The 57671-nt window shown below is 46.6% G+C and carries 34 protein-coding genes (1 of these 34 running past the window's edge); 12 read left to right on the top strand and 22 right to left on the bottom strand.

What is annotated here, in order from left to right:
- On the top strand, positions 1 to 1667 hold the 3' portion of the coding sequence (locus QUA36_RS10680; protein ID WP_333457302.1) for a CHAT domain-containing protein. Its footprint begins 1180 nt before the window's first position; 1667 of the gene's 2847 nt are visible here — the last part of the coding sequence; the start codon falls outside the window, past its left edge; it ends in the stop codon at positions 1665 to 1667.
- Between the two features lie 48 nt (positions 1668 to 1715).
- On the opposite strand, the gene QUA36_RS10675 is transcribed toward QUA36_RS10680, so the two are convergent.
- Both QUA36_RS10675 and QUA36_RS10670 read right to left on the bottom strand, forming a co-directional pair.
- Entirely contained in the window at positions 1716 to 3674 is a 1959-nt protein-coding gene (locus QUA36_RS10675; RefSeq protein WP_333457300.1) for a cation:proton antiporter domain-containing protein, read from the bottom strand.
- Positions 3675 to 4209: 535 nt separating this feature from the next.
- On the bottom strand, positions 4210 to 5490 hold the full coding sequence (locus tag QUA36_RS10670) for a GH25 family lysozyme (RefSeq protein WP_333457298.1): 1281 nt from the start codon (positions 5488 to 5490) through the stop codon (positions 4210 to 4212).
- 113 nt (positions 5491 to 5603) lie between these two features.
- On the opposite strand from QUA36_RS10670, the gene QUA36_RS10665 reads away from it, so the two are divergent.
- Both QUA36_RS10665 and QUA36_RS10660 read left to right on the top strand, forming a co-directional pair.
- Positions 5604 to 6098: a DUF427 domain-containing protein gene (locus QUA36_RS10665; protein ID WP_333457296.1), complete on the top strand. Its 495-nt coding sequence runs from the start codon at positions 5604 to 5606 to the stop codon at positions 6096 to 6098.
- A gap of 395 nt (positions 6099 to 6493) precedes the next feature.
- Entirely contained in the window at positions 6494 to 7603 is a 1110-nt protein-coding gene (locus QUA36_RS10660) for a diguanylate cyclase (RefSeq protein ID WP_333457294.1), read from the top strand.
- Positions 7604 to 7655: 52 nt separating this feature from the next.
- On the opposite strand, the gene QUA36_RS10655 is transcribed toward QUA36_RS10660, so the two are convergent.
- A complete protein-coding gene (locus tag QUA36_RS10655) occupies positions 7656 to 7895 on the bottom strand; it encodes a helix-turn-helix transcriptional regulator (RefSeq protein ID WP_333457292.1) in 240 nt (79 codons plus the stop codon).
- 186 nt (positions 7896 to 8081) lie between these two features.
- Positions 8082 to 9098: a methyltransferase domain-containing protein gene (locus QUA36_RS10650; protein WP_333457290.1), complete on the bottom strand. Its 1017-nt coding sequence runs from the start codon at positions 9096 to 9098 to the stop codon at positions 8082 to 8084.
- A 582-nt stretch (positions 9099 to 9680) separates the two neighbouring features.
- Between QUA36_RS10650 and trxB the strand changes: the two genes are divergently transcribed.
- From trxB to QUA36_RS10635, 3 genes are all read left to right on the top strand, one after another.
- A complete protein-coding gene (gene trxB, locus QUA36_RS10645; protein ID WP_333165173.1) occupies positions 9681 to 11051 on the top strand; it encodes a thioredoxin-disulfide reductase in 1371 nt (456 codons plus the stop codon).
- A gap of 265 nt (positions 11052 to 11316) precedes the next feature.
- Complete coding sequence (locus QUA36_RS10640; RefSeq protein WP_333165176.1) at positions 11317 to 12201, top strand: ABC transporter permease; 885 nt, start codon at positions 11317 to 11319, stop codon at positions 12199 to 12201.
- Positions 12202 to 13202: 1001 nt separating this feature from the next.
- The gene (locus tag QUA36_RS10635) at positions 13203 to 13367 is read left to right on the top strand and encodes a hypothetical protein (RefSeq protein WP_333096143.1); all 165 of its coding nucleotides are present in this window, start codon (positions 13203 to 13205) and stop codon (positions 13365 to 13367) included.
- Positions 13368 to 13515: 148 nt separating this feature from the next.
- Here QUA36_RS10635 and QUA36_RS10630 read toward each other — a convergent pair whose 3' ends face one another.
- Positions 13516 to 13764, bottom strand: coding sequence for a hypothetical protein (locus QUA36_RS10630; protein WP_333167619.1), 249 nt, complete (start codon positions 13762 to 13764; stop codon positions 13516 to 13518).
- 289 nt (positions 13765 to 14053) lie between these two features.
- On the opposite strand from QUA36_RS10630, the gene rpoD reads away from it, so the two are divergent.
- Positions 14054 to 15220: an RNA polymerase sigma factor RpoD gene (gene rpoD / locus QUA36_RS10625; RefSeq protein ID WP_333048311.1), complete on the top strand. Its 1167-nt coding sequence runs from the start codon at positions 14054 to 14056 to the stop codon at positions 15218 to 15220.
- A 214-nt stretch (positions 15221 to 15434) separates the two neighbouring features.
- Here rpoD and QUA36_RS10620 read toward each other — a convergent pair whose 3' ends face one another.
- From QUA36_RS10620 to gyrA, 3 genes are all read right to left on the bottom strand, one after another.
- The gene (locus QUA36_RS10620; protein WP_015179166.1) at positions 15435 to 15587 is read right to left on the bottom strand and encodes a high light inducible protein; all 153 of its coding nucleotides are present in this window, start codon (positions 15585 to 15587) and stop codon (positions 15435 to 15437) included.
- A gap of 125 nt (positions 15588 to 15712) precedes the next feature.
- On the bottom strand, positions 15713 to 17146 hold the full coding sequence (locus QUA36_RS10615) for an ATP-binding cassette domain-containing protein (RefSeq protein WP_333457287.1): 1434 nt from the start codon (positions 17144 to 17146) through the stop codon (positions 15713 to 15715).
- Between the two features lie 232 nt (positions 17147 to 17378).
- Positions 17379 to 19931 carry a DNA topoisomerase (ATP-hydrolyzing) subunit A gene (gyrA, locus tag QUA36_RS10610; RefSeq protein ID WP_333457286.1) on the bottom strand — a complete coding sequence of 851 codons (2553 nt, stop codon included), beginning with the start codon at positions 19929 to 19931 and terminating at the stop codon, positions 17379 to 17381.
- 1517 nt (positions 19932 to 21448) lie between these two features.
- Between gyrA and QUA36_RS10605 the strand changes: the two genes are divergently transcribed.
- Positions 21449 to 21844 carry a response regulator gene (locus tag QUA36_RS10605; protein WP_006632892.1) on the top strand — a complete coding sequence of 132 codons (396 nt, stop codon included), beginning with the start codon at positions 21449 to 21451 and terminating at the stop codon, positions 21842 to 21844.
- A 312-nt stretch (positions 21845 to 22156) separates the two neighbouring features.
- Here the strand turns inward: QUA36_RS10605 and QUA36_RS10600 are convergent, their stop codons facing one another.
- The 4 genes from QUA36_RS10600 to rpoB all read right to left on the bottom strand — a co-directional run bounded on the left by QUA36_RS10600 (position 22157) and on the right by rpoB (position 33168).
- Positions 22157 to 26287, bottom strand: coding sequence for a DNA-directed RNA polymerase subunit beta'' (locus QUA36_RS10600; protein ID WP_333457284.1), 4131 nt, complete (start codon positions 26285 to 26287; stop codon positions 22157 to 22159).
- Positions 26288 to 26582: 295 nt separating this feature from the next.
- Positions 26583 to 28457, bottom strand: a complete 1875-nt coding sequence (locus QUA36_RS10595) for a DNA-directed RNA polymerase subunit gamma (RefSeq protein ID WP_333142354.1) — start codon at positions 28455 to 28457, stop codon at positions 26583 to 26585.
- An 84-nt stretch (positions 28458 to 28541) separates the two neighbouring features.
- Entirely contained in the window at positions 28542 to 29633 is a 1092-nt protein-coding gene (locus QUA36_RS10590; protein ID WP_333457282.1) for an HNH endonuclease, read from the bottom strand.
- Positions 29634 to 29781: 148 nt separating this feature from the next.
- The gene (gene rpoB, locus QUA36_RS10585; RefSeq protein WP_333165192.1) at positions 29782 to 33168 is read right to left on the bottom strand and encodes a DNA-directed RNA polymerase subunit beta; all 3387 of its coding nucleotides are present in this window, start codon (positions 33166 to 33168) and stop codon (positions 29782 to 29784) included.
- A 102-nt stretch (positions 33169 to 33270) separates the two neighbouring features.
- Between rpoB and QUA36_RS10580 the strand changes: the two genes are divergently transcribed.
- Complete coding sequence (locus tag QUA36_RS10580; protein WP_333457280.1) at positions 33271 to 33414, top strand: hypothetical protein; 144 nt, start codon at positions 33271 to 33273, stop codon at positions 33412 to 33414.
- A 205-nt stretch (positions 33415 to 33619) separates the two neighbouring features.
- Here the strand turns inward: QUA36_RS10580 and QUA36_RS10575 are convergent, their stop codons facing one another.
- The 3 genes from QUA36_RS10575 to rpsT all read right to left on the bottom strand — a co-directional run bounded on the left by QUA36_RS10575 (position 33620) and on the right by rpsT (position 35075).
- Entirely contained in the window at positions 33620 to 33802 is a 183-nt protein-coding gene (locus QUA36_RS10575) for a hypothetical protein (protein ID WP_333457278.1), read from the bottom strand.
- Entirely contained in the window at positions 33771 to 34550 is a 780-nt protein-coding gene (locus QUA36_RS10570; protein ID WP_333450826.1) for a TatD family hydrolase, read from the bottom strand. Before QUA36_RS10570 ends, QUA36_RS10575 begins: the two co-directional genes overlap by 32 nt.
- Positions 34551 to 34775: 225 nt before the next feature.
- Positions 34776 to 35075 (bottom strand): 30S ribosomal protein S20, encoded by a 300-nt coding sequence (rpsT, locus tag QUA36_RS10565; protein WP_006632886.1) that lies wholly within the window; start codon positions 35073 to 35075, stop codon positions 34776 to 34778.
- An 887-nt stretch (positions 35076 to 35962) separates the two neighbouring features.
- Between rpsT and hisD the strand changes: the two genes are divergently transcribed.
- The 3 genes from hisD (at position 35963) to QUA36_RS10550 (ending at position 40453) form a co-directional block, all read left to right on the top strand.
- Positions 35963 to 37276, top strand: coding sequence for a histidinol dehydrogenase (gene hisD, locus QUA36_RS10560; RefSeq protein ID WP_333450824.1), 1314 nt, complete (start codon positions 35963 to 35965; stop codon positions 37274 to 37276).
- 341 nt (positions 37277 to 37617) lie between these two features.
- A complete protein-coding gene (locus QUA36_RS10555) occupies positions 37618 to 38046 on the top strand; it encodes a universal stress protein (RefSeq protein WP_333165199.1) in 429 nt (142 codons plus the stop codon).
- Positions 38047 to 38410: 364 nt separating this feature from the next.
- Positions 38411 to 40453, top strand: a complete 2043-nt coding sequence (locus QUA36_RS10550) for an ATP-binding protein (RefSeq protein WP_333457276.1) — start codon at positions 38411 to 38413, stop codon at positions 40451 to 40453.
- Positions 40454 to 40629: 176 nt separating this feature from the next.
- On the opposite strand, the gene QUA36_RS10545 is transcribed toward QUA36_RS10550, so the two are convergent.
- The 7 genes from QUA36_RS10545 to QUA36_RS10515 all read right to left on the bottom strand — a co-directional run bounded on the left by QUA36_RS10545 (position 40630) and on the right by QUA36_RS10515 (position 57185).
- Positions 40630 to 41958: a carbamoylphosphate synthase large subunit gene (locus QUA36_RS10545; RefSeq protein ID WP_333457274.1), complete on the bottom strand. Its 1329-nt coding sequence runs from the start codon at positions 41956 to 41958 to the stop codon at positions 40630 to 40632.
- A 142-nt stretch (positions 41959 to 42100) separates the two neighbouring features.
- A complete protein-coding gene (locus tag QUA36_RS10540; RefSeq protein ID WP_333450818.1) occupies positions 42101 to 42988 on the bottom strand; it encodes an isoaspartyl peptidase/L-asparaginase family protein in 888 nt (295 codons plus the stop codon).
- Between the two features lie 604 nt (positions 42989 to 43592).
- Positions 43593 to 44225 (bottom strand): alpha-ketoglutarate-dependent dioxygenase AlkB, encoded by a 633-nt coding sequence (locus QUA36_RS10535; protein ID WP_333457272.1) that lies wholly within the window; start codon positions 44223 to 44225, stop codon positions 43593 to 43595.
- Between the two features lie 468 nt (positions 44226 to 44693).
- Positions 44694 to 50462, bottom strand: a complete 5769-nt coding sequence (locus QUA36_RS10530) for an AAA family ATPase (RefSeq protein ID WP_333457271.1) — start codon at positions 50460 to 50462, stop codon at positions 44694 to 44696.
- Between the two features lie 137 nt (positions 50463 to 50599).
- Complete coding sequence (locus QUA36_RS10525; protein ID WP_333165775.1) at positions 50600 to 50863, bottom strand: hypothetical protein; 264 nt, start codon at positions 50861 to 50863, stop codon at positions 50600 to 50602.
- On the bottom strand, positions 50844 to 56975 hold the full coding sequence (locus tag QUA36_RS10520; RefSeq protein WP_333457269.1) for an AAA family ATPase: 6132 nt from the start codon (positions 56973 to 56975) through the stop codon (positions 50844 to 50846). The genes QUA36_RS10525 and QUA36_RS10520 overlap by 20 nt, the downstream gene beginning before the upstream one ends.
- 66 nt (positions 56976 to 57041) lie before the next feature.
- Positions 57042 to 57185 carry a hypothetical protein gene (locus QUA36_RS10515; RefSeq protein ID WP_333457267.1) on the bottom strand — a complete coding sequence of 48 codons (144 nt, stop codon included), beginning with the start codon at positions 57183 to 57185 and terminating at the stop codon, positions 57042 to 57044.
- Positions 57186 to 57671 lie beyond the last annotated feature (486 nt).

Raw genomic sequence — 57671 nt, 5'->3', positions numbered from 1 at the left:
CTTACATCTATCTGGGCAACTCGGCCAAAGCCATTGAGTATGCACAGCAACACTTAGTCATCGCACGCGAAATTAAAGACCGCTCAAGTGAAGGTTTAGCACTGGGGAATTTGGGAACTGCTTACACCCATCTGGGCAACTATGCCAAAGCCATTGAGTATATACAGCAGAGTTTAGTCATCGCACGCGAAATTAAAGACCGCTCAAGTGAAGGTTTGGCGTTCAACAACCTCGGAACAGCATTCTTGGAGGCTGGCAATCTAACAGAAGCTGAGAAAATGCTCGTGAACGGGATTCAAGTTTGGGAATCGATGCGTCAAATGCTCGGCTCCAACGACGCGAATAAAGTCTCCATCTTTGAAGAACAAGATCGCACCTATCGGACTTTACAACGAGTCCGGGTGGCTCAGAATAACCCGATCGCAGCGTTAGAAATTGCCGAACGGGGACGCGCTCGTGCCTTTGTCGATCTCCTGACACAGCGCTTATCATCAGGTTCTACCAATCCGGTGATTACCCCTGCTCCCAACCAGGATCAAATCCGCCAAATCGCCAAAGCACAGAATGCGACTTTGGTGCAGTATTCGATCGTCTACAAAGACTTTCAGATTCAGGGCAAACCAGTAGGGCGAGAATCCGCGCTCTACATCTGGGTGATTCAACCGACGGGCGAAATCACCTTCCGCCAAGTTGACCTCAAACCCCTTTGGCAAAAACACAGCGCCTCTCTAGCCAGCTTAATCGTTGGCAACCAAGAATTCCTCGCTGTCCGCAGTCGCAGCAGTTTTGGCTCCACCCAACCCCAACCCGACTTACCGACACTGCATCAACTGCTGATCGATCCCATTGCCAGCCTCCTACCCAAAGACCCCAAGGCCCACGTCATCTTCATTCCCCAAGACTCCCTGTTCCAAGTACCCTTCGGGGCCCTGCAAGATGCCAACGGCACTTACTTAATCGAAAAACACACAATTCTCACCGCCCCCTCGATTCAAGTATTGGATTTGACTCGACAACAACGGCAGAAGTTATTACAGAAGCCAGTCAACAGCAGCAGGGCTCTAGTCTTGGGCAATCCCACCATGCCTAGTGTGTCTTCCTATCTGGGAGCTCCCAAACAGCAATTGTCTCCTCTACCTGGGGCTGAAGCGGAAGCTAGAGCGATCGCGCCTCTGCTCAATACTCAAGCGATCTTAGGTGCACAAGCGACAAAAGCTGCGATCGTCCAAAAAATGCCCCAAGCATCTATTATTCACCTAGCAACGCATGGATTGCTGGATGATGTGCGCGGATTGGGAAGTGCGATCGCTATGGCGCCCTCTGGTAGCGATGACGGCTTATTGACTGCTGAAGAGATTTTCGATATGAAACTGCAAGCAAGCTTAGTCGTTTTGAGTGCCTGCAACACTGGAGAAGGCAGGATTACCGGGGATGGAGTAATTGGTTTGTCACGCGCTTTGATTTCGGCAGGAGTGCCGAGTGTGATTGTTTCTTTATGGGCGGTTCCTGATGCGCCGACATCGGAATTGATGCAGTCGTTTTATCAAAACTTGCAAAATAATCCCGACAAAGCACAGGCATTGCGGCAGGCAATGTTAACCACGATGAAAACTCATCCTCAGCCACGAAATTGGGCGGCATTTACTCTAATTGGGGAGGCAGAGTAAGGACGATCGCGATAAGCAGGTTACAGAGTACGATCGGGATACTAACCCTTACCGCGAAACTGGTGGCTGCAAAATTTCATCCTCCGGGGCTATTTTTGCTGACTCCAAAACCTCCTCTAAAACCGGAGAAGGAATCGGCACTTCCTCAACTACCTGATGCTTTTCCAAAGTCAAGCGTGACTGCGACGAACCAGACAATCTTTTCAATAATTGGGGTTTGCGATCGTACAACAAATAAATAATTCGATCGCCTGCTTGCCAAATCTGGGTCGCCGACACTACTTGCAAGTATCCCTGCCTTTCCACCAGCAACGGCGCCAACTCCCCGGCTTTAACCAAAGCTTGTAAGTGAGCAATCTGAAACTGCAATCCCTCTGTTTTTAACTCAGTTTCCCCCAATTTCACTTCGCCGTCGCTTAAATATTCGTTCCAATCCTTCAGCGACAAATCGGAGACGAAGGCTTGATTGATTTTAGTCGGATTTGCAGGCGTATTTGCTTGCGGATCTTTGGGAAATATTGCCAAAACCCTCGGCGGTGCAAACTCTTCGGCTGCTCGCTGAGCTAACACTAAGTTTACCTCGCCGTTGTTAGTCATTGCCAAAAAAGTTCCCATCGATTCGAGTCCGGCTTCTTCTAACACGCTGTGATCCAGAGCACTGCTCAAAAACACACGCAAACCCTCTCGTTCTGCTTGTGCACAAGCTTCCGGGTTCGTGTCAATAATTGCCACCGATTCTCCGCGTTCTTGAAACAAGCGAGCAATTAATCTGCTCAAAGGATTTGACCCGACAATTGCAGCACCGGTTGCCGATTTTGAGGTGACGCCCAACAGTTGAGCCATCCGTCCGGCGGTTAGTCCCTGGACGAAAACTGTCATAATAATTGTTAGGAAAACTAAGGCTTTAATCGAGTCGCCGCCGTTGATTCCCCGCTGGGTGAGCAAAATTGCAAATAAAGATGCGATCGACGCTGAGACAATTCCCCTCGGCGCTACCCAACAAACAAATAATTTCTGCCGCCAATTCAGTCCGCTGTTCCAAGTACACACCCAAACGTTTATCGGCCGCACTACCCACATTAAAGCTAAAACTGTAAACAAACTTCCCCAACCGAGGGCGACCACACTAGCGAGGGATAAATCGGCCGCCAGCAGCACGAACAGCATGGAAATAGCCAGGACTGTCAGTTGACCTTTAAACCTCCTCAGCAGCCTTTCTTCCGGCACAGCAGCGGCTCTGAGGACGATGCCGGAGAGGACTGTTGCCATCAGTCCCGATTCACTGCGGATTTCTTCTGCTAAGCCGAAAAATCCCCATAAACTGGCTAACACTACTAAGTTTTTGAGGTCTTCGGAGAGAAATTGCGATCGCTTGAGAAGGAATCCCAGCAGCCAACCTCCCACAACTCCGACGAGTGCGCCAACGAAGAGTCGCACGATTAAATCTCGGAACAAAACGAGCAAATCAGCATTGCCGTTTAAAATAATATTCAGCACCAATACTGCCAGAATTGCCCCGACTGGATCGATTAAAACGCCTTCTGCTTCTAGCAAGGCGGCAACTTTTTTGTCAACGGATACTTGTTTGAGCAAAGGGCCGATTACTGTCGGGCCTGTGACGACTACTAGAGAAGCATACAGAAATGCGATCGGCCAGGGGAATTCCCCCAACCAGTGTGCGGCCATTCCGCCGCCTATTAGCGTAATTAAAGTGCCTACGGTAACTAAATTGCGGATGCTGCCGGAAAGTTTGCCCAAATCTCGCAATTCCAAATTCAAGCCGCCTTCAAACAGAATTAAAGCTACGCAAAGGGATACCATAACTTCCAAACCGCTGCCCAGCAGATTCGGGTGCAGCACTCCCAAGCAGTCTGGGCCGGCTAAAATGCCAAACAACAGCAAAAAGACGATCGCCGGAACTTTCAGATAGGCGGCGAGAACTTGAGCGCTGATGCCACAGATGACGGTCATGACCATCAACTGGGTGATGTTAAAGGGGATTTCCATAGATATAATTGTTACAGGCTGCCCGCTCAGTTTTAAATGTTCGATCGCGGGTAATTGGAGTGCAGGCGCTATTTTCGGCGCAGCTTACAAACTCGGCACGGCCCTGGATTTTTCCCAATAAGATTAAAAAAACTTGATAGTCGCTATAACTTTATCAGATAATTCTATTGGCGTCAAAGATGGCAGTAAGCTGTAGCTAAGCGAGAGATTGTCTGTTATGTTAGAGAGTTGGACGGGGATGCGGGCACAGAGGGATAGGATTTGACGAATTTTGATGGGGAGTCATTCGATTTTAGATTTTAGATTTTGGATTGACCCCACGGATAAATTCGGAGGCTTGAGGATTTTAGATTTTCGATTTTGGATTGATTCCACGGATAAATCACGTGGCGCGTACCACCTTTGAAATTCGCTTGTAAATCTCAAATCTCAAATCTCAAATAGCAAGAGTTGTCGGCTTTCCAATTACAGAGCGATCAAACCCCCAAATTTATCTGTGGAGTCAATCTCCCATCTAAAATCTCCCATCTATAATCTATAATCGACTGGCATTCTGCCACCTGCGAAAAAACTCCGAGAGAATGGCCGGCGAAATTCGCCCTTCCAGCCAATCTAAAGCCTGGTTTTGCTGCGGTGCGGCCCGATAAAATTTGCACGCATCTATCAGCCGAATCGGAGAATTAGTGACAATAGATTGAGCTCGCCATTTTTGTGCAAACTCGGTAATAATAGCCGGAGAAATTTGTTTTTGCAGCCAATCTAAAGCTTGGTCTTGTTGTGCTAAACCGCGATAAAATTTGCCCACATCAATCAATCGCAAATTACTGTCTTGAGGTAAGGTAGTTGCCCGCCATTTTTGAGCAAATTCCCCTAAAACAGAGGTAGGAACCTGACTTTGCAGCCAAATTAAGGCAGTATCTTGGCTAGCCTTAGCTTGATAAGACGAGAATACCTGAGTCAGCCGCACGTCTGAGATGGGAGGGGGAGTCGGAGTGGGAGTAGGCTGCGGAGTGGGTGTCGGGGCTGGAGGGGGAACAATTACTTTGGGAGGTTTTCGCATCAAAGCGGCCCAGGTTTTGAGGCTTGCAATGCCATCTGGATTGAGACCTTGAGATTTCTGAAACGAGATGAGCGCCGCTGTGGTGGTAGCTCCAAATTTACCATCCATCGCACCTTGATAAAAACCTTTAATTCTTAATTCCTTCTGGATGTCTGCAACTTTATAACTTTGGGCGCCTTCTCGGACGCTTTCAAAAATATTGGTGTCTACATTGCCCGATACGCCGGACACGGTGCCGGTGTCGCTGTACTGCCAAAAAGTCCAAGTTTTCCAGCCGCCGGGAACCCAAGGTTCATCAGCACTGGTATAGTGAGCAATCCACAGCGGGTAATCGGCAAACCGTTTTGTCCCCAGGTTGTCCCAGAAACCGGGGTAAGTATAAATAATCGGCCGCATCAAGGTGGCTTTTTCGACTGCTTCTAACCAAATTGCGGCTCGATCGCACAATTGAGTCGCACTCAAACCGCCTGTAGTTTCGATATCCAAGACTGGCGGCAAATCCCCCGGTTCGAGTTTTACAGTTTTCAAGAACAAATCTATTTGCCCTTGAACGCTGCTTGCAGGTTGAAAAAAGTGGTAAGCACCGCGTTGAATCCCCGCCGCTTTCATCGCCGCCCAATTGCGAGCGAAAGTTTGGGCAACTAAAGTTACACCTTCGGTCGATTTGACAAAACTGAAGGTAATACCATCCCGCGCAACGGCTTGCCAATTGACATTGGGCTGGTAGTCGGAAACATCTATACCGCGAATACTCATATTACCAAGGGTTGAGAAAAGCTGGTTTGCTCTGAAGCAGCGACTCGATTAAGGGTACATTAAATTGTAATGCTAAGTCGCTAAGTGTTTTTTTTGCAGTGGAGATTGTGCGAATGAACTTCGATCGAATAGAGCCCGGCCCTGGTCAAGAGTCTGTTTGGGATTACCCGCGTCCCCCTCGGCTTGAGGAATCGACCAAACACGTACAGATAATTTTTAATGGAGTGACGATCGCCGACACGCGCCGTCCTCAGCGGGTATTGGAGACCAGTCACCCTCCTGCCTACTATATCTGCCCCGATGACATCAAAATGGAATATTTGCACAAAACTTTACGGGGTTCTTGGTGCGAGTGGAAGGGACAAGCCGGTTATTACAATGTGACGGTAGAGTCGAAAGAAGTAGTAAATGCGGCTTGGTTTTATCCCAATCCTAATCAGGTTTTTGCAGCTATTAAAGATTATGTGGCTTTTTATCCAAGCAAGATGGATGCCTGTTATGTGGACGGGGAATTAGTGCAATCTCAACCAGGGGATTTTTACGGCGGCTGGATTACCAAAGATATTGTCGGCCCGTTTAAGGGAGGGGAAGGAACTTGGGGGTGGTGAGGGAGTTTTGAGTTTTGAGTTGAGGACAGTGGCAGACACCGCGTTTTTTTTACGCAAAACCTCGTTACAGCCTCGACCTCGGTTTCAAAACCAGGTTTCTTGAGTTTGCCTGCACCATCAATGAGTTGAGGAATGGCGCAAAAATTGTTTTTTTTACGCCGTAAAAATCCTAGTAAAAAATTGAGTAAAAAATCCAGCATAATTCACTAAATCGGGAATTTAGTGAACATGAATCAATGCAAGGCAGCTACCGCAAAAACTAACGTAGCAGCTTCTTCCATCATTAAAAAATAGTATAGTAAAGATTACAGGTACTGGCAATAAATAAATAATTATATAATTTAATAGCTGACATTAGCTTTGTTGCTGGTTTATTGTTTATTCGGATCTGCGCTGTGTCTGTTGAATTTATTGAACCCTCTAACTCGCCCGAAAACTCACCCCAAAATTTATCTTTAGAGTCTACTCTTAAGGATCTAGCTCTATTCAATTTCCAGGTTGACTCCTCATATCTCGCCAAAGAAGTAGCTCGGTTGTTTCAATCTCATCCGCTGCTTCCGGGAGTTATCTTAACCGTAAATGGGGAATTTTTAGGCATGATATCGCGTCGGCGATTTATGGAACGCATGAGCCGCCCTTACGGAGTAGATATATTTGCTTGCAGACCGATTATAGCCTTGTATCAAATAGCTCAAACCGATATTTTGATTTTACCAGGAGTAGCCTTAATTGTCATGGCAGCTCAGCGCTCCGTGCAGCGACCGCCGGAACTGCTTTACGAGCCGATTGTTGTGGAGTTAGAACCTCAAGTTTACCAACTTTTAGACGTGCATCAACTCTGGGTAGCTTTATCCCAAATTCACCAACAAGCTACTTGGTCTATGAGCGAACTTTATTACAATTTATCGCTCACACAATCCGAGTTAGAAGCAGCTAATTCTCAATTAAAAGCAGCTAATTCCGAATTGTATCGCCTTGCCAACTTAGATGGCTTAACTCAGGTTGCCAACCGTCACTGTTTTAACGAATACTTAGAGAAAAAGTGGCAAGAATTGGCTGAAGCAGCATCAGAACTATCTTTAATTTTATGCGATGTAGACTTTTTTAAGAAATACAACGATACTTATGGACATCAGGCGGGAGATACTTGCTTGCAGCAGGTAGCCCAAGCTATTTTGGAAGCGGTAAATTACTCAACAGGCGAAGTTTCGGGCGAGAGTCTGGTAGCCCGTTACGGAGGCGAAGAATTTGCAGTGATTTTGCCTCGGACTTCACCGGAAATAGCTGTCTGGATTGCAGAGAAAATTCGAGTGTGGATTAAAAAACTAAAAATTGAACACGTTAATTCAGAGGTGTGTTCTCTCGTGACGCTGAGTTTGGGGGTAGCGAGTACGGTTCCTCGATCGTCCGCAGCACAAAAAAACTTGATTGCAGCGGCAGACCGCGCGCTTTATCAAGCTAAAGACAAAGGGCGCGATCGAGTGATTTTAGATTTTAGATTTTAGATTGGAAAAAGTGATCCACGAATAAATTCGTGGGCTTGTTTAATGGTTTCCATCATAGATTATCGGGCAAATCCCCGATCGACTTGCCGATGCTAGCCAGCAATTTCTCCAAAGCTTTCATCTGCTTGACGGTGAACATGGGTACGTTCTTCCCCAACTCCCAACGGCTGATTGTTTGCGACGAAACGCCAAGCTCTCGCGCCAAATCTTCCTGACTCATCTCCAGTTCTTCCCTGAGCTTCTTCAAATGCGACTCTTCATCTTCAGGTCGCGGAACGGGCTTTTTCGGCATATCCTCGATCGCACATTTTTTATATAAGATGCTTAAGCATCTTACTTCCTTCCTCGGAGAAGATTATCTACTTCTGATTCTTCCTGAATTCTCGCGATATTTCACAGCAGGCGAGAGCCGAAAACTTGGCAGTCACGAGTCTAATAATTTTATGAATAGGAGATATATCGGGCGATCGTCCCCTGCCTACAAAGACTCGCACCAAGCACGTTCTGCCGTCCAGTGTCTGTCTGAAGATTCATAAATCCTCAACCCATCCAACCCGGCATTTTGGATCATCTCCTCAACTTCATCCAGGGTAAATGCTGCTTGCAACGAATCGCTGAATAACTGTTTCTGATGCGCGTTGCAATCTCCCGCATACAGATTGACTAAATTATCCCTGATTTCCGGTTTTTCCGGCCGCAGCAAATCCCGCAAAAAAATTGCTCCCTGCGGCTTCAACACCCGCTTGACTTCCTGCAAAAACGGCAGCGGATCGGGCAAATGGTGGATAATGCTGTTAGAAATCACCATGTCAAAATAACTGTCTGGATACGGCATGGCTTTAGCATCGATTAATTCGAGATTGATTTGCGATCGCACGCCCGCCTTTTCCACATTTTGGGCCCCGACTTTCAGCATATTTGGTGACAAATCAATGCAAGTCAATTTCCATGCACGCCGCAGTTGAGAAATTGCGATCGGAATTCTCGCCGTACCCGTCCCCGCATCCAAAACGTTTCCAAAAACCGGTCCCAACGCCGCAGCACTCTGAGCAAAAGCAGCATTAACCTCAGTAAAGTCCATCGAATCGTATTCGATCGCCTCTTCCAAGGAATCCATCACTTCCGGTTCCAAAACTCGCTGCATAAAATTTATCTCGTTCTCTGGAATTCCCATATAGGGATTCAGTTTCGCCTGCAAAAGCTCGACTAACTCCGGTTCCATATATTCGTAATTGTCCGGGATTTGCAGGCAAATAACTTTCTTGCCTTCGAGACTTTCGGGAAATTTGCTGCGAAGTCGATCGCCATGCCTCTTCTCCATCACAAATATCAAATCCGCCCAGCCCAGCAAACCCTCAGTTACTCTAATTCTTGCACCTTTTTCCGTTCCCGCCGATCGTACGCTGTAGCCGCTAACCTTCTGGCATATCTTCTCGGCAGTCAAACTTCTCCACTTATTCTGACTGCACACAAACAATATCTTGATTTTTTCCACAAGTTTAAAAAGCAAAATTCCATCTTATCTGCGTTAATCCGCGTTAATCCGCCCCCATCTGCGGTTCAAAATCTTAATCCAATTTTCCCCCATCGCACCTTGCATACCACAAATACTGTATTTTGTCAAACTTGGCAAAATCTGCGTTACAATTCTTAAACCTTAAAATGCGGATTTTGCATAAATAATTGTACTTATTACATTTGCAGAGTTCGTTAATTTTACGATTTTAAAAGCTTTCAGCGTCAAAAACTTAAATTAGTCATAATGCCCCTGGATTGTGAAAATCGTACCACAAGCCTCAAAACAAGTAAATAGGTAAAATAATTGAGAATGAAGTCAATAATTTTGGTCGTCTTTAGATTTTCTTAAGATTTCAGCCCTTAAAATAGATCGAACATTTAAAACTAAATCGACTTTTAGATTGTTTTTGCTTATTAAAGTAGCTGGAATTGCCCCGAAGACCGATCGACCCTCAACAATAGATACAGATGCTCGATCGCACAATGGCATCAAACCAAACTCGATCTAACTCTGCTAGAATTAGTAAAACGAAGTCGTTATGAGTTTAAGTAAATAGCTATGACCAACCAAACCGTAGAAAACCTAGTAATTATCGGCTCAGGCCCTGCAGGCTACACAGCAGCAATCTACGCAGGTAGGGCAAATCTGAAACCCATAGTCTTTGAAGGCTACCAAGCAGGAGGCGTCCCCGGCGGTCAACTGATGACCACCACAGAAGTCGAAAACTTTCCCGGCTTTCCCGAAGGCATCACCGGGCCGGAACTCATGGATCGGATGAAAGCTCAAGCAGTGCGCTGGGGTGCCGAATTATACACAGAAGATGTAATTTCGGTGGATTTGACCAAGCGTCCGTTTACAGTGCGATCGGAAGATAGAGAAATCAAAACCCACACGATAGTAATCGCTACAGGCGCGACGGCGAAAAGGCTGGGGCTGCCTAGCGAACACGTATTTTGGAGTCACGGCATTTCGGCCTGTGCGATTTGCGACGGCGCTACCCCAATTTTTAAAGGAGTAGACTTAGCTGTAATCGGCGCGGGCGACACCGCAGCGGAAGAATCTATTTATTTGACAAAATACGGCTCTCACGTACATATGCTGGTGCGGCGCGATCAAATGCGCGCCAGCAAAGCCATGCAAGACCGAGTGCTGAGCAATCCCAAAATTACCGTGCACTGGAACACCGAAGCAGTGGATATTTTGGGCGAAGCCGGCGGCAAAATGGACGGGGTGAGAATTAGAAATATCCAGACCGGCGCCGAGAGCGATTTGCTGGTGAAAGGATTGTTTTATGCGATCGGTCACACTCCCAACACTCAACTGTTCCAAAGTCAGTTAGAACTCGACGAAGTAGGCTATATCGTTACCAAACACGGTTCGGTAGAAACCAGCGTTGAGGGAGTTTACGCCGTCGGCGACGTGCAAGACCACGAGTTTCGCCAAGCAATCACCGCGGCCGGCAGCGGTTGTATGGGTGCGATGCTGGCAGAACGTTGGCTGTCAGTCAACGGTTTAACCCAGGAATTCCATCAAACCCAGGAATCCGAGCAACCCACAGCAGCGCCGGAAGCTCAAAAAGTACGCAAAACTAGCGAGAACTTTGATATCAACGACACACGCCACGAAGGAGGTTATGCTTTGCGGAAGTTGTTCCACGATAGCGATCGACTGATTGTGGTCAAATATGCCTCTCCGAGTTGCGGGCCTTGCCACAGCCTCAAGCCGATTTTGAGCAAAGTAGTAGATGAGTTCGAGGGCAAAATCCACTACGTGGAAATTGACATCGAAGAAGATCCAGAAATTGCTGAAAATGCTGGCGTGATTGGTACGCCGACGATTCAGTATTTCAAAAACAAAGATTTGGTAGCTGATCTCAAAGGAGTTAAGCCGAAAAGCCAGTACCGCGAGTTAATTTCCAGTAATTTGTAGGAATTCGATCGATTTTAGATTTGAGGTTTGCCAAGAGAGATTTAATCTAAACTCAACTGGCGTCCCACCTGCCGAAAACCCGGTTTCTCTCCTGCGCGCCAGTCCAGTTCAGGGGAGAAACCGATTTTTTTTTAGCCCCATCGTGCGAAAAAACCCGGTTTGTCGCGAGTGTTTGGCGAATGAGAAAGAGGATTTTTGACTGTTCCGGGTTTTTTCGCCTGAGTGCTACTAAAATCGAAAAGTCTTATATAGGTCGATCGTCATTATGGCTCAAAGCCGCCTCCGACTGCCGCGATTTCTCAACAGTGCCTCACCGTCAAGCCTGTCAATGAAAATGATGTGGGCAGGTTTGACAATAACTGTCGTGTTTATATTGGTAGCCACCTTGTCTCCAGCTATGCAAGCTTGGGGATGGCTGCAAAATCCTACCGAGGCTTTGAGTAACCCTATCCACGAACCGCCGTCGGCGAATTATTGGTTTGGTACTAGCCGCAGTGGCTACGATGTATTTTCCCGCACGCTGTTTGCTTCTCGGGCTGCTTGGCAAGTGGTAATTTTAGCCACTGCTTTGAGTTTGTTTATCGGTGTCCCGCTAGGTTTGGTTAGCGGTTATTTGGGCGGTAAGCTCGATCGAGTGTTGTTATTTTTAATGGATACAATTTATACTTTGCCGGGGCTGCTACTTTCTTTGACGCTAGCGTTTGTAGTGGGAAAAGGAGTTTTTAATGCTGCGATCGCCCTGAGTATTTCCTACATCCCTCAATACTACCGCGTCGTCAGGAATCACACCGTCAGCGTCAAAACCGAATTATTTGTCGAAGCTGCGCGAGCAATGGGTGCTGACACTTGGACAGTGCTTTCGCGCTACCTGTTTCTGAATGTGATTCAAAGCGTACCGGTGCTGTTTGCGCTCAACGCGGCCGATGCAATTTTAACATTAGGAGGTTTAGGATTTCTCGGATTAGGACTTCCCGAAGCAACTCCCGAATGGGGACACGACTTGCGTTTAGCTTTAGATGCACTACCTACTGGCATTTGGTGGACGGCTTTATTTCCCGGTTTGGCGATGACTTTAATGGTAGTGGGACTGTCCTTGGTGGGGGAAGGATTAAACGAATTTGTGAACCCTCGCCTGCGGAATCAGCAGTAATTTGTCTCGCGGTTACATTAAGTTCGCAGTCAGGACTTTAGTGCTTATTCACAAATATAAAAAAACTGAAGTCCTGACTGCAAACAGGCGCTATAAAGAGATCGTACGTAATATCGGCCAGATTAATTATTAAATCTTTCTCTCAAGAAGGTGCATTCTTTCTAGTAAACCTTCGTTGGGTTGTCTATATAGACACGGAGCGGAAATTTTTCTTGATAGCTTCATCCCCTAACGCTCAAGCCACATAATTTAAACCCCAGTAGAGGATAAAGCGCGGCTCTGTGCTTTCTGATGACACGCTGTAAATAATAACAAAATTTTGAGGATCGCACTAGCCTCCTATCGGTTCAAATCTTTAAGCGCATCCTGCAGCTTATGCCTTCTCTAACCATAGCAAGCACATCGCTAACTGGGTAAATTTTTCTTCTCTGGCGGAGCTATCATTGGCAGACAGTTGCATCAACGTCCGCTTACGATTTTTTTGCGTCTGCTTGAAATTATCAAGACAATTGGGGAATCCTATCTAAAATTAATTAAAGGGCTTTATAGAATCTTCACGCTGCCATGAGATATTTAAAGGAATCGTGAAGTTATACTTCCGAGAGATGGCGAATTGTATGGTTTGTGAGAGCGTGCGATCGCGTAAGTGCGAACCGAAAGCCAAAAAAATTAGAGAAATCCGCAGCCGAGAGTTGCGTGGCTGCTTAACTCTCAGTAGAATTTATCCTGGTGGTTTTTGCCATTGACGCGACAAACTCGTGTCGAACTGCTTAAATAAGAATGTGACGTTAAGAACTTAATGTGATTTAACGTTAAAATTAAACCCAATTTCTGAGATTTGAGCTAACTTAACAATGAAAGCCCCTGTTGCACTACTCAACCCGCAACGCTTCATTGGGGGTCAGAGTCGGTCTCTAATCCAGAGTGGCCGGCTTAAAACTAAAGCTACGAGCTTTATTCAATCGCAGATTGCGTATGATTCAATTCAGGGAAACAGGGTAATGATGGGTGTATCTACACGGATTGTATTGGTTCCAATTTGGGCAACTCAAAAATTGTCTGCTAAGTGTCTGGCCAACTACGCCGCAGCCGTTCACCCAGATATACGCAGAAAACAGCGCCGTTCGATCGTGCCAAAGTTTTTGCGGGCCGTTCTCAGGATTTAGCAGAGCCGGACATGAGTTAGTATTGTCAAGCTAAGCTGACAGAGTTTTCCTAGTTCTTGACAAACAATGGAAAACAACTTCCATTTTTTGTGAGAAAGGCTACAATCGGGAAGGTCTTTGCAAGATCCAATTCTCCCCGTTTGGTGCTTCAACCCTCTGCTGTTGCATTTGAGCCAGCAGACCGATATCCAAGGTGGCGAAAATTTGCCGTGCAACTGTCATGTCTGACAACCGGAGTCAAAGCAAGGCGAATCAAAAGTTCGACACCTCCAATACAAAAGTTAGAGGGTTCCGTGCCGGAAAACTTGTAGGGGTAAAAGCTCGAAGTACCGAGTAAAAAAGCCAGTATTTTTGGAAGTGCGATCGATCGTACTTCATGGTTTGCTTCTCTGGGCAAGGTATTGCAGATGATGTGGTAACTCGCTCCGAAAGAAAAAGCCGCTAGCTCAATTTAAGGTCGCGATGTTAAAATCGGCGATCAATTGAATGCGCTGCCTGCTTCAAACCCGAACTCGAACTTTGAGTCATAAAACTGGTGCAGTTTTGGTAACAGATTCAGCTAGCAGACCGAAAATCCCACTATTTTTTCCTGCGGGAATGTCAATACTGGCTAACTTGTCTAAACTACAAACAGACACTATTCCACTGTTATTTATTCTTTAATTCAGGAGCATGAGGAAGACGGCATGATCCAGGCTAACACCGTACTCGAAACCACAATTACACCGGAAATGGAAACAATCGAGTTGCTTCGGAGCGCCGAAAGCGTTCTACCTGAGAGCGAGTTAGAACTCTTTATCGACGAAGAAGACGATCGAGAAGAATTCTTAGACTCTCAATCTGAGGAAGATCCTAAATCTGGCAAAGGCGCTAAAGCCCGCCGTCGGGCACAGGCAAAGAAAAAGCATTATACTGAAGACTCTATTCGTCTTTACCTGCAAGAAATTGGTCGGATTCGACTGCTGCGAGCTGACGAAGAGATTGAACTAGCGCGCAAGATTGCAGATTTGCTGGAATTAGAGCGAGTTCGAGAACAACTGCTCGAAGAGTATAACCGCGAACCCAAAGACAGCGAATGGGCTAATGCTGTAGATATGGCACTTCCTGCCTTCCGTCACCGACTCCACGTCGGCCGTCGGGCAAAGGAAAAAATGGTGCAATCAAACCTGCGTTTGGTGGTATCGATCGCCAAAAAATACATGAATCGCGGTTTGTCTTTCCAAGATTTGATTCAGGAAGGCTCTTTGGGTCTGATCCGGGCCGCTGAAAAATTCGATCACGAAAAAGGCTACAAGTTTTCTACCTACGCAACTTGGTGGATACGTCAAGCCATTACCCGGGCAATCGCCGACCAATCCCGCACTATCCGCCTACCGGTTCACCTTTACGAAACCATTTCGCGGATCAAGAAAACTACCAAACTCCTGTCTCAGGAAATGGGTCGCAAGCCGACGGAAGAAGAAATTGCTACCCGCATGGAGATGACGATCGAGAAGTTGCGGTTCATTGCTAAGTCCGCACAGTTGCCCATCTCTCTAGAAACTCCGATCGGCAAAGAGGAAGACTCACGTCTGGGAGATTTTATTGAATCAGACGGCGAAACACCAGAAGATCAAGTCTCGAAAAACTTGCTCAGGGAAGACTTGGAAAGCGTTTTGGATACTCTCAGCCCCCGAGAACGGGATGTACTGCGGCTGCGTTACGGCTTAGATGACGGACGGATGAAGACCTTGGAGGAAATTGGTCAAATCTTTAACGTCACCCGCGAGCGGATTCGCCAAATCGAGGCTAAAGCCCTGCGGAAGTTGCGCCATCCCAACCGGAACAGCATCTTAAAGGAATATATCCGCTAGAGTAATTTGCTAGCATCACCCAAAAGAGTGATTCGCACTCTTTTTTTTGGGGGGGAGACCCCCCGCCCCGGTTTGGGCTATAGCTGTTAAATTTTGTGCTGCTAACTGCCCGGAGCAAGTGGCTATTTGCTGCCCAAATCGCGCTGGCAAAATTTAGGGAGTCCGTTACGGAACTCCCAAGCTTTGCAGTGTCACAAAATTCTTAACTAGAAAATTACATCACGCCCCAAAAGTGAAGCAGGCCTTGACCGGAAACCAACTCGATGATGACAGCCGCAGAGAAACCAATCATCGCCAAACGACCGTTCCAATTTTCGGCTCCTTCGCTGAAGCCCCAGTTCCAAGCGTTGCGTTTTTGTTCTTGCATAGTGCGAACTCCTTTCGTTAACTTGTGTAAGGCTTATGTAAATAAATATAACATTCCTTGATAAAAATGCAAGGTTGTGATTAGTGATATCGGTCACAACGGTCGATCGACCTTGATGATTTTGCCTAACGAGGAAAAATAGCCAACTCGGTATCAGGGTCGAACAAGTGAATCTTGTCATGGGCGATGGCCAACCAAAGCTCCTCGCCCACTCGGATCGATCGCTCAGGAGGAACCCGCACTTGCATCCGCACCGCCGGAGCATCCGTCAAACAAACCCCCAAATAAGTTTCGTGTCCCAATGCCTCTACAATTTCCACTTGTACCGAAAGATTTTTGGTAGCCGGAGGGTTAATGCTCAGATGTTCCGGCCGAATGCCTAAAATTAGCCCTCGCCCGTCATATTGTTGTAGACTTTTTGCCCAAATATCGGGTAAAGTAAAGCGAAATTGCGGGTGAGAAATCAACAACGGGGCACTAAATTCCACCAACAAGAAATTCATCGGCGGAGAACCGATAAACTCAGCCACAAACAGATTAGCCGGCTTGTTGTAAAGCTCTAGAGGTCGAGCTACTTGCTGAAGCTGCCCTCTATTCATAATAGCAATCCGATCACCCATAGTCATCGCCTCAGTTTGGTCGTGAGTTACATAAATAGTGGTAGTTCCCAACTGTCGCTGCAACTGCACAATTTGCGATCGAGTTTCCGCCCTCAATTTCGCATCAAGATTCGATAGCGGTTCGTCCATCAAAAAAACTTCAGGATTTCGAGCCATCGCCCTACCCAAAGCTACCCGCTGCTTTTGCCCTCCCGAAAGTTGTTTCGGCAAGCGATTTAAAAGAGATTCTATTTGCAATAATTCAGCTACCTTCAGGACTCGTTCTCCTACGGCTTTTTCCCGTTCCGATAAATAGCGTAAACCCGGAGTTAACTTGCGAGTCGCTCCTCCTAAAAAGTCCTCAAACCAAGGATAAGTTAGAGGATTTTTAAAATAACTAGAAGCTAAATAATTAATAGCCTCTTCTACCTTAATCCTTATTTTTTCTCCATTCTGGATGCTTCCTTCTTCTCCTTGTATCTTCCCCCTTATCCCTTCTTTCTTCTTCCCCTTTCCTTCTTCCTTCTTCCTTCTTCCTTCTTCCTTCTTCCTTCTTCCTTCTTCTTTCTCCCTTTCCGAGCGGCGCAATCCAAAGGCGAGATTATCGTAAACTGTTAAGTGAGGATAGAGAGCATAATTTTGAAATACCATAGCGATATTTCGGTCTTTAGGAGGCAAATCGTTAAGGAGCCGATCGCCAACCCAAATATTGCCGGCCGTCAAAACTTCCAAACCGGCGATTGATCGCAGCAAAGTGCTTTTTCCGCAACCAGAAGGCCCCACCAGCACCATGAATTCCCCGTCTTCGACCGTCAGGTTAATGCGGCGCAAAACGCTGCTAGACGAAGGGCGATCGGCCGCAGGCAAGACATTTTCGGCGGCGGTGTTTGCTTCTTTTTCCTGTTCTCCTGGGCGGAGCGGAAAACTTTTGTAAATATTTTCTAATACAACTTGCGCCATTAAACAATTTTAGATTTTAGATTTTAGATTTTAGATTGGGGAATTGGGCATGGGGCATTGGGCATTGATAATTGAGATATTCAAGGAAGGAGGAAGTTCGGGAACGAGCAGTGTACAGGATTTAAATGATTTAACGGATGGATGTTGAAGTCAGAAGTCAGAGGTCACAAATCAGATTAATGCCCGATGCCCGATGCCCGATGCCCGATGCCCGATGCCCGATGCCCAATGACTATTGACTGCTGATAACTTTGATGATTCTTTCACCCGGATTTAGGTCAAAAACTCGATCGCCCGCAGCATCTTTCCCCCAAAAAGCTATAGCATCCATAGTCGATCGCAGCACGCGGCCAGAATTAGTAAAAAGTTTGACATCCGTACCCGGAACAGCCTGCAGCAAGCCAACTAAAGCATCTTTAGGCTCTGAGAAGCGAAAAGCTTGAGTGCCAATTTCGCCCCGGTTAGTAAGTCTGACAGAACCTGCAGGCATTCGTTTTGCCCAACCCAACTCGGAAAATAGCACCAGACTGTCGTTCGGGTCGAGAGTGATGCAGCCCACCAACTGTTCCTGCTTCCGCAACCTGGTTACTTGAGATCCCTGGGCCGCGCGGCCCATTGGTGGCAGTTGTTCATCATCGATCTCAAACCGGAGGACTCGGCCTCCTGAAGTTGCGATCGCCACTTGCTCACCGACTTTAGCCAGACTCGCACCGCGCAGCCGATCGTCCTCCTTGAGTTTAACAACAGTAACGCCGCGATTAGTCAAATCAGCAAATTCCTGCATCGCCAAGCGCTTAATTTTCCCTTGCTGAGTCAGAGTTACTAAATCCGCCGCCTCCGAATTTTCCGGCAAAATAAAGTGTGCAACTGTGATTTCCGACAAAGCGCGATCGGCACTGTCTTTAGTAGCACTCGGCGACAACAAACTGACGATCGGCGTTCCCCGGTCTTTGGCGCTACTACTAGGAATATCGGCCACTTTCAGCGGGTAAGCTTTGCCGTTAGGAGTTAAGACGACCAAAGTGCGATCGGTTTTCGTCAGATTTGCCGTCACAATAAAATCTTCATTTTTTTCTAAAGCTGAAACCGATTTTTCGCGACTTTTCGAGCGTGGCTTTTCCCCAGTCGGCAAGCGTCGCACGTACTGCTTGTGGGAAAATTCAACTATAGTTTCCTCTGGCTCTAGAACGGGCAATAAGTTCGGCTGAATCGTTGCCGGCGACAACTGCTTGACCCCAGAATTTTTCTTACCAGAAAATTGTGATTCGGCGTTTGCTGCGCGTGCAGTTCCATTGGCGAATTTAGTGCGGCGGGGGTCAGCGTACTTGCGTTTGAGCGATCGAAATTCCTTCTTTAAAGCCTTCAAAAGTTCGCGTCTGTCGCTCAACAACCGCTGCAATTCTTGAATATTAGCCATCAACTCATCAAACTCAGACTGCAAATTTTGCCTTTCCAAACCAGTCAGTCTACGCATAGGCATCGCCAAAATCGCATCAGCTTGACTTTCGCTCAAATTGAGGCGAACTTGCAAAGTTTGCTTAGCAGTAGAGCCATCAGGAGAATTTCTGAGAATGTTGATCGCTGTATCGAGATTTGTCAAAGCCAACATTAAGCCTTGGACAATATGACAGCGGCGTTCTGCAGCTTGCAACTCGTAATTGTAGCGGCGGGTCAGAGTCACTTCCCGGAAATCCAGAAATTCCTGCAACAATTGTCGGAGCGTCAATTGTCGCGGTTGACCGTTGACAATTGCCAGCAAAATCGCCCCAAAATTTGTTTGCAGGTCAGTTTGCTGGTAAAGACGAGCGAGAACCGCTTCTGGGGTAAATTCCCGCTTGAGTTCAATCACAACTCGAATGCCTTCGCGATCGCTCTCGTCACGCAAATCAGAAATACCGTCGAGGCGGCCAGCATTGACCAACTCCGCCACCTTTTCAATCCAAGCCGCCTTATTTACCTGAAACGGAAACTCCGTCACCACGATCGCCGTTTTAGTACGCACCTTGCGATTACCTGGCACCTCTTCCACCCCGGCCACACCCCTGACCGCAATGCTGCCTCGACCCTTAGTGTAGGCGTCAACAATCCCCTCTGTAGCGACGATTTCCCCCCCGGTTGGAAAATCCGGACCCGGAATCAGTTCTATCAACTTCTCATCGGATAGTTCGGGGTTTTCAATCAAAGCAATTAAACCGTCTACCACCTCCCCCAAATTGTGCGGCGGGATATTAGTTGCCATCCCCACAGCAATGCCCGTACAGCCGTTGAGTAACAGAAACGGCAACTGAGCAGGCAGCGCCGTCGGTTCCTGCTGGGAACTGTCAAAGTTAGCAGTAAAATCAACAGTTGCATCGCCGACTTGGGTTAGCATAGCTTCGTGGGCGATCGGTGCCAGCCTAGTTTCCGTATAGCGCATAGCAGCCGCCGGATCATTGTCCACCGAACCGAAATTGCCGTGACCCGCCAGTAAAGGATAGCGGCTCGAAAACTCCTGAACCATGCGTACCAGAGCGTCGTAAACCGATTGGTCGCCGTGGGGGTGATATTTTCCCAAAACATCTCCAACAACCCGGGCGCACTTACGGTAAGGTCGGTCTGGCGTCAGACCGAGTTCGTGCATCGCATATAAAATTCGACGGTGAACTGGTTTTAAACCGTCGCGGACATCAGGCAAAGCTCGCCCGACGATCACACTCATGGCATATTCGAGGTACGATTGCTGCATCTCGGCGTGCAGAGGCGTAGAAATTACTTGCCCGGAAAGTAGGTTGAGTTGTTTAGCCATGAGTCCTTGTGTCCGTTAATTCCTGAGTGAAAACAGCCTCTGTCAATAATGCCGAGGTTGCCTGTCTCGATTGAAAAGCGTTTGCCGCAGGCGAACCGAAAGTTCGACCCAACCGCCCTGTTGAAGAATAAAAATAAACTTAACTTGTGAAAGCAGAATCAGAGTCCCGAAGACGGGCAGCACTTGCCTCTTACTCTCCACTCTTACCCTAACCTCTATGTTGCCTTCATTTGCGCCTACCTGTCTATTTACCTTCTGCGGTGAGAAGGTTGATTCACAGGAAAACACGGAATGCCAGAAACTCAGAACGTAGTGAGGCTGTAGCTCTTCCTAGGAAAGCGTCACGAGGGGCTGGAGTCCCCGTCAATCTATGATAGAATTTAATTGCAATTAGGAATAACCATCTACACGAAGAAATATTTTATTCAGGAGAAACCCTGGATTGAGCTCGTCTCGGTACAGCCGTAGCGTGGATCAAGCAGCAATGGTTGACGATCGAGCTTATCGTATTTTGGTAAGCGTGATGGACTCCGAAAGTATTAAAAAAGAAAAGTAAGCGGAATTGGAATATTTCTGGTACTGGTACTTGTTCTGATCGTGTAGAGGCAACTGGACTATGAGTGAACTCCCATTTTTGGGCTTATTCAACCATAGAGCGTGGTCGTGACTCGCTGAGAGTGTCAAAAATGCCATATTAATATAATTCATCAGTCAAAAGCTCTCCTGGCGCTATCTCCTAGTCTGACATCCACTAGATGAACGGAAGCGTCGATATTTTAAGCCGTTTTGAGGGGTTAAAACTGAGAATTAAAAATCTCCAACAATCCCCGCTAGATTCGCTACTCCGAATGCGGTGGCGACGGGAGTATGTGAATAAACATGGCTTGATTCTAATGAGGAAGAAGGAAAATAATTATCACACATTCCCGAATCTAATACCAGTTCAAAAAATAGTGCAACTGTAGATCCGTGATCCAAACTGATATCCAGTCAATCAGTTCCCATCTAAAATCTAAAATCTAAAATCTAAAATCTAAAATCTAAAATCTAAAATCTAAAATCTAAAATCTAAAATGGTAGAAGCTGGAGGCTTGACCGAAAGAGAGGGTACTATAAGTCCAGGACGCACGGGTAGTCAGAAACCGGGTTTTTTCATAGCAATAGTTCGTTATAGCCCGCCGAAACGAGCAAAAACCAGGTTGCGAGGCGTCGTCCATGTGTCCTGGATTGTACTAGAAACCTGCTACCTGAGAATCTTGAGACTCTCACCAGTTCCAGGTCTAGTTATAAAAAACAACTAAACTGTCTGTGTGTAGTAGTCTAAATGATGGTACTGGATGCTTCTAGGCATCTGTAAACCCTCTCACAGCTAGTGGCTCAAGGATATACATACGGGTTTTGCAGGGTTCCCGGCTGATGGCGCTAAAAACTCTGCATTTTTGACGGGGATGTAGTCCCCGTGCCGTGTTCCTCTTTGGACTAAAGTCACAAAGTTTCTATACTTCCCATATTTATTTATGAAAACCGTTCTGATTGTAGAGGACGATTTGGTTAATGCTCGGGTTTTTTCCAAAATTCTGACTAAGCGGGGGGGCTTAGCCGTGAAGCACACGGAAAATGTTGAAGAGGTAATGCAGATTGCTGCCAACGGCGAAGCTGATTTGATTTTAATGGATGTGTCTCTTTCGCGCAGCGTGTACCAGGGCAAATCTGTTGACGGGATTAAGATTACTCAACTGCTCAAAGCTGACCCACAAACGGCATCGCTGCCGATTATTTTGGTGACTGCTCACGCGATGGCTGGTGATAAAGAAACATTTCTGGATCAAAGCGGTGCCGACGGTTACATCTCTAAACCGGTGGTAGACCATCAAGAGTTTGTTAATCAAATCAAGGCTTTGCTGCCTGATTGAGTGAACCATACATGAAAAAGGAATAAGAAGGAAGAAGGAAAAAGCAAGAAGGAAGAAAGAATTGTTTGTTTTAACCAACAAACAATTAAAACTCTAGAATTACAAAGTTTGCTTAAACTCTGAATCTTCCTTCTTCCTTCTTCCTTTCGATGTTCGGATTACACAATGCTATGAGTTCGGACTTGTAATTTGTGAGGAAAAATTTGAGATTTTTATGACGAGTGAAATCGAAGTATGCGTTGCGGCGAGGAACCAACTTATCCTCAGCGAGCGCAACGCTGTTCACTCATTCAGGCAATCTCAAAACTATGATTAGTCTTCGTCCTCATCGAAGTCAAAACCGATATCATCATCATCGTCCACATCAGGTCCCAAGGCATCATCCTCAGTCTCAGCGACAAACTCGTCCTCATCAACCTCAACTTCCTCAAAATCCTCATCAGGCTCAAGATCAGACGGGCGCCCGATCTCATAACCGCTCTCGATCGTATAAGCACGACGCGCAGTTCGGTCATCAAGTACCACATCCTCCTGTAAATCGTGGATGTCGTCATCAAACACAGCACCATCAAAACCAGCATCCTGGACCCCAGCATCCTCATAGGCATTGAACCCAGTACCCGCAGGAATCAGGCGACCGATAATCACATTTTCCTTCAGCCCCCGGAGCCAGTCAGACTTACCTTCGATCGCAGCCTCAGTCAACACCCGCGTAGTCTCCTGGAACGAAGCAGCGGAAATAAAGCTATCAGTATTCAGCGAAGCCTTAGTAATCCCCAGCAACACCGGAGTATAATCCGCCGGCGCTCCACCAGTAATTGACATCGCCTCATTCACCTGCTCAACCTGCCGCAATTCTACCAACTCGCCGGGGAGCATAGTAGTATCGCCGCCATCTTCCATCCTGACTTTGTTGGTCATCTGGCGGACAATCACCTCAATGTGCTTGTCAGAAATATCCACGCCCTGAGACTGATAAACCGACTGCACCTCATTCACCAAAAACGTCTGCACCTGTTGGAAACTCTCCAAGGCAGCCTCAAAAGTAGACTGTCGCTCCTTGAGCACGTGGAAGAACACCTCCAGAATTTCGTGAGGGTTAGCAGGCCCGTCGGTCAAAGCTTCGGCGACGCCTACGCGCTGTCCGTCGGAAACGATCGGGTTTTGACCAGGCAACAAAGGATACTCCTCAATCCGGCCATCATCCTCAATCACCGCAAGTTCCACAACATCGTCATCCGTAACCACACGAGCCGTCCCCGGCCGCTTGGCTAAAATACAAGCTTCCTTCGGCTTCCGCCCTTCAAGAAGTTCCTCAATCCGTGGCAAACCCTGAATGATATCCCCAGTCTTTGCCCGCTCAAACACCAGAATCACCAAATTGTCACCCCGCTGCACCAAGTCGCCGTCGTCTACGTGCAGCACCGCACCGGCCGAAACCCGGTAAGGACGAGCCACCCTGAGCAAGAGTTTCGCCGGTTCTGTCTCCGACGCAGGTACAACCTTCACAACTTGGCCGGATTCTTCGAGAACAACCCCCGGAGCTATTTCGGTACCAGCCACCAGCAGTTGACCCGGACTCACATCCGGTGTACCCGCGACAGAGATCGAAATAGAATCGGCATCTCGCATCACCAACAGTCGGCGCACTGGTTCGCCATGCCCCTCACGGATGCCTCGAACGATACCCGCTTCTTTGCAGAGAATCTCGGTGCGGGCGACTACTGCCCCCGGCGCGATCGACTGCCCATCTTCGACCAACAGCCGCGTGTGAGTGCTGCCCTGAGTCGGATCAGCAGACACATCCCGTCGAATCACCAGCGATTCCAAAATCACTAACTGCAAGCGGAAAGTCTTGGAAGCTCGATCGCCCCCATCGGCCACAGTCATAGCCAACTCTTGCGACGCACTATCCTCTTCAGGCGAACCCCAAGCCGGGCCCGAACCGTCCGCCCCAAAAGCCATAGCATCATCCTCATCCGGCAGCAGCTCGATATCCGCCGCCAGTTGCGGAGCTCCCGAACCAATTTCCAAAATAAGCTGAGTCCGTAGCAGTTCCAATCCCTCGACAGACTTGACGCGCTCCCCATCCTTATAAGGGAGTCGCTGCACCGCTTTCAAAGAGATCGACTCATTCAGCGCTGTCTGAGAAGGCACCGGCGGCTTATCCGGGACTGGAAATTCCACCACAGGCCGCAGCAGCAAAGCCGGGCCCTCGGGAGTTTCGATATACTCGGCATAGCCCAACTCTTCGGCAATCAAGCCCGGGGATATCTCTTGACCCGCGTTGACGATTTGACCTTCCCCGAAAGTTAGCGGTGGGCGGTCAACCACATGGAGCGTCCCCGGTTTGATCACAATTTCCCGGAGGATGTCATTTTTCTGAGTGATTTCCACTGCCCCGCTGGTTTGACAGAAAATATCCTTAACCACCTCAGTACCGGCTTCTACGTACTGGCCATCTTCCACCAGCAGCAGAGAAATATCCTTATTGACCTCGTGGCACTCTTCCGGTATCCAGAGCAGAGTGCCGCCTTTAACGACTTCGTAGCCAAGTTTAGCTTTGCCGCGCTTGTGGACTTCCACCCCTCCGTATTTGACAATGCCCCCTGTAGCTGTGCGGTAGCTGTCGTCGAGCAGTTCGGCGACGACTTCCCCGTTAATCACTTTGCTTCCTGGAGCCGTCTTCAGGGAAAACCGCTGCTTAGAAGATGTTTCGATCGTGTAGTGGTCGCGGCCGCCTGCACTTTCGGCCCGCACGACTGCTTGGTCGAGCAGGACTTGGGCGGTGATAATTTCGATTTCTCTGGGGTCAGCGATGCGGACTACGCCGCCGTGTTCGGAGACGAGTTTAGTTTCGGCAATCACGCTTTCGGCCGGAATGCGATCGCCATTTTTCACGGCAGGTTCGGCGCCTGGGGGCAAGTTGTAGACTTCTCCTGAGAGAATCCAAATCAGCCCGCCTTTGCTGGCTGTGCGGGTTGTGTTCCCTTGGCGGTCGGTTTTTTCTTCTGGCACCAAATCAGCAAATTTGGCTTCTCCGGCTAAGTCGGAAGCCACGTCTGTAGTCACTTTTTCCGTAGTTTTGCGGGCGGCGCGACCGACGATCGGCACTTCTGCCAAAACTTGACCGGGAATGGCGCGCTGTCCGTCTTTGACCATCAGAGTAGAACCCTGGACGATCGCCAATTCGATTTTCAGCTTTTGATTTTTGGCGCCTGATTTCCCTTCTTCAAAGCCGTCGCCTTCAAATACAAGTTTGCCGTTGTTTTCTGCCACCAGTGCTTCTTCGCCGTGTCTGGTGCGGAAGGAACGAGTACGCAAGTTCTTGAATTTCACCACGCCGGGGAAGGGGGCGCGTTCTTGTTTCGCGACTTCTCCGGTGAATACGCCGCCTGTGTGGAAGGTACGCATGGTGAGCTGGGTTCCCGGTTCCCCGATCGACTGAGCTGCAATAATCCCGATCGCTTCTCCCATGTCCACCATTTTCAAGTGGGCGAGACTCCAGCCATAGCAGTGCTGACAAACCGATCGGGTAGATTCACAAGTCAGGGGCGATCGTAAATACACCTCTGCCACCCCAGCGTTACCAATTTCCGTCGCCAACTCATCGGTAATTGGCTGATTTCGGACGGCTTTTTCGTCGCCGTAGGTCACGATTTCCCCGGTTTTGGGGTGCACCGCATCTCTAGCCAACACCCGCCCTAGCAGCCTGTCCTTGAGGGGAATCAGCACTGTTGCTCCGTCCGTCATCGGTCGTACTCGAATTCCCCGCTGAGTGCCGCAGTCCACTTCCCGCACAATTACGTCTTGGGACACATCCACCAAACGACGAGTCAAATAGCCAGAGTCTGCCGTCCGCAACGCTGTATCTACCAAGCCTTTGCGCGCGCCGTAGGAAGAGATGATGTATTCGGTGACGGTGAGTCCTTCGCGGAAGTTGGTTTTAATTGGCAAGTCGATGATTTCGCCTTGGGGGTCAGCCATCAATCCGCGCATTCCGACTAGCTGTCGCACTTGAGAAATGTTTCCCCGCGCCCCGGAGAATGCCATCATGTAGACCGAGTTTAGGGGGTCTGTGGCTCGGAAGTTTTTGACTACTTCGTCTTTGAGGTCTTCTGATGTGCTGTTCCAGGTATCGATTACTTTTTGGAAGCGTTCGACTTCGGTGATTTCGCCTCTGGTGTATTTTTGTTCGGTGATGCGGATTTCTTCTTCGGCTGCATCTAGGAGCGATCGTTTTGACGGGGGAACCTGCAAATCGTCTACGCTAATCGAAACTCCCGCTCGTGTCGCAAAGCGGAAACCCAAGTCTTTGAGTTTATCTGCCATTTGCGCTGTACGGGCCGTTCCGTAGTGCATAAAAGACCAAGAGATTAACTTTTTGAGCTGACCCTTGTCAACAACTCGATTGCGAAAAACAATTTCCTTATTTTCTGTCATCTTTCTGAGTAGTAGTAATTGGTAATTGGTAACGAGAGCATCTCAATGAAAGCAGCCAAGCTAGAAATTGGAGGCAGGAGGCAGAGGGCAGTAGTGCGTAGGTTGGGTTGAGGAACGAAACCCAACATTTCACCCCACCCAACATTTCGCCACAATTTTCCTTAACTGAACCGTATTGATTGGTAATTAGTAAGTAGTAACGTGTAATTTTTCTAGTTTCAATCACTATTTGTTAGCGATTACTTGTCAGTTATTACCCTTTACCCCTTACCCCTTACCTCCTACGCATTACCTCCTAATTATTAATCACCGATTCGATCGTTTGGTGATAGATAATCCTACCCGGAGTAGTGCGAATGAACTGATTGATCACCTTCCCCTCCCCATCTTCCCGAACCCGGCGGAACTTGTATTCCTTTGTCACTATACCGTCCGTAGAACGTTCCACCTTCAGCGGTTCTCCTTCAGGTTCAGTGTTTTCTATAGCACCTTGAAACCTCACCCACACATAAGAGTGCAAGTCAACCACCCCTTGTTCATAAGCTACAACCGCGTCGGTGAGGTTGGAGAAATAGTGACCTGCTCCTTTTTGAGCGTCAGGATTTTCGGCTGTCAAGTAATAGCAACCGAGAACCATATCTTGAGAAGGAGTAACGATCGGTCTTCCGGTTGCCGGCGACATAATGTTGTTAGAAGCCAGCATCAGCAAGCGCGCTTCCGCCTGAGATTCCAAAGACAAAGGCACGTGCACGGCCATTTGGTCGCCGTCAAAGTCAGCGTTAAAAGCCGGACAGACTAGCGGGTGAAGCTGAATTGCCCTCCCGTCCACCAAAATCGGCTCAAAGGCTTGAATCCCCAAACGGTGGAGGGTCGGCGCCCGGTTTAGCATTACCGGGTGTCCTTCAATCACCTCCTGAAGCACGTCCCAAACGCTGGGATCGTTGCGCTGGATCAGTTTTTTGGCAGCTTTGATGTTGTTGACCAATCCTTGGCGGATCAAGCGGTGGATGACGAAAGGCTGGAAAAGTTCGATCGCCATTTCCCTCGGCAAACCGCACTGATGAATTTTCAGTTTCGGCCCCACCACAATCACCGAACGCCCAGAGTAGTCAACCCGTTTCCCCAGCAAGTTTTGCCGGAAGCGACCTTGTTTCCCTTCAATGATGTCCGACAGCGACTTCAGCGGGCGGTTGTTTGCCCCCACAACTGTCCGGCCCCGGCGACCGTTGTCAATCAGCGCATCCACAGCTTCTTGCAGCATCCGCTTTTCGTTGCGGATGATAATCTCCGGCGCCAGAATTTCTTGCAGTCTCGCCAAGCGGTTGTTGCGGTTGATTACTCTCCGGTAAAGGTCGTTGAGGTCGCTCGTTGCAAAACGCCCGCCGTCTAGCTGCACCATCGGCCGCAAGTCGGGGGGAATCACCGGAATCACATTGAGCACCATCCAATCGGGTTGAGAACCCGTAGCGATGAAATTGTCAATAACCCGCAAGCGTTTAATTAACTTTGCCCGTTTTTGACCTTTAGCATTAGCAATATCTTCCCGCAACTTTTCCGCTTCACTTTCTAGCGGAATATTTTGCAGCAAAACTTGCAAAGCTTCAGCACCTATGCCTACTTCTACGCCCGTCAGCGTGGAATCTTCGCTGTAAAGTTCGTCTTCTATTTCCAGCCAAGCATCTTCCGTGAGCAATTGCTTGTATTGCAGCTTTTCTGCATTACCTGCATTGAGGACAACGTAGGCATTAAAATACACGATTTGTTCGACATCTCGCAGCGGCATATCTAACAGAATTGCCATGTAACTAGGGATGCCTTTGAGATACCAAACGTGAGCTACGGGAGCCGCTAATTTGATAAAGCCCATCCGGTGACGGCGGACGCGAGATTCAGTTACTTCAACACCGCATCTTTCGCAAACAATGCCTCTATGGCGAACTCGTTTGTACTTGCCACAATGACATTCCCAATCTTTTGCAGGCCCAAAAATGCGCTCGCAAAACAAGCCATCCATTTCAGGTTTTAACGTGCGATAATTTATGGTTTCCGGTTTTGTCACCTCTCCAGTAATCTGACCGTTGGGTAAAGTTCTCTCTCCCCACTGCCGAATTCTTTCTGGTGAAGCTAACCCAATCTTGACGTAATCAAAGCGTTGTTCTATTTTAGCCATTCTTGACTCCAATTAATAATTTACAGTCGATTATTTGTGGTTGTTTATCTTTTTTGGTTGCTTGTTTCACGGCTTAAATCAATGTTATACTCCTCTATATGTGACATGATTTTTAATATCAGAGATGACACTTGACGATACTCCAAAGTCATCAGCGATTTTAGAGATTGATTCTCTACCTCTAATTCTTTTTCGTATCTCAAGAGCTTGCTCGAAAGTCAATTTGCGATCGAGATATCCGCCCATGCGAGGAACTGGAACCTCTTCGCCTGCTTCCTTCCAAGTGACGTGATACTTAATATCGTGTATGGTTTTGCGACCAACACTGTATTCTTGAGCTACATCCTTCACTCTCTCTCCTGCTGCTAGTTTTTGCCTAATTTTTCGCACCTTTTCCCAGTCTAATTTGGCATTAGAAAGGGGATGACTTTTGCCTTGAGTGCGTCCTTTCTTAGAAGCATCTAATAAATTTTGAGTGCGCGTTCCACCCCAAAGGTGTTCTGGATTAATACAACTGGGAGTATCGCAGGTATGACAAGCATCCATCGAAGTGGGAACTTCACATCCTAATTTCTCTGCTAAAACAGCACGAGTAACTGATTGGGATTTCCCATTTTTAAAGTACCTGCCATAACCACCTTGACCATCCTTTGCACCTTGAAAAATTATGCAGCCGCTGTCTTGAATTTCTCCTACAAAACCGGGGGGAACTGTAGTGAAGTTATGGGGGATTTTTGCCTGAAGTATCTTAGTAATAGTGTCATACTGTACGCCATACTCTTTTATTAGGTGGCTTTTGATGGTTCCAGCTAAATATTTACGCTGAATTTCCCGCAGTTGTTCGATCGATAGTTTACCAATACCGGGAATACTTTTGCGTCGGGGAGTTTTGCGAACGCGCCCCATCATTTGCGCTGTATTCTCAGCCGCAGTTCCAGGTACGAGATGTGCTGGGTTAATGCAGCTTGGATTGTCGCAGGTGTGGCAAGCAAAATAACCGGAATCTAGAAATCCTGGTATCTTTGATTCGAGCACTAATCGGTGGACTAATACCGTTTTGCCCTCGATCCACTTGCGCCCGTAACCATTTTTGAGCTTACTCCCTTGCCAATTAATACAGCCAGTCTTCAGGTCAAATTCTCCTTCTATTCCCGGGCCAACTGTTACAATAGTCATGTCAGCGTCTCTCCTCTTAAGAGCGTTGATTCGCCTCAGCAGTGTTCGTACCACTGCTGAGGCATTTTAATTTGAGATTGCGGATTAAAGATTAAAGAATTGAATGCTGTCAAAAAATCTTTAATCTTTAATCTAAAATCTTTAATGCCTAATCCTCGTCCAGTTCGTCACGAGAAAGGGATTCGTAAGTAGGCCGGGAGGGCGATCGCTTGCCCCCAGCATCTGCCATCAAATCCACCTCAACGTGCTCGCTGCCCTCGTCGGACGTATTCACCTTGTGCACAGCAATATCCAAGCACAAAGACTGCAACTCCCGCATCAGTACCTTGAAAGATTCCGGCGTACCGGGGCGCGGAATAGCTTTGCCTTTAACGATCGCATTCAGCGCTTCATTCCGCCCCTGCATATCGTCCGACTTCACAGTCAGCAACTCTTGCAAAGTATAAGCTGCGCCGAACGCTTCCAAAGCCCAGACTTCCATTTCTCCGAATCGCTGACCCCCCTGCTGCGCTTTGCCACCCAAAGGCTGCTGCGTTACCAGCGAGTAAGGGCCTGTGCTACGGGCGTGGATCTTATCATCTACTAAGTGAACCAGCTTCAGCATATAGGCGATGCCGACTGTGATCGGGCGATCGAACGGTTCCCCAGTTCGGCCATCGTAGACAATAGTCTTGCCGGGGTGCTTTTCATTAAACACCCAAGGCTTGCCGGTTTTTTCGCGTGCCTCCTGTAGCTTGCCGTGTACGGTTTCGCGAGACTTTTCAGCGCCGTGCATTTCATCAAAAGGCACCATTTTAAACCGCATCGACAGATTTTCGCCCGCCCATCCCAGCAAGCATTCAAAAATCTGACCCACGTTCATCCGCGACGGTACGCCCAAGGGATTGAGCACTATGTCAACCGGAGTCCCGTCGGGCAAATAAGGCATATCCTCCATCGGCAGAATCCGGGACACAATACCCTTATTTCCGTGCCGGCCGGCCATTTTATCGCCGACTTGAATCTTGCGTTTTTGAGCTACGTAGACGCGGACGACCATGTTGGCGCCGGGGGGCAGTTCGTCGCCCTGTTCGCGGGTAAACACCCGCACGTCCACCACACGGCCTTTTTCGCCGTTAGGGACGCGGAGGGAATTGTCGCGCACGTCGCGGGCTTTTTCACCGAAGATTGCCCTCAGCAGTTTTTCTTCCGGCGGTTGGTCGGATTCGCCTTTGGGGGTGACTTTGCCAACTAGGATGTCGCTGGCTTCTACCCAGGCACCTTTGCGGATAATGCCCTGTTCGTCTAGCTGGCGCAGCGCGTCTTCGCCGACGTTAGGTATTTCGCGGGTGATTTCTTCGGGGCCGAGTTTGGTTTGGCGGGCTTCGATTTCGTATTTTTCAATGTGGATCGAAGTGTAGACATCTTCGTACACCAAGCGCTCGCTAATTAGCATGGCGTCTTCGTAGTTGTAGCCTTCCCAGGGCATATAAGCTACGAGGATATTGTGACCCAGAGCGAGTTCTGCCCCTTCGGTGGAAGAACCGTCGGCGAGCACTTGACCTGCTACGACTCGATCGCCCTCATAAATCAAAGGACGCTGATTTAAGCAAGTATCCTGGTTAGAACGCTGATATTTTTGCAGTTCGTGTTCGATGCAGCCAGCATATTTTTGCTTCCAAACCGAGGGCTGTTTGACTTTGAGATCGTCGTATTCCTTAATCAGGAAATGTTCTTCGCTGGAATTCGATTCCGCATCTACAGCCAGGGGCTTGACAATAATCCGGGTAGCGTCGATGTAAATCACCTCGCCGTCGATCCGGGAAACCACAACCATCCCGGAATCTCGCGCCGCCTGAGCTTCCAAGCCCGTACCAACTAGGGGCCGTTCTGGTTTCAGTAGCGGCACAGCTTGCCGCTGCATATTCGATCCCATCAGAGCTCGGTTGGCGTCGTCGTGTTCCAAGAACGGAATCAGCGATGTCGCTACGGAGACGATTTGCACGGGCGAAATCGCCATGTAGTCCACCTGCATCGGCGTGGTGGTAGTAAATTCTTGGCGGTAGCGGACGGCTACGGTTTCGCCCAAGAGGTTGTTGTCTTCGTCGAGGCTGATGTCTCCAGGGGCCACGCGCAAATCGTCTTCTTCGTCGGCTGTCATGTAAACAGGGGCTTTGTCGCGCAGCACCCGTCCTTTTTCTACTGGATAAAAAGGAGTTTCGATGAAGCCGTAGGGGTTGACGCGGGCGTGAGTTGCCAAGGAACCGATCAGACCGGCGTTGGGGCCTTCTGGTGTTTCGATCGGGCAAATCCGGCCGTAGTGGGACGGGTGAATGTCCCGTACTGCAAACCCGGCGCGTTCGCGAGTCAGACCTCCAGGGCCCAAGGCGGAAAGCCGACGTTTGTGAGTCAGTTCTGCGAGAGGGTTGGTTTGATCCATGAACTGCGATAGCTGGGAGGAACCGAAGAATTCCTTGATTGCTGCTACCAGCGGTTTGGGGTTGACCAGAGAAGCGGGGCTGAGGGAGTCGGCATCCGAGACGGTCATTCTTTCGCGGATGATCCGTTCTAAGCGGTTAAGTCCGACGCGCACTTGGTTTTGCAGCAGTTCTCCGACACTGCGGACGCGACGGTTGCCTAAGTGGTCGATGTCGTCGGTGGAGCCGATGTCGAATTCGAGGTTAATTAAATAGTCGATCGCCGTCAAGATATCTTGGGATGTCAGTACCCGCATCGTATCGGGGACTGTCAAGCGCAATTTTTTGTTGAGTTTGTAGCGGCCGACTCTGCCCAAATCGTAGCGTTTGGGGTCGAAAAAGCGCGAGTTGAGGAGCTGTTCGCCGCCCGCCACGGTGGGGGGTTCACCGGGACGGAGTTTGCGGTAGAGCTCCATCAAAGCTTCTTCTTCGCCGAATTGTCCTTCTTTCTCGATCGTCTTTTGGAAGTATTCCGGGTGCCGCAGGGAGTCGTAGATTTCGCCGTCTGTGAGTCCGAGGGCTTTGAGCAGCACCTGAGCCGATAGTTTGCGGGTTTTGTCGATTCTGACCCAGACTAAATCGTTTTTGTCTGTCTCAAATTTCAGCCACGCGCCGCGGTTGGGGATCAGCGAGGCGTTATACGAACGGCGACCGTTTTTGTCGGTTTCGGATTTGTAGTAGACACCTGGGGAACGCACGATTTGGTTGACGATGACCCGTTCCGCGCCGTTGATGATGAATGTGCCGCGCTCGGTCATCAAGGGCAAATCGCCGATGAAGACTTCTTGTTCTTTGATTTCCCCGGTTTCTTTGTTAATCAGGCGGGTGGGTACGTACATTTGCACCGAGTAAGTGCTGTCCCTGCGCTTGGCTTCGTCCACGTCGTATTTCGGGCGCTTGAGTTTGAAGTCTTTGCCCATGAAGTGGAGTTCCAGCTTACCCGTGTAGTCTGTAATCGGGGAGAAGCTGTCGAGTTCTTCGATCAGCCCGGCTTCTAGAAACCAGCGAAAACTTGCCCGCTGGATTTCGATCAAATCGGGCAAGGTGAAGGCGAATTCTGTGTAATCTTTAGTGGTCATGGGGGTCCTTTTTCCGCAGTGGCTCTAGCTTTTTACATGGCGCCAAGGCTGGGCTTTTTTACCTTGTTGCGTTTTTTTGATTGATTGTGTGAGAGAATTTATATGATGTTTTCGATCGCCTGCCAACTGCTGCAACGGTTATTATTGCTGGTGGCTCGCAGTATTTTTGTGCGGATTTTTGTTTCGATCGAGATGCTTTTAGCTCTGATCTCGTGGTATTGCGGGGTTAATTCCCTACACTTTTGACTCCTAAAATTGACTTGACAGCTATTGCCAAATTGCTGAGGTTCCAAGTTTCTTCTGATGTGTAAGTTTGAGTGTGTAAGTTTGAGGTATTGCGTGAAGTTTTGACCGAACCCGAAGGTTAGCGTACTCGCGTTGTGTTGGCAGTTCCTGGGCGACATCGCAGGATCGGATACTAAGCCAACGCTCGATCGGTCGGTTCTTTTTATTATAGGACGCAAATCCGATCGCAACCGGCAACGCCAAAAGAATCTCCAATAAAGGATGAATCCGGTTTTTCGGGCAGGATAGAAATGGGATTGTCCTGATCGCTGGCTCCTAAATCAACTTGTTTTCCTCGTTTCTCTGTTCTGCTATAACTAAACAGAAAAGCCGAATAGCTGACAGGCATTTTCGGTTGTCTGCTGGGACAAAGTTAAGAGAGAAACTCCTCTCAATTTAGCAACTTGCTCGGCTACGTAGTAGACGTAGGCTGGTTCGTTGCGTTTTCCCCGCTGGGGTACGGGGGCTAGAAAAGGGCAATCTGTCTCGACTAGGATGCGATCGCTATTTACCATACAAGCTGATTCTTGTATTTGCAATGCTTTTTTAAAGGTGACTGTTCCGCTAAAACTGATGTAGAAACCTAGGTCTAAAAACCACTGTGTTTCTTCGGGTGTGCCTCCCCAGCAGTGCATGACCCCGCGCACGGGTCCGCGTGTTTGCCAAAAGTTCCTCAGCATTTCGGCCATTGGGGCGGCGGCGTCGCGACAGTGGATAATGACTGGTTTGTCAAGTTCCTGGGCGATTTCAAGCTGTGCCTGAAACACTTTAAACTGGTGTTCTCGATCGTCAGCTTTATAAAAGTCCAGTCCGGTTTCGCCGATCGCCACTACCCTAGAGTCCGAACTTGCTAATTCCCTAATCTGGCTCGCAGTCTCGTCTTTCCACTTGTCGGCATCTAGGGGGTGGAGTCCAACCGCAAACGAGACTTCTGGAAACTGGTTGGCGATTGCTTGAATGCCGGCAAACTCTTCTGGCTCTACACAAGAATGAACCAGCCGAACTACACCAGCTTCGCGCCAGCGTTCTCGAATGGCTTCTAACTCAGATTTGTAGGTCTCAAAGTTGATATGAACGTGAGTGTCGATGAGCTGCATGGGGGAAGCAGATGAGAGGTGATACGGGAGAGTCCTGGTGAGATAGGGCGAGGGGGGAGTGAGAGAGTCTGGGAGTGGGAGGGGCAGAGAGTGTGTGGGAAAAATCTTCCGTCTTCTTTCTTCCTTCTTCCTTCTTCACGCTTGACTGCTTCACGCTTGACTTCTTCCCTCAACATCCATCCCTTCAATCTTGTACACTGCTTCGTTGCCGAACTTTCTGCTTCCTTAAGATGCTACCGATACTTCGTGCGGCTTGAGGGTTCTTGCCAAGCGGGACTTTTTGCGAGCGCCGTTGTTGCGGTGGAGTACACCTTTTTTGACAGCTTTGTCAATTTTGCTGTATGCCTCAGACATTCGCTGCTGGACTTCTTGCATTAATTCCGGGCTCGGAGCTGCGGCGTACTTGTCTACGGCAGCGAAATACTTCTTCATCAAAGTTTTGACCGCTGACTTGTAAGATTTGTTGTACAAGCGGTTACGTTCGGCGATTTTGACTCGTTTGACGGCGGACTTAATATTTGCCATAGTTCTGTTGCTGGAAGTAGGTATTCATTGATACACCCTAGTCTCAAGACAGTCCCAAGACACGGGGATTTTGAAGGACAACCTTTTCGGGATCGATCCACAAAAAGCTTGATTTTTAATGGCGGAGTGAGACAGCCACTCTCCCTTCGCTCAGATTGAGCTGAGTCTGTGGCTACTTTTTGGCGACGCCCGCGCAATAATTTTTTATTGACTCATTTAACTGCCTGTTTTTTACCCCTGACAATACCCAAAGGTATGACACGGGTGTTACAGAGGCGTTTTGCGGTGTTCCCACCGTCACGAGTTAAAGTCACGGTTTCTTGCGCGCAATTTTCAAGTATACAATAATTTGGCGTTTTTTTATAAAAAAATTATCAGGTGTTGGAAAAACTAATATAGCACCTATTCTGCTTAAAATCCCATTCTCTGAAAAATCCAAGTTAAGCTATAACAAAGAATACGGGTTATTTGAGCTTCGGCAAGAAGCACTTACCGAAGGTAGAAGGTAAAAAGCTGAAGGTAGAAGGTAGAAGACAGCCGGATCAGAAGGTAGAAACTAGAAGGCAGAACCAAAATTCTCCCGCTCGAACACTCTCCCTCTCGGATATTATCGGGGTCGGACACTCTCCCCCTCTGCGTTCCAACCCTCTCCCTCCGCACCTGGTTCTCTGGCGGGCAATTCCTAGAGAGAAGGTTGTGACTTGTCCTCAGTGTTGCAAAATCCTCGACAGAGATTTAAACGCTGCACTGAAGCCTTGGAAAATGCCGCGACTCTCGCGGTTTAAGCTTGTGGACTGGTGGTGGCTTACTTCTCTAGGAGAACCCCAGAAAAATCCCCAATTGTCAAGCAAATGTTAGTGAAGTTATAGACGGCATTCCTAATCTCCATGCTGCGAATCATTACTCAGTGGGTTGAGGCACAAGCTGAACTGCGACGGATCTGCGATCGCACCCATGACGAACTTGTCGTTCACAAAGAAGCCACCGTGCGGGAGGTGCTGCAAGCTGTAAGGCGCAGAGGCGATCAGGCTGTGCTGCACTACACTGCTGAATTTGACCGCATGACCCTAAATGTGGAAGATTTACGGGTGACAGGCGCCGAATTGGATGCTGCTTACCAGCAGGTGTCGAAAGAATTATTAAATGCCATCCGGTTGGCTTGCAAACAGGTAGAGGCGTTTCACCGACAGCGCGTACCCAAGTCTTGGGTGCAGTTTGGTGATGACGAGATTGTTTTGGGCAAACGCTACACCCCGGTCGATCGAGCGGGAATCTACATTCCTGGCGGTCAGGCGTCCTATCCAAGCTCGGTGATCATGAATGCGGTGCCAGCGAAGGTCGCAAAGGTGCCGAGACTGGTGATGTGTACTCCCCCCGGACAGGAGAAGAAAATGAATCCTGCGGTGCTGGTAGCGGCTCAGGAAGCGGGAGTTGATGAGATTTATCGGGTAGGCGGGGCGCAGGCGATCGCAGCTTTAGCCTACGGTACGGAAACTATTCCGAAGGTGGATTTAATTACTGGGCCGGGGAATATTTACGTCACCCTGGCTAAAAAACTGGTTTACGGGACTGTGGGGATCGATTCTCTGGCTGGCCCGTCCGAGGTACTGATCATAGCAGACGGCTCAGCGAATCCTGTACACGTGGCTGCGGATATGTTGGCTCAAGCTGAGCACGATTCGATGGCGTCGGCAATTTTGCTGACGGCGGATTCGGTGCTGGCTAGGAAGGTGGTGGCTGAGGTAGACAGACAGTTGGCAAATCACCCACGCCGAACTTTAACAGAAAAGGCGATCGCCAACTATGGTTTAGTCGTAGTAGTTGACTCGCTCAAGGCGGCGGCGGAACTCTCTAACGAGTTTGCCCCGGAACACTTGGAATTGCAAGTTGCAGATCCTTGGGCTTTGCTGGAGCAAATTCGCCACGCTGGGGCGATTTTCTTGGGCTGTTCGACGCCGGAAGCTGTGGGCGATTATTTGGCGGGCCCGAATCACACTTTGCCGACTTCTGGAGCTCCTCGCTATGCGTCGCCCCTGGGTGTCGAGACTTTTATGAAGCACTCGAGTTTGATTCAATATTCGCCTGCAGCACTTAAAAAGGTGGGTAGGGCGATTAATGTGTTAGCCGAAGCTGAGGGGCTTCCTTCTCACGCTGATTCAGTGCGCCTGCGGACTGAAAATGAGGGAAAGGGTGAGTTTTAGATGGTAGATTTGAGATTTGAGATTGGCGATCGAGATTTAAGTTGATGAGCGGCAAAATACATAATTAGTCAAAAGCCAGTGAAACGAAACAATTCGCTGGCGATTATTCCTAGCTTTACTTTCTGTGACAAGCGGCAAAGTTTATTTCCAGCTATCTACTGACGCACTCTGGGGTTAAGAAACCGGGTTTCTTCAAGTATCTTGCTGAAATGACGCAATTATGTTAAGAAACCGGGTTTCTGGGTAGGTAATAATGATGTTGATGGGGAGCGCGAAATTGTGGACATTAGGCGAGAATCATCGAAAAAATTAAAGTCTAAATATCTGAAATTTAAAGGTGCATGGTATTGAATACTGTTTTGGTAGCGATCGACAATTCAGAGTTAGCAACTCAGGTATTGCAAGTTGTAGGACAATTTCAGCTAGAACCGACGGCAAAGGTGATTTTAGTTCATGTTGTGAGTTCTGGTACGTCGGATTTTGACGCGGTTGTCGATCGACCTCACGCTCAAGGAAATGAGATTGCTTACCGAGAGGTGGAGAAGTTGCTGCAATCTTATCAGGAAAAGTTGTCTTGCGAGAGCGAATTGGAGATTGTTTCGGGACAACCGGCAGAAGAAATTGTCCGCTTGGCTAATATTTATAAGGCGGATTTAATTGCGATCGGCTGTCGGGGTTTGACTGGTTTAAAGCGGATTTTGGAGGGATCGGTGAGTGCTGAGGTTGTGGCTGAGGCTCCTTGTTCGGTGTTGGTGGTGCGGGCGAAGTAAGTAGGCTGGTAAATGCGATCGACTATTGCATTTACATAAACCAAGATAGCTATTAATATCATTTGTTAGTTGAATGTAAAAATTAACGACGTATCAAATATATGCTTTTTGTCAATTAACCGACCAACGAACAAATAAAAAACTTCCAGTAAGCGATCACTTTTAACCGTAGATTAACGGGGCTACAAAAAGGGCGATTCACGCTCTGGGTAGCTCCGCTTCAGGCTCATTTGATGAATTGATATTATGATAGACTCGAACCAATGGCTAAGCATTATCATCTATGCCTCCAACTGCGAAGTATCTAAAAATTCCTCTGCGCGGTGTTCTTGTTGTTCCATTTGTTCTACAAATCTTTACAGCAGTGAGCTTAACAGGTTGGCTTTCCTTACGCAATGGACAAAAAGCGGTTAACGATGTGGCGGCTCAACTTCGTCAGGAGTTAATAGCACGCATTGAAGGAGAACTCAAGCAATATATCAACAAACCTCATGATATCAATCGTGTGAATTCAGTCGCTTTTGCACAGGGCCACATGGACATGGTGAATGGCCGCAACGCTAAGCAATTTTTAACCCAAGTGCAAATCTCCCCTTTTGTTTTTTCATCCTATTGTGGCGATGCTCAAGGATATTATCTAGGTGCGACTCGTCGAGAGTCAAAAATCGCGATGACTGCGAGTAATCAAGAAACAAACTATCATTTTTATTTTTATGAAATGGATAATTGGGGCGATCGGCAAAAATTCCTAGAACAGGTAAACTCTTCTTACGATCCTCGCCAACGCCCCTGGTATCTTTCTGCTGTGAAAGCAGGGAAGCCTACTTGGAGCAATATTTTTGTGAATATTGTCAACAATGGTAAGCCTGCAATTACTGCCAGCGAACCTGTCTATGACTCAGAAGGTAAACTTGTGGGTGTCTGTGCCACTCTTGTTGTCCTCTCAGAAAATTTAAGAGAATTTCTGGGAAGTTTGTCTATTGGTAAAACAGGTAAGGCTTTTGTGATGGAGCGATCGGGTTCAATGATTTCTAGTTCAACAAAAGAGCCACTAATCAAAGGACAAGGTAAAGCTCAGAAGATGATTGACGCCGTGGAAAGTAGCGAACCATTTGTGCGGGAGACAGCTAAATATTTGCAGAAATATTTTGGTAACTTTGACCAAATTCATAAATCAGAACAGTTAGAATTTACCCTCAACAGTGAACGCCAGTTTGTTCAGTTGCTACCGCTGAATGATGGTAGAGGTCTGGATTGGCTAATTGTAGTCGTCGTGCCTGAATCTGATTTTATGGAGCAAATAAATTATAATAGAAATACGACGATTATCCTCTGTATGTTATCACTGGTAATCGCAACAGGATTAGCAATTATCACTTCACAATGGATAGCTAAACCTATTCGGCGATTGAGTCAAGCCAGTCAGGCGATCGCCAGTGGAAATTTCGAGCAAAATGTTCCCGACACTCTCGTAGAGGAATTGGTAAGTTTATCAGTATCTTTTAATCAAATGAGTCACGAATTAAAGAACTCTTACCAAACCCTTGAACAAAAAGTAGAAGAACGCACTCAAGAACTACGGGAGACTCAAGCCCAACTCATCCAAAGTGAGAAAATGTCATCTCTGGGGCAACTGGTAGCCGGGATTGCCCATGAAGTGAATAATCCCGCGAATTTTATTCACGGTAATTTATCTTATCTTAGCCAATATACCCAAGATTTACTAGAGCTAGTACAGCTTTATCAAAAGTATTATCCCCAGCCGGTATCGGAGATTCAAGCCAAGTCGGAAGATATTGAGATCGAATTTTTGAGCGAAGACTTATCAAAACTGCTCAAGTCTATGAAAGTAGGTTCTGAACGTATCCGCGATATTGTTAAATCTCTACGGAATTTTTCTCGATTGGACGAAGCAGAGTTCAAAGCTGTCGATATCCATGAAGGCATTGAAAGCACCCTGATGATTCTGCAAAATCGTCTCAAGCCCAGACACACACATCCAGAGATTGAAGTGATCAAAGAGTACGGTAATCTGCCGCCGATCGAATGTTATGCAGGACAACTTAACCAGGTATTTATGAATATTCTGACAAATGCTCTGGATGCTTTAGATGAGCGAGATCGGGTGGAGAAAAAGATAATTCGGATTAGTACGAGTCTGTATAACTCAGAATTGGTCAGAATTTGTATTGCTGATAATGGGTGTGGCATCACAGAGGAAGTCAAAAAAAGGCTATTTGACCCATTTTTTACAACCAAACCCATAGGAAAAGGTACGGGAATGGGGATGTCTATTAGTTATCAAATTGTGATCAAAAAGCATAAAGGGAAACTGTGGTGTACATCAGAACCCGGAGAAGGAACAGAGTTTTGGATCGAAATTCCCCTAAATCAAAGTGTTATTTAGTTGAGGATATTCGCGAACTGTGGCATTATTTTGCCGGACCCCATGAATCGGGTCACTTCAAAGCTGTGGAACCTTCAATTTTGATTTTTGAGGGCCCGTTTCCCGATATCACCGAACCGCGCGAGATGAGGGGGGAAACCGCACAACCGCTGCAATCGGTAGAGTAAATATTAACCCTATTGCTGCAATCCCTTACTGTGCAAATCCTGCTCGATATGCTGCATTTCCTTCATATCCTCACCCGCAACTATCCCGTAAATTTCCGTGTAGATTTTCCCGTATTTAACCTTCTCTAAAGCTGACAAGATTATCAAGTCCTTGCGATCGAGTTCTGGTTTCAGGGTGACAAGAATCGATTCCAAAGTCCCATCCATTCGCCAGTCACTCGAATATTTAGCCACCTCCTTTCCCCGCCCCAGTAAGGTATGGCGCTGTAAGCAAAGCGGAGTCGAGCCATTAACTCGGAAATTGGCATCAATGGCATACAACTGTCCCTGTGAGTCTTCCAGCACGTCGAAGCCTATAACGCCGAAATAACCCTGTTGGTGAGCATATTTACCAATAGCGGCAATCATCTCAAAAAACCTACTCATGTCGGTTTCGCGGTAGTGAATTAGTCCGCCTAAATAACTGCCCTCTGGAGTGACAAGTTGGCTGGTAGTGCCGATAAGCGTGATATTTCCCGTTTTGCTTACATAAAACTGCACGCAATAGTTCTGCACTTCATTCTTGACGAATTCCGAGACAATAATCGTATCCAGCAACTTAATATCGAGATATTTCCTCACTTCCTGCAAGCAGTAGTTCAGATCGCTGGCGCTTTTGATAATATAAGTGCCTTCTCCAGAAAGTCCGTGGGATGTTTTAATCAAGTAGGGGAATTGCTCTGGCAACTGAATGCTTTCGAGATTGACTTCGTGCAGATTGTAGGTTTGGTATTTCGGACATTGCACGCCTAATTCTGCTAGCGTTGCTTTGCTGAGCAAGTGGTAGTGGATGTCGGGATGGACGGCGTGTTTTTCTGGTTTGAGATTGTCGAAGGGAAATAGACTGAGGAGTTTGTCAAAGCGATCGCTCCTGCTGAGATCTTCGAGATAAGTTGAGCAGTCTATCATCTCCATACTGCTGTTGCTGAAGCCCAAATGCTCCCGCCAATAGTCAATCAGCGAGTTCGGTGGCTGATTAATCACAATGCCTGGGATGGCATCGCCTAACACAGCCAGATTTTTCCAAGGTTCCTTCTGGCCAATCTTGTCGAAAGAAGTTTTGGTGGCTTCACTGCTGCCGTCTTGAATAAAGTATTTTTTTCTGTTGGGATAAGCAGCCCAACTAGCAGTTGCAGGGTAATTTAAAATTAACGCATAACGTGCATCTGTGATATCGGGAGCAAACAAATCGGAAAGAGAATTGCCTTGAAAGTAAGGAAAGTCGTAGGTTGAGTTCATAGAAACATCCAAGTCGAGTTTGAATTCAACTGTTTTCCCGGCCACTAAATAGCTCGACATAATTAAACGTAGGGTGGGCAATGCCCGCCCTACAAATTGAAAAAAAGTTTATTGATGTCCAGCTACTTAATACCTAGGAAATAAGATATTAGTTGCGGAATTTTAACTCTCTCCAACTAGAGAGAATGCAACCTCAATAATTTCAACGATGGACGAGTTGTTTTTTCTTAGTGAACACAGCCACCTTGTCCATTTCTGAGGTTCTATAAGCACAAGCCATGTCCGTTGAATTATGCGCCCAGCCAACCCGCCCTTGAGGGTCTATGATGACGCACCCAGCTTCTCCTGCCACCTTAGATGCCAGAGTCTCAATTGCCATCTTCGCTGCTTCGTCTGGGTGCTTGCCGGAGGCTAGAATGTCGATCGCCCTCTTAGCTAGAACTACTGGCATAATGGACTCGCCATCGCCTGTGGTCGAGCAAGCGCCCTGTTCATTTTCAGCAAACAAGCCTGAGCCAATAATGGCGCTGTCGCCGACGCGACCGGCGGGCTTATTCATAGTCCCGCCTGTTGAGGTACCGGCAACTAAAGTGCCACTACTATCCAAAGCTACACAACCAACGGTATTGGGGCGGTCAATAACTTCTTTTTCCTCCTTCCACTCTTCCTCTTGCTCATCTGCGATTAAGTCTTCTTTTGTACACATCTCGGCTCCACTTTCTGCTGCAAAATGTTCTGCATGATCCGCTACTAAGAACATGGGTTTTTTATCCATAATCTTTCGCGCCACGGAGATGGGATGGCACACGCCTTGAACATTTGCGATCGCTCCCCAAGCTAAGGAACTGCCTTCCATCATCGCTGCGTCTAGCTCTACCTCTCCCTGGTTGTTGAGAACCGATCCAAAGCCTGCGTTAAATGTCTGGTCAGCTTCGAGAACCCGGATAGCTGCCTCAACTGCTTCTGCTGCGGAACCCCCGCTTGCGAGCACTGCCCAACCCGCTTCTGCTGCTGCGGTACAGCCTGCATTGTTGGCTGCAACCTTGTCTTCTGTGATGGTTTTTGCTCCACCATGAACAATAATACTCATTACCATAAATTTCCTTTTTTTTATCTTAAGCTCTACTTAAAAATTCCTTATATCAATCAATTTTTAAGTAGTTTTTTCTCCCTCATAGTGTTATAGATTAGCAGTGTTTAATTTTGGGTTCTTCTATCTTCAGAGATAATTATTTTTGTCGAGCTTTGTGTTCCTTAAGACCTAGCTATTTACGAATCATTAATAGAGATGTGACCAAAGTTATGTCAATAGTGTGAGGTAATTTGGCATCGAGTTAGTTAGGGAAATTGAAAGATGTAGGGAGTAAAGAGGGGGTAAAATTTAAGGCGATGCACTACACCTTAACAGACAAAATCAGTAAACATGAAGAATGAGACTTTGAGAGAAAATAAGTGCGATCGGGCTTCACATCAGTCTGAGCCTGCTTACCCGCCAAAAACCCTCGCAGCGACAACAAACTAGCCGTTTGACCCAAATTCAGCCGTAGCAGCGGTACTCCCGTGCGATCGCTAATTCGGCGGTACTGTTATTGCTGGGCAAAAATCGCTACTTTTACTGTCAACAAAAGTTGCAATTTTTTTTTGAAACCGCAAGTAAAAGCCGAGCAACGCTAGGCAAATTACCATTAATTCAGTTAGCTTACTTTCCTGAAAGTCAGGTTGATTCTTGGCTCAGTAACTTTGGCTGCTTTTGGGATTTGGTGTTGCCAAAAATGCTGGGTTACTCCTTTCATCAGCAGGAAGCTTCCAGGAGTTAATTGAATTTCTAATTTCATTTCTTTTTGGTATTTGTGCCTGAGCATAAAACGACGAGTAGCCCCAAAACTTACAGAACCGATCGCTGGGTTTTCACCAAGTTCTGATTCATCATCACTGTGCCAAGCTACACTATCTTTGCCGTCGCGATATAGATTAATCAATACGCTGTTAAACAATGTACCTGCTATTGCTTCTATTTTAGATTTGATTGTTATGAGTGTAGGTGTCCATAGATTAGGCTCCATTTTTATTTTGGAGTAAGTGTAAGATTTACCTGCATCTCCGTACCATGCGCTAAGTCGCGGTATAGCGACTTGCTTGCCAAAAAGCAGAGCCACCTCTTGCTTCCAATTAATAGTGCCGTACAATTCCGCAAATATCTGGTTGCTCTCATTGTTATTGAAGAAGTCGCGGTACATGATTACTTCGGCATCAGGCAGAGATAATTGCTGACCATGCTTCGGGCTTTCTGCTTTTGGCTCTTCCCACAATGAAAGTTGAGTATACATAAATCTGCTCGCTAATTACGTTTTACTGAAATTTATAAATATACAGTTGTTGACACAATCACTGCCCAGCTTTACCATTAATCATGTAAAGCTAATTTTAGCATTTTAACAAGACTAAGACAATTACTTTTTGTAACACACATAAATTTTTATGGGTTCACCAACCAAATCATGAATCGTGATTTAAGATGTGACTGGTGTCAATTAGCTATGTATTATGAATTGCTTTCAAATAATTAAATTTGTTCTTGATGAAGCTTATGTCCTAATTCCAGGAGATGAAGCTGAAAAGGATCAGGTAATTAATGCCGCACTAGACACTAGAAGACCTGCGAAGAGAATATTCTCACCTATCACAGGAATGTAACATAGATTATAGCGCTCCGAGGTTGATGGGGTTGTCACCCCGTCAAATGAAAATGATCTCCCCTTCCAACAATGTAGCGATCGAGCTTTGGACTTTTATGATTAATCTAAATTGTGTGGCCTGTCTTTGATTTTTGTGCGATTTCTTAAAGTAGACTGACAGCGTTGCCAGTAAATTTTAGCGACGGCATCGCCCTGATTCTGACGCGAACACTCGGCAAACAGCCGCCCCGCTTTAGCTAACTTCCCTTCCGAGTAAATTTCCAAAGCTTCGGCAAACAATTGCAGCGTAGCTAACTTGCCCTCTTTAATTTCTGGCGGATCAGCATCAAAGACCTCATAAACTGTTACTAATTCAGATTTTCCCTTAACTTTTACCGTATCGAGGGTGCGGATTGCGTACTGAGATGGATTTTCTAAGCGCGAGTAAGTTTCCTGGGTGATTAACAGCGACACCCCATAATTTTTCGTCAAACTTTCCACGCGAGAAGCTAAATTCACCGCATCGGAAATTACTGTACCCTCCATACGATTTTGTCCTCCCACCGTTCCCAGCATCAAAGTTCCAGTATTAATTCCAATCCCAATCTGAATCGGGTCATAGCCAGAATTAGCGCGGTGTTGATTATATCCAACGAGGGCCTGCAGCATGGCAATTCCCGCTTTCACCGCATTATCTGCCTCGCCACTAAACAGCGCCATAATCGCATCGCCAATATATTTATCAATAAACCCGTTATTTTCATTAATAACTGGTTCCATGCGAGAAAGATAGGAATTGATAAATTTAAAATTATCCTCCGGTGTCATACTTTCCGAAAGCGTGGTGAAATCGCGAATGTCGGAAAACAATACCGACATTTCCAACTGCACTTGGTCGCCCAATTCCACATCAATAATACTTGATTTATTTAGAAAATGGAGGAATTGACTGGGGACGAAGCGCTCATAAGCTTTGTTAAGTTGGAACAATTCATTGGTAAACCTTATTCGCTCTGTTTCGGCTTTTTTACGCTCCGTGATATCTTGAAAGGCTACAATTGCATAAGAAATATTGTCTTTTTCATCATAGATGGGAGTACCCCAAGCCTCGATCGGAATAATCTTGTTGCCTTGGTGGATTTCCATATCATCTACAGTGGCACTTTCGCCACTCAACGCCCGCGTAGTGGGCAATTGTGCAGAGGGATATTCCTGCTGTGTTCCAGCTTGATAGAGTTGATAAACCTCGGTAATTTGCTCGCTGGAGGCTTCAGGAATAACTCCTTTACCCAATAATTGAATAGCAGCGCGATTAATATAGTAAGGTTTGCCAGAAGCATCCAGAACTGTCACGCCTACTGGAATTGCTTCTAAAAATTGAGTCAGTCTGTTCTCACTTTCGCGTACTTCTGTATAGAGTTGAGAATTTTGAATCGAGATAGCTGCTTGTCCCGATAACACTTTTAAGAGTTCCACTCTTTCTGGCGTAAAAGCTCCGGCTGTCAGATTGTTTTCTAGATAAACAATACTGACGGTTTGAGATTGGTTAATCAGCGGCACGCATAAAATTGATTTGGGCTGATGCTTTTGGATGTAGGGGTCGTTGGTAAATTGTCCCTCTCGGACAGCATCATCGAGTACCACGCTTTCTTGAGTGCGAGCCACATAATTGATAATTGCGGAGGAAAGTTCCTGACAATTTTCAACTGAGATTGACTGCAACACGGTGACTTGTTGGGAATTTATTGTGCCTTCAGCTTGAATTAATAGCTCTCCCTGGTTTGATAAAATTAAATAGCCTCTTTGCGCTCCTGCACTTTCTATCAAAATTTTCATCAATTTAGACAGTAATTTATCCAGCATAATTTCGCCAGAAATGGCCTGAGAAGCTTTCATTACTGTGGTGATATCTAAGTTAGAACCAGAACCCTTGGTCGTCACTGAAGCCGTAGTTGTAGTTGTTTTTATTCCCGGTTGGATTGGCGCCAATAACTGCGGATATCGCGTTTCTAAATCCGTTACCTTAGCAGTGGCTCCCCATTGGACATAACAATAATATGCCTCAATCATGTAGGTTTGAGCAAGTTTTTCTTTGCTCCATTCCCAGTAGAATTTGGCTGCGAGTTCGTTAGCTAGTGCTTCTTCGTTGAGGAATTTATTTTCTTTGGCTCCAGAAATGGCGCGATCGTACATTTCAATCGCCTCAGATTTATTGCCCAACACCCGTTGCCGTTCTGCCTCAACTAAATACCATTTATGCAGATAATTCATCGGAGCGTTTTGCGCCCACTGTTTCAGCGTAGTTTGATGAATTTCTACCTCAGCAAGAATTTGAGCTGGCTCAAATTCTGGGCGGGTGGGAAAAAGTGCCAGGTGCGTCAGGGCTGCATAGAAATGGAAAATGGCAACAAAAGCTAATCCCGATACTGCTATTAAATACTGTTTGCCTTGGGCAAGGTAGTCAAGAGCAGCGGTGTAATTACCGCATGAGTAAGCAAGCAACAGTTTGTAAATGTAGGCATTAGCGAGCGCCGTGAGGTTATTGTCCTGATGGTGCTTAGGAATCATCACCGTTTCATCGTAGGCAGTTCCTATTAAACAACCCGACAGAATAGGGGTTTCCCTCAAATTCCACACCATCTGCTGGATTATACCCAAAAAATCCTGAGCCGGATATTGCTTCACCTGAGCCAAGACAGCCCTGTAACCGACGATTTCAGGTTCCCAAATATCCAGTTCGCTCCCACTGAAAAATTTGTTATTAAAGTAATGACCTATGTTGTAGCCAGCGTCTACAAAGTCGCCTGTTTCCATGCCAGCCGTATAAGCATCTTTCAGCGTCGGTATCGTTGCCAAGAGAGCTTCTTGGCGATGCTGAATCCAGCCACCAAACAAAAACAGAATTATAGACTTGAATTCGGGCACATTGAACCGATCGAGCAATGAGAGTGCCAATTGCCCAAAGCCATAGCCGGTTTCCACCTCTTGTAAAAAAGCACATAACACCATCCCGTGCATCGCATACCCCACCGTCGATACAGGTGCATTCCCAAAGGAGAGCGATAAACTAACCATCGTGGAGCTAAGCAGGGGTACCAAACCGGGCATTCCCTGGAAAATGGGTGTAAGCAAGATTCCTAATAATTGCATTGCTGCCTGAGTCTGAAGATGGGTCATCACAGGCAGGTCAACCAGTTCCTCAATTTGTCTGCCGCTTAGTTGACGCTTCAGGGTTTGTAGCGCTTTACTAATCAAAGCTTCGTCAGGTTCAGTTGGGAATTCAACCCCCAGTTGCAAGAGTGCATTTCTGCCGACTGCGATCGCTTCTAACATCTTGTTTTGGGATGTCCGGGCGACGATTTGAATTTCGTAAATTTTAACTTTATCTAAAATCGTCTTAGCTTCTTGCAACACCTGTGCTGCCATCTGTTCCATACCTTCAAGGTCAGCATTCAAATAGGCGGCTTCGGCAGCCGCAATATAGAGATTCAGGGTCAACTCATACTGACTTTGCCAGCAGTTGGCCCTCAGTAGCTCAATCCCTGTTTGCAGATAGAGCATTGCGGCTGCGTAGGCGGTAGAACTTCTTGCCTTACCTCCCGCTTCTAAGTTGAGTTTGGCTAAAGCTTCTCGTTCGCTTAATTGATTGATTAACTCAATTCCTTGATTCAAATGCCCCACAATATCAAAGAGTTTTTCTTCTATTTCTATATCCGAATAATTTTGGACAAGTAACTGTCCGATTTTCAGATGAGTAGCTTGTTTTTGGTTGTCAGAAATCAAGGAATAAGCCGCTTGCTGGACGCGATCGTGCAGAAACTTATAAGTGGGATTAGCGATAGACTCAGTAGGGGATAGATCCTGTGTTTTAATGAAGCATTTATAGCCTTCTGTAATGGGTAAAATGAGTCCTTCTTGCAAGGCTTTCCATAGTGCTGATGCCGTTTGTTCCGGTAATTCTTCGTTGACTATTGCCAATGTATCTAAATCAAACTGCGCCCCAATGCAGGCGGCAAGTTTTAGAACCTCCTGAGTAATGGCAGGCAACTTCTGCAATTGCACCGCCATAAACTCCACCACATCCGAGGCGTGGGTAAGTCTAACTTGAGCAATATCGCACTGCCACCCCCCTTGACGGCCCCCCTTACTAAGGGGGGATTGAGGAGGGTTAAAAATAATTTGACCATCTTCATGCAACGCCTTGAGGAATTGAGTCGAGAAAAAGGGATTTCCTTTGGTTTTTTGATAAACCAATTCTGTCAAGGGCCCGGCAAAGGATAAATTACAAATCAGCGTATCTGCTACCAACTGATTAATATCTGCTAAACTCAACGGTTGCAGCGTCATAGTGTTCACCACTGCGCCAGACTTAACAATCTCATCCACCGTCAGCATAAATGGATGAGTAGCGGACACCTCATTATCTCGATAAGCACCCAATACTAACAGATGCCCTCTATCCTCCATCAACAGTTGTAGAAATTTCAAAGATGCCGAATCCGCCCACTGCAAATCGTCCAAAAATATCACTAATGGATGTTCGGCATTAGTAAATACTTGCACAAACTTTTGCATCAGCAGATTGAAGCGATTTTGGGCAGCACTCCCCGACAATTCTAGTGCAGGATTTTGAGCGCCAATGATGTGTTCTAATTCAGGAATTACGTCAATCAAAACTTGCCCACTCTCGCCTAATGCGGTGAGAATCAGGGTTTTCCATCTGTGTAACTGAGCGTCACTTTCTGATAATAATTGTCCCATCAATTCCCGAAATGCTTGCACAAATGCTGAGAAAGGAATATTGCGCTGGAATTGGTCGTATTTGCCTTTGATAAAATAGCCACGCTGTCTGGCGATCGGCTTGTGGACTTCATTTACTACTGCGGTTTTACCAATCCCTGAAAACCCAGCTACCAGCATCATTTCGGCGCTACCTGTACTGACTCGTTCAAACGACGCTAATAGTTTATAAACTTCACTTTCTCTGCCGTAGAGTTTTTCGGGAATCAGGAAACGGTCTGTAATATCTCGCCTTCCCAAGTCAAATTCTTCTATGCTGTCCGTTTGTTGTAATTGAAGCAGACACATTTCTAAATCATGCTTTATCCCCAAGGCAGTTTGATAGCGGTTTTCGGCATTTTTCGCCATCAATTTACTGACAATTTGCGAGACAATTAGGGGAATTTCTGGCTCGATTTCGTGCGGAGGAACTGGTTGTCTGGCAATATGGCAGTGAACTATCTCTAAAGCATCTTTTGTCTCAAAAGGCAATTTTCCTATCAGCAATTCGTAGAAGGTGACGCCGAGGGAGTAAAAGTCAGTACGGTAATCGAGAGTGCGATTCATCCTGCCAGTTTGTTCTGGCGAGATATAAGCAAGGGTTCCTTCCAGAACGCCGGGGTTTTTCAGGGTTGGCGTTTCTCGCGTTAACTGAGTAGAAATACCAAAGTCGATAATTTTTAATTGTTTCGTTTCGGGGTTGTAAACAATATTCGAGGGGTTAATATCTTTGTGGATGATGTTGGTGCTGTGAATTTGCCCTAAAATTTCAGTTGTGGCGATCGCAATTTGTAAAAATTCCTCCAGAGTAAACTTTCGCTGCTGCATCCAAATTGTCAAGGATTCCCCGCCAAAGTCCTCGACAAACATCACGAGGCTGTTTTGGTATTTTTGCAAGTCATAGACTTGCACAACTCCCGCCTCTTTCAACTCTTGGGTGATGCGGTATTCGGTGCGGTAGCGCACCAATTCTTGAGGTGTGGGGTAGTTTTCTTTGAGAAGTTTGAGGATAATCGGCCCTTTATCTGCTTCCCGAATGGCTCGGTAAACCAGAGAGTTGACACTTTCGTAAAGCAGCGTCTGGACAGCAACGCCTGGAATAGAGAGCATATTGATTTTTATGGTAAAAATTAACGCTAAGTCAAAAGGCACCAGCTTTGTGTATAGAATAGCACGTTAGAAAGGTAATTTTTTTTGTAACAAATGTTTAGTTTTTAATGTAGCGATCGAGCTTTGGACTTTTATGATTAATCTAAATTGTGTGGCCGGTCTTTGATTTTTGTGCGATTTCTTAAAGTAGACTGACAGCGTTCCCAATAAATTTTAGCGACGGCATCGCCCATATTCTGCTGCCAACACTCGGAAAACAGCCGCGCCGCTTCAGCCAACTTCCCTTCCGAGTAAATTGCCAAGGCTTCTGCAAACAATTCCAGCGTAGCTAACTTGCCCTCTTTGATTTTTGGCGGGTCAGCATCAAACACCTCATCAAGGTCACATAACTGCCATTCCATCAATCATAGCTGACTGAATAATTGTATAAGCCTCTACCCAAGCTTTTTCAGTTTCAGGTGTCCACTCTAAACCCATCTGCGCTTTCAGGGATTGAATGAGTGCATTGGCCACAACAGGAAAATGTTCTACTGAAACGCCATATTTGGCATGAGTTGCACCTAATCCTTTAGCAAAAACATTAATTAACTTAGGTTTCCGTAAATTTTCAATAATTATTTCTAAGCTTTGCCAAAGCTTTTCTTTTTGCTGTGCCATTTTTGTATTCATGAAAAGATTCTTAATCTGAGAAGAACTATCAAAAAGTATTTCATAAAAATTACTTACGAATTCATCAGATTTAGGCTTGATTAATGCTAAAGTTCTCTCTAATAGCTCGATGTTTAAACGGATAGTTTTTTGTTCGCACCAGTCCAAATAAATTTGGGCAACTTGATCCGAAGGGCAGAGTTCTAAACATTGAGAAAATAATGCTGTGGCTTCGATAAATTTCTGTTGCCGATATAAGATCAAAGCTTGATTAAATAAATCTTTTGTTGCTAATTTACCTTGCTTTGTTTCAGGAATATCTGCCTCAAAAACTTCATAAATTGTAGATAAGTCTACTTTTCCCTTAACACTAATTTCAGCGATCATGCGAATAGCATAGTTGCTAGGATTATCTAATTTGTTAAACGTCTGTTGTGTAATGAGTAAAGCAACACCATAATTTTTTGTTAATCCTTCCACACGAGAAGCTAAATTCACCGCATCACTAATTACCGTCGTATCCATGCGGTTTTGCCCGCCCACCGTGCCTAACATTAAATTCCCAGTATTAATGCCAATGCCAATCTTAATCGGGGCATAACCAGAATTAACCCGCTCTTGATTGTATACTTGAAGTTGATGCAGCATGGCAATACTGGCGTTTATTGCATTATCAGCATTACCGCTAAATAGCGCCATAATCGCATCCCCAATATATTTATCAATAAAGCCATGATTTTCAATAATTGCTGATTCCATCCGAGATAAATAAGCATTAATAAACTGAAAGTTGTCCTCCGGAGTCATACTTTCCGAAAGCGTAGTAAAGTCGCGAATGTCGGAAAATAGCACCGACATTTCTAACTGCACTTGGTCGCCCAATTCGACATCGACAATGCTTGGTTTCTCTAAAAAATGGAGGAACTGATTGGGGACGAAGCGCTCGTAAGCTTTGTTGAGTTTAAAAAGTTCATTGGTGAACCGTATCTGCTCTGTTTCGGCTTTTTTGCGCTCTGTGATATCTTGAAATGCTGCTATGCCGTAGGCAATATTGCTCTGATTATCATAGATAGGCGTTCCCCAAACTTCGATGGGTACAACCTTGTCAGTATGGTAGATTTCCATATCATTAACTGTGGTAATTTCACCATTTAATGCCCGCACTCCAGGCATTTTTTCAGTAGGATACGGATTGGAAGTGTCCGCAGTATATAGTTGATAAACCTCTGCGAATTGCTCGGACGTGGCATCAGGCGCAACTCCTTTTCCCAGAAGCTGCTGCCCCTTCTGATTAACGTAGTAAGGTGTACCACTGGGTTTGAGTACAACTATCCCTACTGGCATCGCTTCTAGGAATTGAGTCAGCCTCATTTCATTTTCGCGGACTTCTGTATAGAGTTGAGAATTTTGAATCGAGATAGCTGCTTGTCCCGATAACACTTTTAAGAGTTCCACTCTTTCTGGCGTAAAAGCTCCGGCTGTCAGATTGTTTTCTAGGTAAACAATACTGACGATTTGAGCTTGGTTAATCAGCGGCACGCATAAAATTGATTTGGGCTGATTTTTTTGGATGTAAGGGTCGTTGGTAAATTGTCCCTCTCGGAAAGCCTCATCCAGTACCACGCTTTCTTGAGTGCGGGACACATAATTGACAATTGCGGAGGAAAGTTCCTGACAATCTTCAACTGGGATTGACTGCAACACGGTGACTTGTTGGGAATTTATTGTCCCTTCAGCTTCAATTAACAGCTTTTCCTGGCTGGACAAAATCAGATATCCTCTTTGCGCCCCTGCACTTTCCATCAAAATTTTTATCAAGCTGGACAGTAGGTTATCTAGTAAGATTTCGCCGGAAATCGCCTGAGAAGCTTTCATTACTGTGCTGATATCTAAGTTGTTAACCAAAGCCGTGGTCGTTCCGGTTGCGGTAGTTTTAGTGTTTTTTCTTCCCGCTTGAATAGGTTTTAATAACTGGGGATATCGCGTTTCTAAATCTTTGACCTTAGCAGTGGCTCCCCATTGGATATAACAATAATACGCCTCAATCATGTAGAGTTGGGCAAATTTTTCTTTATCCCATTCTAGGTAGAATTTGGCTGCTAGTTCATTAGCTAATGCTTCTTCGTTGAGGAATTTATTTTCTTTGGCTCCAGAAATGGCGCGATCGTACATTTCAATCGCCTCAGCTTTATTGCCCAAAACGCGATGTTTTTCTGCCTCAACCAAATACCATTTATGCAGATGATTCATGGGAGCATTTTGCGCCCACTGTTTCAGCGTAGTTTGATGAATTTCCACCTCAGCAATAATTTGAGCTTGCTCAATTGCTGGGCGGGTGGGAAAAAGTGCCAGGTGCGTCAGGGCTGCATAGAAATGGAAAATGGGAAGATGTAACAGTCCCGATGCTCCTATTAAATACTCCTTGGCTTGGGCGATGTAATCTAGGGCAGCGGTGTAATTCCCGAACAAGTAAGCAAGCAGTAGTTTGCAGATATAGGCAGTGGCGAGCCCAGAGAGTTCATTATTCTGCAGGTACTTGGGAATCATCACCGTTTCATCGTAGGCAGAGCCTATTAATAAATCCGGCCGGATACGGGTTTCCCTCAAGTTCTGCACTTTCTGCTGAGTCATATCCAAATAAACCCGACCTGAATATTGCTTCACCTGATCCAAGGCAGCACTGTAACCTGCTAGTTCGGGTTCCCAAGAGTCTAGTTCTACCCCACCAAAAAAGTGGGTATTAAAGTAAATACTGATGTTGTAGCCAGCGTATAGAAAATCGCCAGTTTCCATGCCCGCAGTATAGCCATCTTTCAGCGTTGGTATCGCTGCCAAGAGAGCTTCTTGGCGATGCTGTATAAAACCTCCAAAAAAAATCAGAATTATAGACTTGAATTCCCGTGCATTGAACCGATCCACCAATGAGAGTGCCAATTGCCCAAAGGCATAGCCTGTTTCTACCTCTCCCAAAAAACTACACAATACCACCCCATGAATTGCATACCCCACGCTTGATGCGGGTGCATTCCCAAATTGTAGCGATAAACTCACCATAGTGGAGCTAAGCAGGGGCAGTAAACCCGGCATTCCAATGAAAACCGATCCCGGTAACTTTCTTAACAGTTGCATGGCTGCTTGAGTCTGGGAATTTGTCATCAAAGGTAGGTCAACGAGTTCCTCAATCTGTCTGTCCTGAAGTTGGCCCGCAAGGGTTTGTAGCGCTTTACTAATCAAGGCTTCGTTAGGTTCAATCGGGAGTTCAACCCCTAATAGTTTTAGTGCCTTTCTACCCACGGCGATCGCTTCTAACACATTGCTCTGGCCTGTATGAGCGGCAATTTGAATTTCGTAAATTTTAATTTTGTCTAAAATCGTCTTAGCTTTTTGTAAAACCTGCGCTGCCATCTGTTCCATAGCCTCAATGTCAGCATTCAAATAGGCTGTTTCGGCAACAGCCACATACAGATTTAATGTCAATTCATACTGACTTTGCCAGCATTGAGATGTCAGTAGGTCAATTCCCGTTTGTAGATAGATATTTGCCGCAGCGTAGGCTGTAGAACTTCTGGCTTTACCTCCGGCTTCTAAGTTAAGTTTTGCTAAGGCTTCTCGTTCGCTTGATTGATTGATTAACTCAATTCCTTGATTCAAATGCCCCACAATATCAAAGAGTTTTTCTTCTCTTTCTATGTCCGAATATTTGTGTAGGAGTAACTGTCCTATTTTGAGATGAGTGGCTTGTTTTTCGTTTTCGGGAATCAATGAATAAGCTGCTTGCTGGACGCGATCGTGCAGGAACTTATAAGTTGGATTAGCAACAGACTGATTCGGGGATCGAGCACCTGCTTGAATGAAGTTATAGCCTTCTGCAATCACTAAAATGAGTCCTTCTTGCAAGGCCTTCCACAGCGCTGATGCCGTTTGTTCGGGTAATTCTTCGTTGACTATTGCCAATGTATCTAAATCAAATTGCGCCCCAATGCAAGCCGCCAGTTTTAGAACATCCTGAGTTTCTTTCGGCAACTTCTGCAATTGCACCGCCATAAACTCCACCACATCCGAGGCGTGGGTAAGTCTAACTTGAGCAATATCGCACTGCCACCCCCCTTGACTGCCCCCCTTACTAAGAAGGGATTGAGGGTGGTCAAAAATAATCAGCCCATCTTCATGCAACGCCTTGAGGAATTGAGTAGAGAAAAATGGATTACCTTTAGTTTTTTCATAAACCAATTCAGTCAATGGTTGAGCAAAAGATAAATCACAAATCAGCGTATCTGCTACCAACTGATTTAGATATGCTAAACTCAACGGTTGCAGGGTAATCGTATTCACTGCTGCCCCAGACTTCACAATCTCATCGATCGTCAACATAAACGGATGAACAGGTGACACCTCATTATCTCGATAAGCACCCAATACTAACAGATGCCCTCTATCCTCCATCAACAGTTGTAATAACTTCAAAGATGCCGAATCCGCCCACTGCAAATCGTCCAAAAACATCACTAAGGGATGCTCGGCAGTAGTAAATACTTGCACAAACTTTTGCATCAGCAAATTAAACCGATTTTGGGCGGCACTCCCCGACAGTTCTAGTGCAGGACTTTGAGCGCCAATGATGCGTTCTAACTCAGGAATCACCTCAATCAGCACTTGCCCGCTATCGCCCAATGCTGTCAAAATCTTGGTTTTCCATGTTTGTAACTGAGCATCACTTTCTGATAATAATTGCCCCATCAATTCCCGAAATGCTTGCACGAATGCACTGAAAGGAATATTGCGCTGGAATTGATCGTATTTGCCTTTGATAAAATAGCCCCGCTGTCTGGCGATCGGCTTGTGGACTTCGTTCACGACAGCGGTTTTACCAATTCCCGATAAGCCAGCTACCAACATCATTTCGGCGCTACCTGTACTGACTCGTTCAAAGGCTGCTAATAGACTAGAAACTTCTGTTTTTCTGCCGTAAAGCTTTTCGGGAATTAAAAAACGGTCGGTAATATCCCGCGTTCCCAAGGCAAAATGCTCAATGTTACCCGTTGCTTGTAATTGAACCAGACACATTTCTAGATCGTGCTTTATCCCTCCTGCTGTTTGATAGCGGTTTTCCGCATTTTTAGCCATCAATTTACTGAGAATTTGAGACACAATTACGGGAATTTCTGTCTCGATTTCGTGCGGAGGAACTGGTTGTCTGGCAATATGGCAGTGAACTAGCTCTAAAGCATCTTCTGTCTCAAAAGGCAATTTTCCTGTCAGCAATTCGTAGAAGGTAACGCCGAGGGAGTAAAAGTCAGTACGGTAATCGATAGAGCGATTCATCCTACCAGTTTGTTCCGGCGAGATGTAAGCGAGGGTTCCTTCAAGAATACCGGGGTTTTTCAGTATCGGTGTTTCTCTGGTTAGCTGAGTGGAAATGCCAAAGTCAATAATTTTTAATTGTCCCGTTTCCGGGTTGTAAACAATATTCGAGGGGTTAATATCTTTGTGGATGATGTTGGCGCTGTGAATTTGCCCTAATGCTTCCGTGGTGCCGATCGCAATTTGTAAAAATTCCTCCAGAGTAAAGGAGGGCTGCTGCATCCAAATTGTCAAGGATTCGCCGCCAAAGTCCTCCACAAACATCACGAGGCTGTTTTGGTATTTTTGCAAGTCATAAACTTGTATGACTCCCGCCTCTTTCAGCTCTTGGGTGATGCGGTATTCGGTGCGGTAGCGCACCAATTCTTGAGGTGTCGGGTAGCTTTCTTTGAGAAGTTTGAGGATAATCGGCCCTTTATCTGCTTCCCGAATTGCCCGGTAAACCAGAGAGTTGACACTTTCGTAAAGCAGCGTCTGGACAGCAACGCCTGGAATAGAGAGCATATTGGTTTTTATGGTAAAAATTAAAGCTAAGTCAAAAGGCACCAGCTTTGTCTAGAGCATAGCGCGTTAGAAAGGAAAAAATTTTGTTTTTGTAACAAATGTTGAGTTTTTCCGGTAGCAGCCTGCAAATACTTTGTGGTAGCCCCGATCGCGATCGCCTAATTTGTAGGGTGTCTCAACAGTCGATCGCACTTTTGCTTTGATTTTCACTCCACATTACGCAGCCGGGGCTGTCACACAGCATAATTACGTAGAAAACTCTATTTTTAAAGTAATTAATTATGGCTTTAAAACGTTTTTTGTCAGTCAATGTACGGTATAAAACTATAAATCATAGCTTTATTGCTGGCTAAAAATAAGTAAAAACCGATCGTGACAGTTGAGGGTGCAGAATATGGGTTTCAGGTATAGCAACCGCCCTGATGGTGACGAGGTTCTTAATCGCTAAGTCAGTGTCGCAGTTGACCGCACTGAGCAGCCAATACCTTAAAGTTATAATTGTCCGATACGTGCTCTGCCAGCTCAAAGCTAATGAAACTAGCCTTCTTTTCTATACATGGTGCTGCAATGCTAGCGAGCGCAGCCACTATTGTCAGTACAGCGGTGGTACAAGCACAACCAGGGTAAACGCATCTTAACTTTAACGCAAAATATGCTACAGTTAAATCCGACTAAATTTTAGTGTAGTTTATTCGT

It is taken from the genome of Microcoleus sp. Pol10D4 (assembly GCF_036701555.1).
GTDB lineage: Bacteria > Cyanobacteriota > Cyanobacteriia > Cyanobacteriales > Microcoleaceae > Microcoleus.
The sequence above is the reverse complement of the archived record's forward strand: the minus strand, read 5'-3'. Positions and strand labels throughout refer to the sequence as shown.

Coding starts and splice junctions, on each gene's coding strand:
- QUA36_RS10530 (WP_333457271.1), bottom strand. CDS start 50,462: ATGCTCTCTATTCCAGGCGTTGCTGTCCAGACGCTGCTTTACGAAAGT.
- rpoD (WP_333048311.1), top strand. CDS start 14,054: ATGATCCAGGCTAACACCGTACTCGAAACCACAATTACACCGGAAATG.
- QUA36_RS10600 (WP_333457284.1), bottom strand. CDS start 26,287: ATGACAGAAAATAAGGAAATTGTTTTTCGCAATCGAGTTGTTGACAAG.
- QUA36_RS10635 (WP_333096143.1), top strand. CDS start 13,203: ATGATGGGTGTATCTACACGGATTGTATTGGTTCCAATTTGGGCAACT.
- QUA36_RS10595 (WP_333142354.1), bottom strand. CDS start 28,457: ATGGCTAAAATAGAACAACGCTTTGATTACGTCAAGATTGGGTTAGCT.
- rpoB (WP_333165192.1), bottom strand. CDS start 33,168: ATGACCACTAAAGATTACACAGAATTCGCCTTCACCTTGCCCGATTTG.
- QUA36_RS10605 (WP_006632892.1), top strand. CDS start 21,449: ATGAAAACCGTTCTGATTGTAGAGGACGATTTGGTTAATGCTCGGGTT.
- QUA36_RS10520 (WP_333457269.1), bottom strand. CDS start 56,975: ATGCTCTCTATTCCAGGCGTTGCTGTCCAGACGCTGCTTTACGAAAGT.
- QUA36_RS10525 (WP_333165775.1), bottom strand. CDS start 50,863: ATGGAATGGCAGTTATGTGACCTTGATGAGGTGTTTGATGCTGACCCG.
- QUA36_RS10570 (WP_333450826.1), bottom strand. CDS start 34,550: ATGCAGCTCATCGACACTCACGTTCATATCAACTTTGAGACCTACAAA.
- QUA36_RS10665 (WP_333457296.1), top strand. CDS start 5,604: ATGAACTTCGATCGAATAGAGCCCGGCCCTGGTCAAGAGTCTGTTTGG.
- QUA36_RS10640 (WP_333165176.1), top strand. CDS start 11,317: ATGGCTCAAAGCCGCCTCCGACTGCCGCGATTTCTCAACAGTGCCTCA.
- QUA36_RS10545 (WP_333457274.1), bottom strand. CDS start 41,958: ATGTCGAGCTATTTAGTGGCCGGGAAAACAGTTGAATTCAAACTCGAC.
- QUA36_RS10580 (WP_333457280.1), top strand. CDS start 33,271: ATGATGTTTTCGATCGCCTGCCAACTGCTGCAACGGTTATTATTGCTG.
- QUA36_RS10675 (WP_333457300.1), bottom strand. CDS start 3,674: ATGGAAATCCCCTTTAACATCACCCAGTTGATGGTCATGACCGTCATC.
- QUA36_RS10575 (WP_333457278.1), bottom strand. CDS start 33,802: ATGCCTGTCAGCTATTCGGCTTTTCTGTTTAGTTATAGCAGAACAGAG.
- QUA36_RS10615 (WP_333457287.1), bottom strand. CDS start 17,146: ATGGCGCAAGTTGTATTAGAAAATATTTACAAAAGTTTTCCGCTCCGC.
- QUA36_RS10535 (WP_333457272.1), bottom strand. CDS start 44,225: ATGTATACTCAACTTTCATTGTGGGAAGAGCCAAAAGCAGAAAGCCCG.
- QUA36_RS10590 (WP_333457282.1), bottom strand. CDS start 29,633: ATGACTATTGTAACAGTTGGCCCGGGAATAGAAGGAGAATTTGACCTG.
- trxB (WP_333165173.1), top strand. CDS start 9,681: ATGACCAACCAAACCGTAGAAAACCTAGTAATTATCGGCTCAGGCCCT.
- rpsT (WP_006632886.1), bottom strand. CDS start 35,075: ATGGCAAATATTAAGTCCGCCGTCAAACGAGTCAAAATCGCCGAACGT.
- hisD (WP_333450824.1), top strand. CDS start 35,963: ATGCTGCGAATCATTACTCAGTGGGTTGAGGCACAAGCTGAACTGCGA.
- QUA36_RS10620 (WP_015179166.1), bottom strand. CDS start 15,587: ATGCAAGAACAAAAACGCAACGCTTGGAACTGGGGCTTCAGCGAAGGA.
- QUA36_RS10655 (WP_333457292.1), bottom strand. CDS start 7,895: ATGCCGAAAAAGCCCGTTCCGCGACCTGAAGATGAAGAGTCGCATTTG.
- gyrA (WP_333457286.1), bottom strand. CDS start 19,931: ATGGCTAAACAACTCAACCTACTTTCCGGGCAAGTAATTTCTACGCCT.
- QUA36_RS10540 (WP_333450818.1), bottom strand. CDS start 42,988: ATGAGTATTATTGTTCATGGTGGAGCAAAAACCATCACAGAAGACAAG.
- QUA36_RS10555 (WP_333165199.1), top strand. CDS start 37,618: ATGGTATTGAATACTGTTTTGGTAGCGATCGACAATTCAGAGTTAGCA.
- QUA36_RS10670 (WP_333457298.1), bottom strand. CDS start 5,490: ATGAGTATTCGCGGTATAGATGTTTCCGACTACCAGCCCAATGTCAAT.